General features: G+C 69.2%; 43 protein-coding genes and 8 pseudogenes (2 of these 51 only partly in view). 21 read left to right on the top strand and 30 right to left on the bottom strand.

Features of this window, described 5'->3' with window-relative positions; all coding sequences use genetic code 11:
- The 3 genes from F1615_RS26085 to F1615_RS26075 form a co-directional block, all read left to right on the top strand.
- Positions 1-481 carry the 3' portion of a lytic polysaccharide monooxygenase gene (locus F1615_RS26085; protein WP_149551505.1) on the top strand. The gene continues 242 nt to the left of window position 1, outside the view, so 481 of the gene's 723 nt are visible here — the last part of the coding sequence; its start codon lies off the left edge, out of view; it ends in the stop codon at positions 479-481.
- Between the two features lie 116 nt (positions 482-597).
- Positions 598-2,184 (top strand): carbohydrate binding domain-containing protein, encoded by a 1,587-nt coding sequence (locus F1615_RS26080; RefSeq protein WP_425385659.1) that lies wholly within the window; start codon positions 598-600, stop codon positions 2,182-2,184.
- Positions 2,185-2,244: 60 nt separating this feature from the next.
- Positions 2,245-2,406 carry a hypothetical protein gene (locus F1615_RS26075; RefSeq protein WP_208818409.1) on the top strand — a complete coding sequence of 54 codons (162 nt, stop codon included), beginning with the start codon at positions 2,245-2,247 and terminating at the stop codon, positions 2,404-2,406.
- 574 nt (positions 2,407-2,980) lie between these two features.
- Here F1615_RS26075 and F1615_RS26070 read toward each other — a convergent pair.
- Positions 2,981-3,742, bottom strand: coding sequence for an isocitrate lyase/PEP mutase family protein (locus tag F1615_RS26070; RefSeq protein ID WP_149551503.1), 762 nt, complete (start codon positions 3,740-3,742; stop codon positions 2,981-2,983).
- A 52-nt stretch (positions 3,743-3,794) separates the two neighbouring features.
- On the opposite strand from F1615_RS26070, the pseudogene F1615_RS26065 reads away from it, so the two are divergent.
- Positions 3,795-4,532, top strand: a pseudogene (locus F1615_RS26065) (amidohydrolase family protein); the annotation flags it as partial.
- Between the two features lie 336 nt (positions 4,533-4,868).
- On the opposite strand, the gene F1615_RS26060 reads toward F1615_RS26065, so the two are convergent.
- Genes F1615_RS26060 through F1615_RS26050 form a run of 3 tightly spaced genes read right to left on the bottom strand, consistent with a single transcriptional unit; the run spans position 4,869 to position 7,827 of the window.
- On the bottom strand, positions 4,869-5,504 hold the full coding sequence (locus tag F1615_RS26060; protein ID WP_149551502.1) for a LutC/YkgG family protein: 636 nt from the start codon (positions 5,502-5,504) through the stop codon (positions 4,869-4,871).
- Positions 5,501-7,054 (bottom strand): lactate utilization protein B, encoded by a 1,554-nt coding sequence (locus F1615_RS26055; RefSeq protein ID WP_149551501.1) that lies wholly within the window; start codon positions 7,052-7,054, stop codon positions 5,501-5,503. The genes F1615_RS26060 and F1615_RS26055 overlap by 4 nt, the downstream gene beginning before the upstream one ends.
- Complete coding sequence (locus F1615_RS26050) at positions 7,051-7,827, bottom strand: (Fe-S)-binding protein (RefSeq protein WP_149551500.1); 777 nt, start codon at positions 7,825-7,827, stop codon at positions 7,051-7,053. The genes F1615_RS26055 and F1615_RS26050 overlap by 4 nt, the downstream gene beginning before the upstream one ends.
- Before the next feature lie 238 nt (positions 7,828-8,065).
- Between F1615_RS26050 and F1615_RS26045 the strand changes: the two genes are divergently transcribed.
- Complete coding sequence (locus F1615_RS26045; RefSeq protein ID WP_149551499.1) at positions 8,066-9,739, top strand: L-lactate permease; 1,674 nt, start codon at positions 8,066-8,068, stop codon at positions 9,737-9,739.
- Positions 9,740-9,826: 87 nt separating this feature from the next.
- Here F1615_RS26045 and F1615_RS26040 read toward each other — a convergent pair whose 3' ends face one another.
- From F1615_RS26040 to F1615_RS26020, 3 genes and pseudogenes are all read right to left on the bottom strand, one after another.
- Complete coding sequence (locus F1615_RS26040; protein ID WP_149551498.1) at positions 9,827-10,570, bottom strand: FadR/GntR family transcriptional regulator; 744 nt, start codon at positions 10,568-10,570, stop codon at positions 9,827-9,829.
- Positions 10,571-11,124: 554 nt separating this feature from the next.
- Positions 11,125-11,552: pseudogene (locus tag F1615_RS36470) on the bottom strand (response regulator); the annotation flags it as partial.
- A 487-nt stretch (positions 11,553-12,039) separates the two neighbouring features.
- Entirely contained in the window at positions 12,040-13,032 is a 993-nt protein-coding gene (locus F1615_RS26020) for a LysR family transcriptional regulator (RefSeq protein ID WP_149551497.1), read from the bottom strand.
- A gap of 356 nt (positions 13,033-13,388) precedes the next feature.
- Here F1615_RS26020 and F1615_RS26015 point away from each other — a divergent pair, with 356 nt between their 5' ends.
- The 3 genes from F1615_RS26015 to F1615_RS26005 all read left to right on the top strand — a co-directional run bounded on the left by F1615_RS26015 (position 13,389) and on the right by F1615_RS26005 (position 16,944).
- Positions 13,389-13,913 (top strand): ATP-binding protein, encoded by a 525-nt coding sequence (locus tag F1615_RS26015; protein WP_244328852.1) that lies wholly within the window; start codon positions 13,389-13,391, stop codon positions 13,911-13,913.
- A 52-nt stretch (positions 13,914-13,965) separates the two neighbouring features.
- Positions 13,966-15,429 (top strand): aminopeptidase P family protein, encoded by a 1,464-nt coding sequence (locus tag F1615_RS26010; protein WP_149551496.1) that lies wholly within the window; start codon positions 13,966-13,968, stop codon positions 15,427-15,429.
- Between the two features lie 69 nt (positions 15,430-15,498).
- Positions 15,499-16,944 (top strand): aminopeptidase P family protein, encoded by a 1,446-nt coding sequence (locus tag F1615_RS26005; protein ID WP_149551495.1) that lies wholly within the window; start codon positions 15,499-15,501, stop codon positions 16,942-16,944.
- Between the two features lie 98 nt (positions 16,945-17,042).
- Here the strand turns inward: F1615_RS26005 and F1615_RS35715 are convergent, their stop codons facing one another.
- Positions 17,043-17,219 carry a hypothetical protein gene (locus F1615_RS35715; protein WP_167533856.1) on the bottom strand — a complete coding sequence of 59 codons (177 nt, stop codon included), beginning with the start codon at positions 17,217-17,219 and terminating at the stop codon, positions 17,043-17,045.
- 471 nt (positions 17,220-17,690) lie between these two features.
- Between F1615_RS35715 and F1615_RS26000 the strand changes: the two genes are divergently transcribed.
- Positions 17,691-20,288, top strand: a complete 2,598-nt coding sequence (locus F1615_RS26000) for a collagenase (RefSeq protein WP_149551494.1) — start codon at positions 17,691-17,693, stop codon at positions 20,286-20,288.
- Positions 20,289-20,427: 139 nt separating this feature from the next.
- Positions 20,428-21,043: pseudogene (locus F1615_RS25995) on the top strand (phosphotransferase); the annotation flags it as partial.
- 250 nt (positions 21,044-21,293) lie between these two features.
- Here F1615_RS25995 and F1615_RS25990 read toward each other — a convergent pair.
- The 8 genes and pseudogenes from F1615_RS25990 to F1615_RS37165 form a co-directional block, all read right to left on the bottom strand.
- The gene (locus F1615_RS25990) at positions 21,294-22,367 is read right to left on the bottom strand and encodes an ornithine cyclodeaminase family protein (RefSeq protein ID WP_149551493.1); all 1,074 of its coding nucleotides are present in this window, start codon (positions 22,365-22,367) and stop codon (positions 21,294-21,296) included.
- Positions 22,364-23,407, bottom strand: coding sequence for a proline racemase family protein (locus F1615_RS25985; RefSeq protein WP_149551492.1), 1,044 nt, complete (start codon positions 23,405-23,407; stop codon positions 22,364-22,366). Before F1615_RS25985 ends, F1615_RS25990 begins: the two co-directional genes overlap by 4 nt.
- Positions 23,408-23,410: 3 nt before the next feature.
- The gene (locus tag F1615_RS25980) at positions 23,411-24,127 is read right to left on the bottom strand and encodes an ABC transporter ATP-binding protein (protein ID WP_388240007.1); all 717 of its coding nucleotides are present in this window, start codon (positions 24,125-24,127) and stop codon (positions 23,411-23,413) included.
- Positions 24,121-24,960 (bottom strand): ABC transporter ATP-binding protein, encoded by an 840-nt coding sequence (locus F1615_RS25975; RefSeq protein WP_149551491.1) that lies wholly within the window; start codon positions 24,958-24,960, stop codon positions 24,121-24,123. The genes F1615_RS25980 and F1615_RS25975 overlap by 7 nt, the downstream gene beginning before the upstream one ends.
- Positions 24,957-26,003, bottom strand: coding sequence for a branched-chain amino acid ABC transporter permease (locus F1615_RS25970; RefSeq protein WP_244328848.1), 1,047 nt, complete (start codon positions 26,001-26,003; stop codon positions 24,957-24,959). The genes F1615_RS25975 and F1615_RS25970 overlap by 4 nt, the downstream gene beginning before the upstream one ends.
- 47 nt (positions 26,004-26,050) lie before the next feature.
- Entirely contained in the window at positions 26,051-26,947 is an 897-nt protein-coding gene (locus tag F1615_RS25965; protein WP_149551489.1) for a branched-chain amino acid ABC transporter permease, read from the bottom strand.
- Between the two features lie 82 nt (positions 26,948-27,029).
- Positions 27,030-28,181, bottom strand: coding sequence for a branched-chain amino acid ABC transporter substrate-binding protein (locus tag F1615_RS25960; protein WP_149551488.1), 1,152 nt, complete (start codon positions 28,179-28,181; stop codon positions 27,030-27,032).
- A gap of 366 nt (positions 28,182-28,547) precedes the next feature.
- Positions 28,548-28,961: pseudogene (locus tag F1615_RS37165) on the bottom strand (hypothetical protein); the annotation flags it as partial.
- 303 nt (positions 28,962-29,264) lie between these two features.
- On the opposite strand from F1615_RS37165, the gene F1615_RS25955 reads away from it, so the two are divergent.
- From F1615_RS25955 to F1615_RS37160, 3 genes and pseudogenes are all read left to right on the top strand, one after another.
- Positions 29,265-30,683 (top strand): aldehyde dehydrogenase family protein, encoded by a 1,419-nt coding sequence (locus F1615_RS25955; RefSeq protein ID WP_244328847.1) that lies wholly within the window; start codon positions 29,265-29,267, stop codon positions 30,681-30,683.
- Between the two features lie 118 nt (positions 30,684-30,801).
- A complete protein-coding gene (locus tag F1615_RS25950; RefSeq protein ID WP_149551487.1) occupies positions 30,802-31,518 on the top strand; it encodes a GntR family transcriptional regulator in 717 nt (238 codons plus the stop codon).
- A 538-nt stretch (positions 31,519-32,056) separates the two neighbouring features.
- Positions 32,057-32,462 (top strand): annotated as a pseudogene (locus F1615_RS37160) (IS982 family transposase); the annotation flags it as partial.
- On the opposite strand, the gene F1615_RS25945 reads toward F1615_RS37160, so the two are convergent.
- From F1615_RS25945 to F1615_RS25925, 5 genes are read right to left on the bottom strand one after another with little or no spacing between them, the layout of a single operon-like run.
- Positions 32,452-33,453 (bottom strand): proline racemase family protein, encoded by a 1,002-nt coding sequence (locus tag F1615_RS25945; RefSeq protein WP_149551486.1) that lies wholly within the window; start codon positions 33,451-33,453, stop codon positions 32,452-32,454. The pseudogene F1615_RS37160 and the gene F1615_RS25945 sit on opposite strands and share 11 nt — an antisense overlap.
- A 2-nt stretch (positions 33,454-33,455) precedes the next feature.
- Positions 33,456-34,352 carry a dihydrodipicolinate synthase family protein gene (locus F1615_RS25940; protein WP_149551485.1) on the bottom strand — a complete coding sequence of 299 codons (897 nt, stop codon included), beginning with the start codon at positions 34,350-34,352 and terminating at the stop codon, positions 33,456-33,458.
- Between the two features lie 45 nt (positions 34,353-34,397).
- Complete coding sequence (locus F1615_RS25935; RefSeq protein ID WP_149551484.1) at positions 34,398-35,813, bottom strand: NAD(P)/FAD-dependent oxidoreductase; 1,416 nt, start codon at positions 35,811-35,813, stop codon at positions 34,398-34,400.
- Positions 35,806-36,060 (bottom strand): (2Fe-2S)-binding protein, encoded by a 255-nt coding sequence (locus tag F1615_RS25930; protein WP_149551483.1) that lies wholly within the window; start codon positions 36,058-36,060, stop codon positions 35,806-35,808. The genes F1615_RS25935 and F1615_RS25930 overlap by 8 nt, the downstream gene beginning before the upstream one ends.
- Positions 36,057-37,223, bottom strand: a complete 1,167-nt coding sequence (locus F1615_RS25925) for an NAD(P)/FAD-dependent oxidoreductase (protein ID WP_149551482.1) — start codon at positions 37,221-37,223, stop codon at positions 36,057-36,059. Before F1615_RS25925 ends, F1615_RS25930 begins: the two co-directional genes overlap by 4 nt.
- A gap of 117 nt (positions 37,224-37,340) precedes the next feature.
- On the opposite strand from F1615_RS25925, the gene F1615_RS25920 reads away from it, so the two are divergent.
- Positions 37,341-38,924, top strand: a complete 1,584-nt coding sequence (locus F1615_RS25920; RefSeq protein ID WP_149551481.1) for an aldehyde dehydrogenase (NADP(+)) — start codon at positions 37,341-37,343, stop codon at positions 38,922-38,924.
- Positions 38,925-39,037: 113 nt separating this feature from the next.
- On the opposite strand, the pseudogene F1615_RS37155 reads toward F1615_RS25920, so the two are convergent.
- The 4 genes and pseudogenes from F1615_RS37155 to F1615_RS35985 all read right to left on the bottom strand — a co-directional run.
- Positions 39,038-39,233 (bottom strand): annotated as a pseudogene (locus F1615_RS37155) (transposase); the annotation flags it as partial.
- Between the two features lie 22 nt (positions 39,234-39,255).
- Positions 39,256-39,477, bottom strand: a pseudogene (locus F1615_RS37150) (flavin reductase family protein); the annotation flags it as partial.
- Positions 39,478-39,533: 56 nt separating this feature from the next.
- Positions 39,534-39,839, bottom strand: a complete 306-nt coding sequence (locus tag F1615_RS36460; RefSeq protein WP_244328860.1) for a hypothetical protein — start codon at positions 39,837-39,839, stop codon at positions 39,534-39,536.
- Positions 39,840-40,145: 306 nt separating this feature from the next.
- Positions 40,146-41,019, bottom strand: a pseudogene (locus F1615_RS35985) (AMP-binding protein); the annotation flags it as partial.
- On the opposite strand from F1615_RS35985, the gene F1615_RS25895 reads away from it, so the two are divergent.
- Together F1615_RS25895 and F1615_RS37145 are read left to right on the top strand one after the other, a co-directional pair.
- Positions 41,018-42,604, top strand: a complete 1,587-nt coding sequence (locus F1615_RS25895; RefSeq protein WP_149551478.1) for an FAD-binding protein — start codon at positions 41,018-41,020, stop codon at positions 42,602-42,604. The pseudogene F1615_RS35985 and the gene F1615_RS25895 sit on opposite strands and share 2 nt — an antisense overlap.
- A 248-nt stretch (positions 42,605-42,852) precedes the next feature.
- A complete protein-coding gene (locus F1615_RS37145; protein ID WP_149551477.1) occupies positions 42,853-43,239 on the top strand; it encodes a carboxylesterase family protein in 387 nt (128 codons plus the stop codon).
- Positions 43,240-43,539: 300 nt separating this feature from the next.
- Here F1615_RS37145 and F1615_RS25885 read toward each other — a convergent pair whose 3' ends face one another.
- Positions 43,540-43,830, bottom strand: coding sequence for a hypothetical protein (locus F1615_RS25885; RefSeq protein ID WP_149551476.1), 291 nt, complete (start codon positions 43,828-43,830; stop codon positions 43,540-43,542).
- A gap of 986 nt (positions 43,831-44,816) precedes the next feature.
- Positions 44,817-45,983, bottom strand: coding sequence for an IS701 family transposase (locus F1615_RS25875; RefSeq protein ID WP_244328845.1), 1,167 nt, complete (start codon positions 45,981-45,983; stop codon positions 44,817-44,819).
- Between the two features lie 267 nt (positions 45,984-46,250).
- Between F1615_RS25875 and ispH the strand changes: the two genes are divergently transcribed.
- The 5 genes from ispH to F1615_RS25850 all read left to right on the top strand — a co-directional run bounded on the left by ispH (position 46,251) and on the right by F1615_RS25850 (position 54,305).
- Entirely contained in the window at positions 46,251-47,201 is a 951-nt protein-coding gene (gene ispH, locus F1615_RS25870) for a 4-hydroxy-3-methylbut-2-enyl diphosphate reductase (protein ID WP_149551475.1), read from the top strand.
- Positions 47,202-47,228: 27 nt separating this feature from the next.
- On the top strand, positions 47,229-48,272 hold the full coding sequence (locus tag F1615_RS25865; RefSeq protein WP_149551474.1) for a polyprenyl synthetase family protein: 1,044 nt from the start codon (positions 47,229-47,231) through the stop codon (positions 48,270-48,272).
- A 4-nt stretch (positions 48,273-48,276) separates the two neighbouring features.
- Positions 48,277-50,127: a 1-deoxy-D-xylulose-5-phosphate synthase gene (locus F1615_RS25860; protein ID WP_149551473.1), complete on the top strand. Its 1,851-nt coding sequence runs from the start codon at positions 48,277-48,279 to the stop codon at positions 50,125-50,127.
- A complete protein-coding gene (ispG, locus tag F1615_RS25855) occupies positions 50,124-51,293 on the top strand; it encodes a flavodoxin-dependent (E)-4-hydroxy-3-methylbut-2-enyl-diphosphate synthase (RefSeq protein WP_149551472.1) in 1,170 nt (389 codons plus the stop codon). Before F1615_RS25860 ends, ispG begins: the two co-directional genes overlap by 4 nt.
- A gap of 603 nt (positions 51,294-51,896) precedes the next feature.
- A complete protein-coding gene (locus F1615_RS25850) occupies positions 51,897-54,305 on the top strand; it encodes an ATP-binding protein (RefSeq protein WP_149551471.1) in 2,409 nt (802 codons plus the stop codon).
- Positions 54,306-54,389: 84 nt separating this feature from the next.
- Here F1615_RS25850 and F1615_RS25845 read toward each other — a convergent pair whose 3' ends face one another.
- The 3 genes in view from F1615_RS25845 to rfbB are tightly spaced (at most 36 nt apart) and all read right to left on the bottom strand, a layout consistent with a single transcriptional unit that may run on beyond the window.
- Positions 54,390-55,355 (bottom strand): UbiA family prenyltransferase, encoded by a 966-nt coding sequence (locus tag F1615_RS25845; protein ID WP_149551470.1) that lies wholly within the window; start codon positions 55,353-55,355, stop codon positions 54,390-54,392.
- Between the two features lie 36 nt (positions 55,356-55,391).
- On the bottom strand, positions 55,392-56,780 hold the full coding sequence (locus tag F1615_RS25840) for an NDP-hexose 2,3-dehydratase family protein (RefSeq protein WP_149551469.1): 1,389 nt from the start codon (positions 56,778-56,780) through the stop codon (positions 55,392-55,394).
- Positions 56,777-57,671, bottom strand: the 3' portion of a protein-coding gene (gene rfbB / locus F1615_RS25835; RefSeq protein ID WP_149551468.1) for a dTDP-glucose 4,6-dehydratase. 95 nt of this gene lie beyond the right edge of the window; the window shows 895 of its 990 coding nt (coding positions 96-990); the start codon falls outside the window, past its right edge; it ends in the stop codon at positions 56,777-56,779. The genes F1615_RS25840 and rfbB overlap by 4 nt, the downstream gene beginning before the upstream one ends.

Genomic DNA, 57,671 nt, shown 5'->3' with positions numbered 1-57,671 from the left:
CGACGACAGCAAGGGCTGGCGGGTCACCCCGGTCGGCAACACGTACGCCTTCAACTGGCACCACACGGCACGGCATGCCACCGACACCTGGCAGTACTTCATCGGCAACACGAAGATCGCCGAGTTCGACGGCCGCGGCGCGCAGCCCCCGGCGGACGTCAGCCACCAGGTGAACTTCGGCGGCTTCACCGGCCGTCAGAAGGTGCTCGCTGTCTGGAACGTAGCGGACACCGGCAATGCCTTCTACTCCTGTATCGACGTCAACATCGGCGGCGGTGACGACGGCGGCGGCGACGACGGCGGCGGTGACGGCGAGCCGGGCGACTGCACCGCACCGGTCTGGAACGCCGGAAGCGTCTACACCGGTGGCGACACCGTCTCCCACGACGGCCGCACCTGGCGCGCCAAGTGGTGGGTGACGGGCGAGGAGCCCGGCACCACCGGCGAATGGGGCGTCTGGGAAGACCTCGGCGCCTGCTGATCGCAGCCGGGCCGGCGCGCCCGCCCCACTCGGGCGCGCCGGCCTCCGCATACTCCGCCGCTCTCTGACCGCATTGGGAGATCATCGTGAGAACCCGACGTCGCATACTCGCCTGCGTGACCGCCGCGTTACTCGGCGGCCTCGGCGCATTGATCACCCCTTCCGCAGCGCAAGCCGCCAACCTGCTGTCCAATCCGGGGTTCGAGTCCGGAACACTCTCGGACTGGTCCTGCACGGGCAACACGGGATCAGTCGTCAGCGACCCCGTGCACGGCGGCACCAAGGCGCTGGCAGGCGCCGCCAGTGCCACCGACAACGCGCGATGCTCGCAGACGGTCTCCGTTCAGCCGAACACCGCCTACACCTTGTCCGCCTGGGTGCGCGGAAACTACGTGCATCTCGGCGTGGACGGCGGTGCGGCCACCTGGACGCCCTCCGCCTCCGGCTACACACAGCTGACAGTCTCCTTCACCACCGGCGCATCCCAGCGCACGGCCGAGGTCTATCTGCATGGCTGGTACGGCCAGGGCACCTACCACGCCGACGACCTCAGCCTGGACGGTCCCGGCGGCGGCGACGATGGCGAGGCCCCCACCACCCCGAGCTCCCCGCGCGTCACCGGCACGTCCACGACCAGCGTCTCGCTCGCTTGGAACGCCTCCACCGACAACGTCGGCGTCACCGGCTACGACGTCTATCGCGACGGAGCGCTCGCGACATCGGTGACGGGCACTGCCGCGACGGTCACCGGCCTGACAGCCGGCACCGAGTACCGCTTCACCATCCGTGCCAAGGACCGGGCGGGCAACGTCTCCCCGCACTCGCCGGCCGTCACCGCGACCACCGACGAGACCGGAGGGGAAGACCCTCGCTTTGTGCAGGCCGCCCCTTACCTCTACCTCGGCTGGGGCAACCCGCCGAGCCCGGCCGAGGTCGTGAACACGACCGGTGTCAAGTGGTTCACGATGGCCTTCATCCTCGCCCAGAACGGCTGCAACCCGGCCTGGGACAGCCAGCGCCCCCTCACTGGAGGTGTGGACGAGTCGACCATCCAGGCGATCCGCGCGGCCGGCGGCGACATCGTCCCCTCCATCGGCGGCTGGAGTGGGAACAAGCTCGGCCCCAACTGCTCCAGTGCCGAGGCCCTCGCCGGCGCCTACCAGAAGGTGATCGACGCCTACGACCTCAAGGCGATCGACGTCGACATCGAGAACACCGACGAATTCGAGAACGCGGTGGTCCAGGACCGCATCCTGGGCGCCCTGAAGATCGTCAAGCAGAACAACCCGGGCCTGCGCACAATTCTCACCTTCCCGACGCTCAACACCGGCCCCAACTCGTGGGGCAACAGGCTCATCGAGCGTGCCCACGCCCTCGACGCCGACATCGACAACTTCACCATCATGCCGTTCAACTTCGGCGGCGGCGCCGACATGTACGGCAGTACGGTCAAGGCCACCCACGGCCTGAAGAACAAGCTCATGTCAGCCTTCGGCTGGAACGAGGCGCAGGCATACGCCCACATCGGCATCTCCGGAATGAACGACAGCAGCGACACCGGAGAGGTCACCACTCCCCAGATCTGGACCCAGATCCGCGACTGGGCCAACTCCCACGACATCGGGCGGCTCGCCTTCTGGTCGGTCAACCGCGACCGCCCCAACTGGGAATTCACCTCCATCACCGCCGGATTCACCGGCTGATCCTCAGCAGGGGCGCTTGGCCGGCTCGCCGGGCTCGACCCCCCTTCGTCCTGCCAGGCGGTGGCCGACTCGACCGACCCGGAGGTGGCGCACCGCCCCTTGGACGGGATCGAGGCGGTCACGGACACACAGTTCAAGTGCGAGGAGAAGCAACTGGGACCTGTGCTGCACGGCATGGACACCGACTTCGACCGCACCGAGATCTCCGGCCCGATTGGCTGAGCCGCGTCCCGGTCGCGCCGCCCGCAGACGGCGCGACCGGGAATCCACCTGGGTTCGAGCTGAACCGCCACCGCCTCGTCCGGGTCCTGAACCGAGACCGCCGGGGTTTCGATCAGCGATCCGACCACCTTGGAGATCATTTCGTTCGGAGTTCTTCGAGCCGGCCGCAGTTCGTGAAACGAGTCCGGTTCACCGCTCTGGTGGTGCGGGGATCGTGGAGCGGCTGGTCAGAGAGGCGGGCGCAGTGATCGGCAGCAGTCTCATACCGGCATCTTCTTCTCTGCCACCGGCCTATGCTGCCGCCCCTGCCGCAGAGCGTTCACTCGGCCTGCTCGTCGTCACGATGGCATTGCGGGCTGGCGTGGGCAGTGACGCAGAGAACGCCGCCCCAGCTCCCGTGGAGGGAACTGCCGCACATGCGGGCCGGCGTGCCCGGCTGGATGCCCGTTCACCACTGGTGGGACACGACCCTGCCGCGGCCCCGGCATGGACCCTGACCCTCGGGCTGACGGCACAACGGGACCGCACCGCACCGCACCGCCCCGCAAGCCGGCCCCGCCGTCCCGTCAACTCCTCAGGGTGCCCACGGTTTGAGCATGTCCTTCATCGTGTCCGCCATGGCGAATTGCAGCAGCGGGCCGTAGGTGATCCGGCCTACGCCGAGACGGCGGAAGCGCTCGAGGTCGTGCCTGACGGGGTGGGCCGTGGAGTTCACGGGAACGGCGACGGCGCCGGTTACCGCCGCGAGCAGGTCGTCGTCGTCCTGAATACCCACCGGGTAAAGACTGTCGGCGCCGGCCTCTTCCAAAGCCCGGAGTCGCTCGATCGTCTCGTCGAGGACGTCGGAAGCATCTTGCGCGTGCATGAAGAGGTCGGTGCGTCCGTTCACCCAGACCGGGACTCCCGCGTCGTCAGCCGCCGTGCGCAGGCCGGCGACGTAGCTCGCGTGCTCCGGCGTGCTGCGCACGCGGCCACTGTCCGAGTGGACGGTGTCCTCGATATTGACACCGACGCCGCCGACCTCGATGAGCCCGGCGACGAGATCCGCGGGCTTCTGCCCGTACCCGGCCTCCAGGTCGACGGACACAGGCACGTCGACCGCCCCGATGATCGGCCTGACGGCGGCGAGTACCTCCTCGAAGGTCTGCCCCTCGTGGTCCTCGGCCCCCCTGGAGTCGGCGAGGGGATGGCTGCCGACCGTCAGCGCGGGGAATCCGGCGGCCACTGCCGTGCGCGCGGACCAGACGTCCCAGACGGTCGGCAACACGAGCGGCTTGTACTGGGCGTGCAACTGCTTGAGGCGTTGAGCGCGCTCAACGGTGGTGTGAAAGACCATGCCAGGGACGTTACCCCGGACTTGCCGCGGACAACGCGCCGACAGGCGTTACGCGCTCGCTTACGGGCCCGAACGCGTGCGGGCAGCGGCGGAGTTGGGAATCGGGGTGAGCGTGGACGCGGCCTTCGGCACCTCTTCCTCCGAGGCGGTCCTGCGGTGGGCCAAGGACGGCATTCTCAGTCCCGACGTCACCCTCATCCATGCCACGGGGCTGACCTCCGAGGCGTGGAAGGCGATGGGGGAGACCGGCACCACCGTGGCGCTCGCCCCCACGTCCGACGCGCAGATCGGCCTGGAGACCGCGGTCCCCGCCGTCGACGAGGCCCTGTCCGTCGGTATCCGCCCGGGGCTGAGCATCGACGTCGAAGTCGCCCTGGCCAGCGACATGTTCACGCAGATGCGGGCGCTGCACGCCATCCAGCGGATGCGCGCGGTCAACGCCGTCCACGGCACCGACCAGCAGCCCTCCCGCATCACCACCCACGACGTCCTGGACTTCGCCACCCTCCAGGGCGCCCGCACCAACGGCCTGGCCGGCGTCACCGGTTCACTCACCCCGGGCAAGAAGGCCGACCTGCTGGTCATCCAGGCCGAGGACCTCAACAACATGCCGCTCAACGACCCGATCGGCACCATCGTGCTGGGCTCGGACGCCCGCAACGTCAGCGCCGTCCTCATCAACGGCGAGCCCCGCAAGTGGAACGGCCAGGTCCTCGACGTCGATCTGGCCGCCCTGCGCAGCGAGGTGCACGCCTCGCGCGAGTACGTCCTGAACACCACCACCGGCTGAGAGTCCCCGTCAGCTTCCGAGCCCAGCCGCCTCCATGCAGCGCGCACCTGGGAAAACGGCGCCACCCCGCGACGAACCTGGTGGTTACAGTAGGTACGCGGCCAGCCGGTCACACCCTCCGTCACGTCGCGGGTCCGGCTGACGGCCGGCCGGCAGGCGCCAGCCGGTCCGGTGCCCGCCGACGGGAAGCGGCCGCTCGCACCGGAGTGACGTGACGGTCCTGGCTTGCGCGCGGACCCGTTCCCCGGCATCCGCTGCGGCGCGGGTGACCGCCCTGCAGCGGCACGCGCTTCGTGTCCGGCGGTCCCGGGCCTGACACCAGGAAACGGGCGTCGCTCAGGAGTCCGTGCGGATCACCACGACCAGGTTGCGCGGACCGTGCACCCCCTCGACGCGCTCCAGTTCTATGTCGGAGGTGGCCGACGGGCCACTGATCAGCGTGGTCGGGCGTTCCGGGATCAGCCGGGCGACCGCCTCCGGCACTCCGGGCACCACCGACGACAGGTCAACGATGCAGACGTGCAGGTCGGGGACGAGGGACAGGGCACGCCGGCCCTGTCCGGGACCTCCGTTGAGGAAGATCGTGCCGGTCTCCGCGCAGCCGGCCGCGGACGCGGTCACCACGCCGTCCAGTTCGCCGAGCCGACGGGCCGGGATGTCCGGGGAGTCCCACTGGACCTCGCCGTCGTAGGCGGCGAGCCAGGCCGGATCGAGGTCGGTGGGCGCTCCGGCCCGGCGCGCCCCGTGCTCGTGGAGCGCGTCGGCGATCACGGCCGGGGCGCGGTCGGCGGTGCAGGTGCGCACCTGGGCCTTGTAGTCGACCAGGCGGTCCACGAAGAGCGCGAGCCGTTCGTCGTCGGGCAGCGTACGGCCGGTTCGGTACGCGCGGGGGGCCGTCACCTCCGCCGGGCGGGCGAGGGTGAGGGCGTCCCGGATGCGTCCGAGCACCGTCTCGCGTGCGGTCACGGTCACCGGATTTCCTCCTCGTGGGGGTGGTCCGCGGTCCGGGCGCCCTCCTCGGCGGCGGCCCGCAGGGTGGCCTCGCCCTCCCCGGACGCCAGCCAGTCGCGGAAGGTCCGCCTGGGCGGGGCCGGGACGTCCCGGCTGTCGGTCCAGCCGTCGAACGGGGCCGGGAGGCGGGAGATCTTCCGGTCCCGCCCGGCCACCAGCCGGCCGCCGGGTCCGGCGGCCTTCTGCGCGGCCGTGAACAGCCGAGGCCGCTTCATCACCGCGGCGGCCGCCTTCATCGCCAGCTTCTCCGCGGTGGTGCCGGCCTGCTCGGTGTGCTGGTGGCGCAGTTCCACCAGGAGCGACGGAATGTCGATCTTCACCGGGCAAGCGTCGAAGCAGGCGCCGCACAGGCTGGAGGCGAACGGCAGCGAGCTGTTCGGGTCGTTCTTCGCGGCGTGCATCCCGGCGAGCTGCGGGGTGAGCACGGCGCCGATAGGTCCGGGATACGTCGACCCGTAGGCGTGGCCGCCGGCCCGCTCGTACACCGGACAGACGTTGAGGCAGGCGGAGCAGCGTATGCAGTTGAGCGCCTCGCGCCCGATCCGGTCGGCGAGCGCCGCCGTGCGCCCGTTGTCGAGGAGCACCAGGTGGAACGCCTGCGGGCCGTCCCCCGGGGTCACGCCGGTCCACAACGAGGTGTACGGGTTCATCCGCTCGCCGGTGGAGGAGCGCGGCAGCAGTTGCAGGAAGACTTCCAGGTCCCGGTAGCGCGGGAGCACCTTCTCGATGCCCATGACGGTGATCAGGGTGTCCGGCATGGTCAGGCACATGCGCCCGTTGCCCTCGGACTCGACCACCGAGAGCGTGCCGGTCTCGGCGATGCCGAAGTTGGCGCCGGAGACGGCCACCGGAACCGTCATGAACTTCTCCCGGAGATAGGCCCGGGCCGCGGCCGCCAGATGGGCCGGCACGGAGTCGAGACCAGGGTCCACGCCCGGGATGGCGGCGCGGAAGATGTCCCTGACCTCGCGCCGGTTGCGGTGGATCGCCGGGACCAGGATGTGCGACGGCTTGTCGTCCGCGAGCTGCACGATCAGCTCTGCGAGGTCGGTCTCGTACGCGGTGATGCCCCGGGTCGCGAGGTGTTCGTTGAGGCCGATCTCCTGGGTGGCCATCGACTTGACCTTGATGACCTCGTCGCTTCCTGTCTCCTCGACGAGCCGGGCGACGATCTCGTTGGCCTCGGCGCCGTCGCGCGCCCAGTGGACGGTGCCGCCGTGCTCGGTGACCTTGCCTTCCAGCTGTTCGAGCAACTCGGGCAGCCGGTTCATGGTGTCCGTCTTGATCGCCGAGCCGGCGTCGCGCAGCCGTTCCCAGTCGGGCAGTTCACCCGTGACGGCGAGCCGCTTGCCGCGGATGGTGTGGGTGGCCTTGCGGAGGTTGCCGCGCAGTTGCTCGTTGCGCAGCTCGTCGTGGGCGGCCGCGGGGAACGTGCGCTCGCCGCGCAGGTTGCCGGTCCCGTACGGGGAGCGGGGCGGGACCGCGGGCATACCGAGGAAGGTGCTGCTCATCGGAGTGCGGCCTCCGTCTCCGGAAGGGCGCAGGGTGAGGTGCGGGTGGAGGCGAGGATCTGCGCGAGGTGCAGCGTGCGGGTCCCGGCCTTGATGCGGGACAGGCCGCCGCCGATGTGCATCAGGCAGGACGAGTCGCCGGCCGTGCACACGTCCGCCCCCGTGGACAGCACGTCGCGCACCTTGTCGTGCAGCATGGCGGTGGACGTGTCCGCGTTCTTGACCGCGAACGTGCCGCCGAAACCGCAGCAGGCGTCGGCCTCCGGGAGCTCCGCCAGGTCGATGCCGTCGACCGCGCGCAGCAGGCGCAGCGGCTTGTCCTCCACCCGTAGCATGCGCAGCGAGTGGCAGGTCGGGTGGTAGGTCACCCGGTGGGGGAACCACGCGCCGACGTCGGTCACGCCAAGTACGTCGACGAGGAGCTCCGACAGCTCGTAGGTCTTGGCCGCGACGGTGGTGACGGCGTCGGCCAGGGGCGCGTCACCGTACCGTTCGGCGACGATCCGGTGCTGGTGGCGCACCGAGCCCGCGCAGGACGCGGACGGCATGACCACGGCCTCGATCGACGGGTCGCCGAACTGCTCGGCGAAGCCGCGCACCAACGGGACCGGTTCGCGCTGGTAGCCGGTATTGACGTGCATCTGACCGCAGCACGTCTGCTCCGGCGGAAACACCACGTCGTGGCCCAGCCGGGTGAGCAGCACGGCGGTCGCCTTCACCGCGTCGGGGAACAACGTGTCCCCCAGACAGGTGGCGAAGAGTCCGATGCGCATGGAGCCTCCCTTGTTCGGTCGGACCATAGTAGGCACCGACCGAAGCGAGGGCCACAGTTCGGTCCGACCTTATTGACATGTGAGGTCATCAGTGTCCTACTGATGCCCGCTCAGCAGCGGCAGGGGCACGCACGGGCCTGACGGAACGGGACACCGGCAGGCACGCGCACGGCCGCCCGGAACACGGACACCGGTGGTAACGGCCCCGCGACCGCAGTACTCAAGGAGGAGCACGTACGTGATCACAGCGCAACCGGCCGTCCTCGCGGCCTACACCCCTGACGTGACCGCCGTCGGGAACAGCCTCACCGCCACCGCCCTGCTCGGTCTTGTGCCCCTCGCGGTCTTCTTCCTGCTGCTGATGGCGGCCAGGCGCCCGGCGCTCCATTCGGCGCTCGGAGCCCTGATCACCGCCCTGTCGATCGCGGTGCTCGGCTACGGGATGCCGGTCGGGCTTGGTGTCCTGTCCGCCACCCAGGGCCTGGTCTTCGGCCTGTTCCCGGTGATGCTGATCGTCGTCGCCGCCATCTGGTTCTACGAACTCACCGTCGTCAGCAACCGGTTCGAAGACCTGCGCCGCTCCTTCAGCGCCGTCGGCCGCGGCGACCTGCGCATCCAGGCGATGCTCATCGCCTTCTGCTTCGGCGGCCTCCTGGAGGCACTGGCCGGATTCGGCGCACCCGTCGCCATCACCGCCGCGATGCTCATGGCGATCGGCCTGCCGAAGCTCAAGGCGGCCGTCACCGTCCTGGTCGCCAACACGGCACCCGTCGCCTTCGGTGCCATGGCCATCCCGATCACCACGGCCGGCAACCTCACCGGCATCGCACCCGAGGAGATCGCCGCCGTCGTCGGCCGGCAGACGCCGCTGCTCGCGCTCTTCGTCCCGATGCTGCTGCTCTTCCTCGTCGACGGCACCCGTGGCTTCCGGCAGCTGTGGCCCATCGCCCTGGTCACCGGACTCGTCTTCGCCGTGGCCCAGTTCTGGTGCGCCTCCCACTTCGCGTACGAACTCACCGACGTGGTCTCCGCACTGGCCGGCTTCGCGGCCGCGGTAATCATGCTGCGGTTCTGGGCGCCGAAGACCCCCGACGACCAGCGCTCCCAGGTCGAGGCAGAACCGCTGACCCCACGCCGGGTCAGCCTGGCCGTCCTGCCCTACGTGCTGGTGATCGCGGTCTTCGCGCTGGCCAAGCTAAAGGTCGGCGGACTCGACGTCCCCGCGCTGCTCGGGCGGTTCAAGATCGAAGTCCAGTGGCCCGGCCTGTACGGCAACCTGGTCACCGGTGACGGCTCCCCGTCCCCCAGTGCGGTCTACAAGCTGGAGATCCTTGGCAATCCCGGCACCCTGCTGATCGTCTCCGGCCTGCTGGTGACGCTCATCTACAGCCTCACGAGCGACGGCGACCGGTTCCCGATGTCCGCCCGCACCGGCCTGCTCGCCGCGGGCCGCACCGTGAGGAACATGCGGACGGCCATAGCCACGGTCGCCACCGTGCTGGCGCTGAGCTACGTCATGAACCAGTCCGGCCAGACCGTCGCCATCGGCACCTGGCTCGCCGCGGTCGGCGGGATCTTCGCCCTGCTCTCTCCCGCCCTCGGCTGGCTCGGCACCGCCGTCACCGGCTCCGACACCTCCGCCAACGCCCTGTTCGCCACGCTCCAGCAGACGGCGGGCACGAGCGCGGGCATCGACCCGACCCTGCTGGTGGCCGCGAACACTTCCGGCGGCGTGGTCGGCAAGCTGGTCAGCCCGCAGAACCTGACCATCGCGGCGACCGCGGTGGGAGAGCCGGGCTCCGAGCGGATCCTGCTGCGCAAGGTCGTGGGGTACAGCGTCGCGATGCTGGCGGCGCTGGGACTGCTGGTCTACCTGCAGTCGCTGCCCGTCCTGTCCTGGATGCTGCCGTAGGAGGGGACACCCGGATCAACCGCGCGGGGGTGGGACCGGGCCGCTCACCCGATCCACCCCCGCGCGCCGGCACCCGGGCCGCCGCGGCTACTGCCCGGCGGGCCCCGGCTGCTTGTCGTCGACCAGAGTGCCGTGGAAGCCGCGGATGTGCTTCTCGGCCAGATCGGCCGCCGCCGTGGCCTCGCCCTCCCGGACCAGACGCAGCAGTTCGGCGTGTTCGTCGTTCAGGGAGCCCGTCGTGGCTGGCCAGTCCTCGACCGCCTCCAGGGCGCGCAGGATCAGCGGCCGCACGGACTCGCGCACCGCCGAGGTCAGGGTGGACGTCAGCCGGTTGCCGGAGCTGCGGGCGATCAGGACGTGGAACCGGGTGTCGAGGTCGTTGAACTCCGCGACCTCCACGCCGGGGGCGCGCATCCGCCACAGGAGGGTCTCCGCCTCCTCGATCTCCTCCGGCGAGGCGTGCCCGGCGGCGGCCTGGAAGCTGGAACGTTCCAATGTGACCCGAGCCTCCAGCACGTCCTCGAGGCTGTAGCTGCCCAGCGCGAAGTGCAGCCGCAGCAGTCTGCCGAGCGCGTCGTCGGGGTGCCGCACGATCCGTGCCCCGGCGTCCGGTCCGCGGCCGGACTGGGCGACCAGCACGCCGATCGTCTCGAGCACGCGCAGCGCCTCACGCAGAGCGGACCTGCTGACCCCGAGCACGGGCGCCAGCTCCCGCTCGGGCGGCAGCCGGTCACCGGCCTTGAGCTCGCCGGCCAGCACCCGCGCCTCGATGGTCTCCAGCACGAGTTCATGGGTGCGGGACTGCCGGACGGGCTCCCACTCGACGGACATGACGCACTTCCCTCCCAGATCAAAGGCCCCTGGAACGACTATGTCACACATGTCATGTGGTCGGACCAGAACCGTCACGGAGGGTACTCATGTCATGTCGTCGTGCGGCTCCCGGGCACGGACCGCGGCGGGCGCGGCGCCGGTCCGGGCGACGCCCGCCCTGACCCGCCGATGATCCCGACGGGGACGCCACCGACTGTCAGCCCATATGACGTCAGGCACGAGATCACGGCCGGGTGTCCTCGCCGGGCGTTCTGGTGTCCATAGAGGGGCAAACGGCATCCGGACGGCCGCCGCGACACGCCCCCTGCCACGTCCATGACCGTCGCACAGAGCCGGATCCAGGGCTCCTCATGGTGGACGAGAAGGCATACGTCGTGGACGGATGTCACTCTCAGTCAGCCCTGCAGAGAGGGAATAGCCGCTGTCTCCAGCCAGACGGTCCCCAAGACGGGCCGAGTCCACGGCCGGCGCGCTTGCGGGAAGCCCGGCCCCGTGCCTTCTTCGTGCACGGGGCCGGGAAGTGCTGCGCCTGCCGGAATCCACTGACTGTGCCGCTCGAGGTAGATGGAGGTGAACACGGCGACTTTCGCACGTAGGGCCCACGGGTCGCAGGGCTTGCTGATGTAGTCGACGGCGCCGGCTGCGGACCCACGGGCGGAGTGTTCGGATCCGGCGCCGATCGCCGTCAGGAAGATGATCGGGACGTCCCGGGTCCCTCGGGCGGCGCTTGATGTGGGCGCAGGTCTCATAACCGCCCATCTCCGGCATCTGTACGTCCATGATGATGACGGCCGTGACGAGCTCCTGCTCGAGCGTCGCCGGAACTGCGGTCATCGCCAGCAGGTTTGTCCGGCTGGTCATCGACGATGTGGATCTTGGGCATGTCCTGTGGCCCTGCCGGCAGCACAGCCGCCGTTGCCTGCTCGACGGCGTCCAGCTGGCGTTCGAGCAGATCGCATCGGCCCTCCGCCGCATTTCGTCAGGAACTCACCGATCTTGAGTGGGAGATACTTGCTCCGCTGATACCCGGGCCGCGACGGTGGCCTCGGGTGGAGTACCGTCAGCTCGTCAACGGGATGGTCTGCAAGATCCGCACTGGGATCTCCTGGCTTTACCAGCCGTACACTCGTGCCGAGGAAGGCCGTTCGAGCCCGCTTCCGCCGCTATGCCCTCGACGGGGTGTTCACCCAGGTCCTGCAGCAGATCCAGGCCCACGCCGGAGTTGACTGTCGCCGTGCTCCAGGCCGTTGTCGATGCATGCATCCGCAGAATCGACCAAGGTGACGAACTGGCGACTGTCTCCGGTTTCGCGACGGGAGCCACACGAAGGCTGCTCGCACACGACCACCACTGACCATCGGTCGTGTCTCAAGCCAAGCGGCGTCGCTGAGCATGCCATGACCGGTTCGGGCGTGCAGGCCACCTGCTCGCTCCGGTGGGGCGTCCAAGCAGCCCTTGCCTCCTTGTCAGCGCGGCCCGGGGAGCGATGCTCTGAGCCCATCCGGTAAACGTGCAGGCGTGTAAGCGCGGTTCACCCACTTCTGAAGGTGTGGCGCTTGAGCCAGCAGATTGCGGTAGGTGCGGACGGCATGGTGGTGGAGAGCCTCGACCACCGGCGGTTCGACGAGCTCGCGACGCCAGATGAGCAGGTGTCGCTGCCATAGGGGATCTCCCGCCAGCGGTTTGACCAACACCCCGTCGATGGGACACAAAGTGGGCTGGACAGCGGTCACCCCCAGGCCCTTGGCGATCATCGACTGCAGCTGATCGAGTACGTGGAACTCGTGTGTGCCGACGGGCATGAAACCGGCGGCCCGGCAGGCATCGTAGAAGGCACCGGGCCACCCCACCCCGTCGTCGGAGGCGACGAACCAGGTCTCCTCGGACAATGCCTCCAGCGGCACCTCGATACGGTGCGCCAGCGGGTGGTCGGCATGTATGGCCACGAAGATCGGGACGGTGTTGATGGCACGATGTGCCAGAGCGGTGGAGTGCCGCACTGGCAGGCCTGGGTAGTCGACACCCAGCGCCGCATCGAGTTCGCCGCCTTCCAGAAGCTCGAGGAGTTCACCGGTGGCGTATACGCTGCTGACGCAGACCGTGAGGTGCGGGCACGCGTCGCGGAGGGCGTCCAGAAGCGTGGGCACCACCGGTGTGTTGGTCACGCCGAGGCGGAGTGCACTGGCCGCTGCGGGCGGGAAGCCCATGTGTCGTCGCCCGAGAGCATCGGCGCGGGTCAGAATGTCGCGGGCCTGGCTCACGACCTCCGCCCCGTAGGCGGTCAGCTCCACGCCCGTGCTGCTGCGCACAAACAGCCCTTCGCCGAGCAGTCGCTCGATGCGACGCAGCTGTGTACTCAGCGCCGGCTGGGTGAACCCCAGCGCGACCGCTGCCCGGCCGACGCTCCCGGAATCCGCGATCGCGCACAGCACACGCAGGTGGCGCAGCTCGAGTTCCATCAGTACACCTCGCTATGGGCGGCAACGGGGGTCCATTATGCGCGTGGGCACCGCATGGGTGGCCTCCGGTGATGTGACTTACCGGAAGTAGAGGCATACGGCCTGGCCGGCGCCCTGGCCGGACCGCCGGACGTTATGCATGGTCCGCGCGTTCTCTTATGCCCCAGCCCGTTGTCCCGGCGGAATCGGTCGTGCAAATCTCGACTCCGCATCCTGGCCCGCCGAGGTGCAGCGGATCCGCTTCGCGCACCTCCTGTATCCCTGCGGTTCGCCGTACGCCGCAAGAGGTGTTCGTGCGTGCAGCAGCCTTGGCATCCGGTAAACGCCGAAGCGCCTCACCTTCGAGGAGAAGGACCATGCCTCATACCCAGGTCAGCTTCGCCGTTGAAGCAACCGCGGTCGCAGTCCACAGCGCCCGCCACCGTGTCTCCGCAGCGGTGAAGTCGTTAGGCGGGCCATCCGACGGCGAACTGTACTTCCGGCTGGAGCTGGTGGCTTCGGAACTGCTCACCAATGGACTTCTGCATGCGGGCGGCCCCATGACCGTCGAGGTGACCGTGGGACACGGCCTCATCGTCATCGCGGTCCTCGACAGCAGCTCGGCGGTACCGCGCCGCCGTCTGACCGAGATCGACAATGAGGGCGGGCGGGGGCTCGCCCTCATTCAGGCCCTGTGCCTGTTCCAGGGCACTGAGCGCACAGCCTTCGGCAAGCGCTGCTGGGCGGTCGTTCCCACGGCAACCACACCCGGGCCGGCCGTTGCACCGGTACGGGGCCATGCTCCGGAAGAAGAGCGCCGCGGTGCACACCGTGCACGAGTCGCTCTCCCCAACCGGGAGCGAGCTGGTGTCAGACCTGTTCCCGGCCATGTGATGCGGTGACTGCGTGCCGGCCCCGCTCGAGACGGAGGTCGTTGCGCAAGGAGATATGTCCATGACCCATTTGAACCAGGAGACGACGGTGCCTGCGGAGACGGACGAGAGCAAGCAGAGGAAGAACGGCTTGTACAGGCAGGTGAGCATCGAACTCGCCGAGAACATGAAGCAGGGCTGGGCCGACACCGAGCGCCACGATCTCCAACCGCTCACGCTGTCGGCGTACACGGCGCGGCGCAGGGCGGAGCTGTCTGCCCGCTTTCCTGGCGAGGTGCTGGTCATCCCAGCCGGCAATCCGAAGGTTCGTGCCAACGACACGGCGTATTCCTTCAGGCCCTCCTCTGATTACGTCTATCTGACCGGCGACCAGTCCCAGAATGCCGTGCTGGTCCTGGAACCCGTCCAGTCCGGTGGGCACCGGGCGACTGCGTTCATGCTCCCGCGCTCCGACCGTGAGAGCGGCGAGTTCTGGCTCGACTACCACGGCGAGCTCTGGGACGGCCGCCGCAACAGCCTCACCGAGAACGGGAGGCTGCTCGGCCTGCCTTGCGCCGATGTCCGCACACTCGCCGACCGGCTCGGCTCGGTCACCGGTCCGATCCGCCTGCTGCGGGGTTACGACGCGGGCATCGACGCCTCTCTCGCCGACAAGGCGAGGGTTGGGCAAGACGACGAGTTCCGCGTGGTTCTTTCCGAGATGCGCCTGGTGAAGGACGAGTTCGAGATAGCCGATCTCCGCTTCGCCTGTGAAGCCACCGCCCTCGGCTTCGAGGATGTCGTCCGTGTCCTGGGGGCCTCCGCCCCGACTTCCGAGCGTCTCATCGAAGGCACCTTCTGGACGCGCGCGCGGATCGAGGGTAACGACGTCGGTTACGCGTCGATCTGCGCGGCGGGATCCCACGCCACGACCCTGCACTGGGTCCGCAACGACGGCGAGGCCCGCCCCGGTGACCTCCTACTCCTCGACGCCGGGGTCGAGACGCGTAACCTCTACACCGCCGACGTCACTCGCACTCTGCCCGTCGACGGTCGCTTCACGCCCATCCAGCGCAAGGTGTACGAAGCGGTCTACGCTGCGCAGGAGGCCGGCATCGCCGCGGTCAAGCCAGGTGCCGCCTACCGGGACTTCCACGACGCCGCGCAACGGGTACTGACCGAGCACCTGGCCGCATGGGGTCTGTTCAGGGACCGGTCAGCGGAAGAAGCGTACGAACTCGGGCTGCAACGACGCTGGACCCTGGCCGGCACCGGTCACATGCTCGGCCTGGACGTTCACGACTGCGCCAAGGCCCGGACCGAGATGTACGTGGACGGCACGCTGGAACCGGGGATGGTGCTTACCGTCGAGCCGGGCATCTACTTCCAGACCGACGACCTGACCGTACCCGAGGAGTACCGCGGTATCGGTGTACGGATCGAGGACGACATCCTGGTGACGGAGGAAGGCAACGAGAATCTCTCGGCCGGCCTGCCGCGTGAGGCGAACGAGGTCGAAGCCTGGATGGCCCGACTGCGCCCCTGATGTCGTTTGCCTCGTCCACCCGCACGGCGCACGTCACTGTGCAGTGAACCACGACAGGGGGGATCCCGAATGAAGGAACACAACAGCTTGCGTAGCAGAGGCAGGGGCGATCACGAGGTGTCAGCTGTGGAGAGTGGCCCCTTCCAGGGCGGATGGGCGGACACGAGCCGCAAGCTGCCACTTCTGACAGGCGCTGCCTATGCGTCCAAGCGGCGCTCGACCGTGTCCGAGCGTTTCCCCGGTGAACGCATCGTCATCCCGTCAGGCGGCTTGAAGGTCAGAAGCAACGACTTCGACTACGCGTTCCGACCGCACTCCGCGTTCGTCCATCTCACCGCCGAACTCGGGACGCAGGCGGTCCCCGACAGCGTCCTCGTCTTCGAACCCACGGGAACCGGTCACACGATCACCCTGTTCACCCGGCCGCGATCACCGCGTGACGGTGGACCGCGCGGCTCGGAGTTCTACAGCGACCGACGGTACGGCGAGTTCTGGACCGGTCGGCGTCGGACACTGTCGGAGACTTCCGCAGCACTCGGTATCGAGGCTGCCGTGCGCGAGGACCTCCAGCAGGCCCTGAGCCGAAACGTTCCGACCCGCGTCCTGCGCGGTGTGGACGCGCACGTCGACGCGATGGTGCCGTCGGCCTCCTGCTCCGACGCCGAACTGCACTCCTTCCTGTCAGAGTTGCGGCTGGTCAAGGACGAGTGGGAGGTCGCTCAGCTGCGCTCTGCCGTGGACTGGACGGTCGCCGGCTTCTGTGACGTCGTCGGAGAACTGCGTCAGGCAACGCGCCTTGCACGAGGGGAACGCTGGATCGAGGGCACCTTCAACCGGCGTGCCAGGCTAGGGGGTTACGGGCTCGGCTTCGAGACCATCGCGGCAGCCGGGACACATGCCTGCGTCCTGCACTGGACACGCAACAACGGTCCGGTGCGGGAGGGAGATTTGCTCCTGCTGGACGCGGGTGTCGAGGCCGATTCCTTCTACACCGCGGACGTCACCCGGACGTTGCCGGTCAGCGGGCGCTTCACCGACGTCCAGCGCCGCGTCTACGACCTGGTGTCGGCTGCTCAGTCGGCGGGAGTCGCTGCGCTGAGGCCCGGTGCCCGGTACGGCGACTTCCACGATGCCGCGATGGGCGTCATCGCGGAAGGGCTCGACGCGTGGGGTCTGCGGCCGCACGGCAGTACGGCTTCGACGCCCGAGTCCGACATGTACCGCCGGTACACCCTCTGCGGCTCGGGCCACATGCTCGGTCTTGACTGCCATGACTGTGCCAGTGCCCGCCGGGAGACCTACCTGGATGGTGAACTCGAGATCGGTCACGTGCTCACCGTCGAGCCCGGACTCTACTTTCAGCCCGACGATCTGACGGTGCCGGCGGAACTGCGCGGTATCGGCATAAGGATCGAGGACGATTTCGTCATCACGCCGGACGGGTCCCAGTGTCTGTCGTCGGAGCTGCCTCGCACCGCCGAAGATGTGGAGAACTGGATCGCGTCCTTGCGTTGAACGGGCGAGGCGCGCTGCCTCGCAGGACCGCGGGAGGGCCAAGAAGGACACCCGAGCAACCCAGCCATGTTATGGCGAGTGGAAAGAGCGCTGAGGATTCATGTCACATTGGCCAGTGATGTAGCTTCAGGCGGCTCTGCGATACGGTCCACTGGAATCTGGACTTTGATCAGGAATTCCACCGCAGGACGCGTTGTCGCGGCCACAGCCGTCGAGTAACTGGATACCTTTCCCTCCTGGCGTGACAGGTTGCCACGGCGCTTGAGCAGCGTCATGTCCTCGCGTTTCGCGACGTCAAGGCTGGTTCTGTCTTCGACTGCCGGCCCTGGCCGAGCGCAGCGTCGTCAGCCAGGGCCGGCGCCCCGTGCCCGCGCCGTCGTCTCCGATGAAGCAATCCGCGCGCTCGATACTCCAGCGCGCGGATTCAGCTGCCGACCCGCTTGAACGCTCACAACGGAACGCGACCCTTCCTCGCGGCGGCATGAGGCGGCGGGCTCACCCGCTAGCCGGGTATTACCTCGCTTCGCGCCCAACTGCGGGCATTGGGAAACCCATTGGCAACCGCGGATTCACACACAGGTCTTCCGTTGGACATGTCACCTGTGCAATGGTACATGTCACGGATCGTGGTCATGTCAATCATGACATCGGTCGCTCCTCCTCTGATCGAGAGCGCGGCCCTCCCACCCGCGATCCATTCATCCCCATAGGCCGCTCGCGTGGCCCCAAGCCTCACAGGAGGCGCAGTGAGAAAGTCACTTGTCCGACGAAGTCTGGGCTCGGCCATTCCGCTGGCTGTGACCGTCGCTATGGGCGTCAGTCTGCTGGCGCCGTCGGCCAACGCCCAAACCGGATCCTCGGCGGCCGTCACGCAGGTTGCCACAGTGGACGACGGACACAGCACACCACCCGTGGCTCAGTCCCCCACCGCTGAGACGGAGCACGTCGCCAAGGGACGTCTGAAAGTGTCCGCGCTGCCGCCGCTGGCAGCGAGCAAGGACGCCCTCAAGGAGTCCTACGGAGATCACGGGACACCGCCGGTTCCTTCCAAGTCGATCGACACGCCGGCCAAGGGCAGCGACGGGAAGAAGACCGCTACCGCAGCCGCCGCGTGCAACACCTCCGACTTCACCTCCCGCACCGGCAGCGCGCTGGTGCAGCAGATCAAGGGGTCCACGACCGACTGCGTCAACACCCTGTTCAACCTGACTGGAAGCGACGCCTACTACGCCTTCCGCGAGGCGCAGATGGCCACTGTCGCCTACGCCCTGCGCGACGGTTCGGCCTCCTACCCCGGCGACTCCAGCACCGGCATGCCACAGCTCGTGCTGTACCTGCGCGCCGGCTACTACGTCCACTACTACAACGCCAGTACGGTGGGCACCTACGGCAGCAGCCTGCAGACCGCCATCCGCGCGGGGCTCGACGCCTTCTTCGCCAGTCCGCGCTCCCGCGACGTCAACAACGCCAACGGTGAGACTCTTGCCGAGGCCGTCACCCTCATCGACAGCGCGGAGGAGAACGCCCGCTACATCCATGTCCTCAAGCGGCTGCTGGCGGACTACGACTCCTCCTGGAACTCTTCCTGGTGGATGCTCAACGCGGCCAACAACGTCTACATGGTGACCTTCCGCGGTCACCAGGTACCCGCGTTCGTGACAGCCGTCCAGTCGGATCCCAGCCTGATCGACTCCTTGTACAACTTCGCGGCCGGTCACGTCTCGCTGCTGGGCACGGACCAGTCGTACCTCACGTCCAACGCCGGACGTGAACTGGGCAGATTCCTCCAGCACTCCACCCTGCGGAGCAAGGTCCGTCCGCTGGCAGCCGGCCTGCTGAACTCGAGCTCGATCACCGGCACCACCGCCCCGCTCTGGGTCGGCGTGGCGGAGATGACCGACTACTACGACAAGTCGAACTGCTCCTACTACGGCACCTGCGACCTCCAGTCGCAGCTGGCGAACTCCGTACTGCCGGTGACCTACACCTGCAGTTCCAGCATCACCATCAAGGCCCAGCAGATGACCTCGGGCGAACTGTCCTCCAGCTGCAACAGCCTGCGCAGCCAGGATGCCTACTTCCACAACATCGCCCGTGACAGCGGACCCGTGGCGGGCGACAACAACGACCGCATCGAGGTCGTGGTCTTCGATTCCAGCACCGACTACCAGACCTACGCCGGTGCCATGTACGGGATCGACACCAACAACGGCGGCATGTACCTCGAGGGAGACCCCTCGGCCGCCGGCAACCAGCCGCGCTTCATCGCCTACGAGGCCGAGTGGCTGCGACCGTCCTTCCAGATATGGAACCTCAACCACGAGTACACCCACTACCTCGACGGCCGCTTCGACATGTACGGCGACTTCAACGCCAACATCACCACGCCGACGATCTGGTGGATCGAGGGTTTCGCCGAGTACGTCTCCTACTCCTACCGCGGCGTCCCCTACACGGAGGCGATGACCGAGGCCGGCCGCCGTACCTATGCCCTGAGCACGCTGTTCGACACCACGTACAGCAATGACACCACCCGCATCTACCGCTGGGGCTACCTCGCCACGCGGTACATGCTCGAAAACCACCGCGCCGACATGGACACGGTGCTCGGCTACTACCGGGCAGGCAACTGGAGCGCCGCCCGCACGTACCTGACCAGCACCATCGGCACCCGCTACGACAACGACTGGTACACCTGGCTGGCGGGCTGCGCGGCCGGCGACTGCGGAGGGGGCACCAACCCGCCCGGCAACCAGGCTCCCACCGCCGCGTTCACCACCGCCGTGCAGGATCTCAAGGTCAGCTTCACCGACCAGTCCTCGGACTCCGACGGCACCATCGCCTCACGGTCCTGGACCTTCGGTGACGGCACCACCTCCACCGCCGCCAACCCCACCAAGACGTACAGCACCGCCGGAACCTACACGGTGAAGCTGACCGTCACCGACGACAAGGGCGCCACCGCCACGGCGACGAGGACGGTCACCGTCAGCAGCAGCGGCGGAGGCACCGGCACCGAATGCACCGGCACCGACAGCCGGGAGCTGGGCCAGAACTGCCAGCGGAGCAACCGGTCCGCCACCACCGGAAACTACGCCTACCTCTACCTCTACGTCCCGGCGGGCACCACCCAGCTGAAGATCACCACCTCCGGCGGTACGGGTAACGCGGACCTGTACTACAGCGACAGTGGCTGGCCCAGCACCACCAGCTACACGCAGCGTGCCACGGGCACCGGCAACAACCACACCTTGACCGTCAACAACCCGCGGGCGGGTGCCAACTACATCAGCCTGTACGCGGTGAACGGCTTCAGCGGCGTCACGGTCGGCACCAGCTACTGACAGACACCCACCCCGAGACCGACCAGTCCACCATGGCCCGAGGCGGCTCCCCTTCGCCTCGGGCCAGAGAGGCTTCATCCGGCGACATCAGGTCCCCTCACGTGCCCGCCGAAGAAATGCCGCGAGTACGGCGGCGCATGCCGCCGGAACGAACGAAGGGTTCCTGGTACTCACCCGTACCCCGGGGAACAGCTTGAGACCGACGCTCTCCATGATGCCCAAGTAGTCGGCACCGTGGCGGCGCAGTGCGCCATGGTGCTGTCCGGTCCGGCCCTTGCCGGCACCGACGAGAGGGTACGAGCAGTTCTGCCTCAGGCGGTAGAAGACCGGTGACGGCGGTTCGCGGGGGACCTGCGCGCGGAACTGTTCCCGCTCACGTCCGACAGTGGACGCCTGCGGGCAGAGCGGCAACTCACAGCACTCGACAGCCTTCCCCGCCCCACCAGGCCGTGGTGCATGGCGACCTCGGTGCCGAGAACGTCCTGTGGGAGTGGACGCACGGCCTGCCGCACCTCTCCGGCGTACTCGACTGGGACGATGTCACACTCGGCGACCCGGCCGAGGACCTCGCAGCTATCGGCGCCGGCTGCGGTCCTGAGCTCCTGGAGCGGGTGCTTGCCCTGGGCAACTGGTCAAACCGCGGACTCCTCACCCGCATCGCCGCGAGACGCGGCACGTCGGCCCTGCAGCAAGCCCTCTACGCGATCCGCGACGGCGACGAAGAACTCGTGGACGGCCTGGCCGACTACCGCTGAGGCACACCGGCACATCCACCTCACCGAGCACTTCACAACAACAGCAACCGGGCGAACCCATGCGGTCACAGCACCAGCGCTCCCGAGCGCAGACTGCTTCCCCCGCTCAGCGACAGGCCGACACCGTCCGGTTCGGTTCGTGCTCTTCGAGGCCCGCCCGGCACGCCTGCCTCTTCAGGACTTCGGGGTCGAGCCAGTGAGCTGTCGCCCCGCCAGGCCCGCGCCGAGCCGGCCGGTTTGCGGGGCACCATCACGAGACGGGCTCCGTTGATCTGGGCCAGGCCGGACGGCTGCAAGCCTGAGGCCCGGGATCGGCACTGCGAGCAGAACCCGGGCCACACGACGTGTCCCCACTACGGTCCGGGGCGGCGGATATCACCGGTAACGGGACTCGCACCCTTCTGCCCCCCTGCCGATACACCGCGATCGCCACCACCAGGTCCTGCCATGCCATCCCGCTCGTCTTCACGACCATTGGACGGTCGGCACGGACCGCCACTCCCGAGCCGAGCAGGTCGGCCATGGTGACCAGCGCTCCCGGTTCGAGGAGGCCTTCCCGCACCGCGAGGACGACGTCACCGGCCTCGGCGAACGCGACGCCGAGGCCTTCGACGACGACCGTGGCCCGTCGCATGAGCACTCCGTCGAGCTCACGCGCCGTTGGCTCGTGCGAACCGACGGCCAGCACGACCGCCGAGTCGCGGACGAGGCGGCCGTCGACGACCGGTTCACGGGCCGATGTCGCCGCGACGACGACGTCTGCGCTACGGACCCGCCCGGCGACCGCCGCGTCGTCCGCGGTCAGGTGGCGGTCCGCCCATGACGGGCTTGTACCCCCGTGACGTGTGACGACCGTGACGTCGGCTACCGGCACATGCGCCCGGATGGTGCGGACATGCCCTTCGCCCTGCGGTCCCGCACCGAAGACCACGAGCCTCAACCCGTCAGAGGAGGAGGCCGCGAGAGCCCGAAGCCGGTTGAGACAGGCGGCAACTACGACCGCGGGCGTGCGCAGAGTCGTCAGTGCGACCCCGTCGATGATCGCGACGGGGGTGAGCGTCTCGCTGTCGTGCAGGAGATAGGTCGCGTTGATCCGCCTCAGGCCACGCGCGGTGTTGCCGGGAGCGACGGTCGCGACTTTCACACCGAACCAGCCGTCCGTCTCCGACGGCATGAGAAGCCCTTGGCCGCCTGCCATGGGAAGGATGACGCGCGGCACATCACCTTCCGGATCAAGCCCTGCCGTCAGAGCATCGCGGATCGCGGCGACGGCGGCGACGGGACCGAGTGCGAAGACGTCCTCGGCGTCGAGCATCACGCTCATCGCAGCACGAACCCGGGAACGAGTGCATCACGCCGATCGACGGTGAACCGGCAGGTCCCGGTCGCGTGGGCGGTACCCGTCACAGCGGGGACGACTGCCTGGATCCCGTGGACCAGGGTCCGCTCCGCGATTCGGGCACTGAACATCGAGCCCACCACGGACTCGTGCCGCAGCTCGTCGCCCAGACACAGCTCCCCCGCATCGGCGAGCAGTGCGACCCTGGCCGACGTGCCCGAGCCGCACGGGGACCTGTCGACCTCACCGTCGGAGAACACCGTGAGGTTGCGATGATGCAGCCGCCGGCCACCTTCGGCCAGGAGCAGGGGAGGGCACACCTCCTCGGTGAAGATCGTCCCGTAGAGGCCGGAAAGTCGGGCATCGCCGGGGTGCTCGACCGCGTCGGCGGCGTTGAGCGCGTGACGGATCTCCCGCCCCACCGCGGTGAGCGATGCGACGTCCTCGGGCCGTACACGCAGACCCACCGCTGCCACCGGGAGCACGGCATACATCGCACCGCCGAAGGCGATGTCGACGGTGACCGTACCGCGCGAGGTCGCTACTGGGACGTTCCGACCGTGTACGTAACTGGGCACGTTCGTGAACGTGACCTCCTCGACCAGGCCCGCTCTGGTGCGGACGCTCGCCGTGACGCGCCCCGAGGGTACGTCGATCACGACGTCGGTCACCCCGTCGGCTGGGGCCGGAACACGACCGGATGCCACCATCCAGGCCCCGAGAGCGATCGTGCCGTGTCCACAGGCCGTGGAGAACCCGTCCTTGTGCCAGAACAGGACTCCCAGATGTGCGCCTGCGTCGTCCGGCGGGACGAGGAAGCAGCCGTACATGTCCGCGTGACCGCGGGGCTCACTGCACAGCAGTGCCCGGACCCACTGCGCTTCGTCGCTCTCCATCGCAACGATCCGGCGCTCGGCCACGGTGAGCCCCGCACCGGTCACCGCAGCCGGACTGTCCGGCACGATCCGGAACGGCTCGCCCCCTGTGTGCCAGTCGATCGTCTCGACCGTTTCCGTTTTCGTCATCCCTCACGCTCCCAGGTATGCCTCGACGACCTGTGGGTCGGTGCGCAGTTCGGTGGCCGGTCCGGTCAGCGTCACGCGGCCGGAGTCGATGACGTAGCCTCGGTGGGCGACCTTCAGTGCGGCTCGCGCGTTCTGCTCGATGAGGAGTACCGCCGTGCCTGACTGGTTGATCGAAACGATGGCGTCCATGACCTGGGCCACGACCAGCGGGGCCAAACCCATGGACGGTTCGTCCAGCATGATCAAGCGAGGCCCGGCGACCATCGCACGGCCGATGGCGAGCATCTGCTGCTCGCCGCCGGACAGGGTGCCACCCTGCTGGTGACGGCGCTCCGCCAGGCGCGGGAAGTGCTCGTAGACACGTGTGATCCGTTTGTCGACCGACGTACCCTCGCGCACGGTGTAGCCACCGATCTGGAGGTTCTCGTGCACGGTCAGCCTCGAGAAGATACGCCGGCCCTCGGGTACGTGCACGATCCCGCGTTCGACGATCGACCAGGGTGTCGCCACCGTGATGTCCTCTCCGTACGCCGTGACCGTCCCGGCCCGGGACCGCACGAGACCGGAGATCGTCGAAACCGTCGTGGACTTGCCCGCGCCGTTGTTGCCCAGCAGTGCGACGATCTCCTTGTCACCGACGGTGAGTTCGAGGCCCCTGAGGGCCTCGACCTTGCCGTAGGTGACTTCCAGGCCCTTGATGTCGAGGACGGTTTTCACCACTCCACCTCCGCCGTGCCGCGCGACCCCTTCTCGGCCGCGATGCGTTCGGCCTCCGCGTGCGTCTCTTCGTCCTCTCCTCCGAGGTATGCCTCTATGACCGCAGGGTTCGATCGAATGGCCGCCGGTGTGCCTTCCGCGATCTCCTTGCCGTAGCTCATTACGACAATCCTTTCGGAGACCTCCATGACGAGCCCCATATCGTGTTCGATCAGAACGACCGCGATTCCGAGTGCGGCGATGCGCCGCATGAGGCCGAGCAGCCGTTCCTTTTCTCCGTGGTTCAGCCCGGCCGCCGGCTCGTCGAGCAGCAGCATCCTCGGCCGGCGGGCCAGTGCCCGCGCGATCTCCACGCGCCGCTGCTCGCCATACGGGAGGTTGCGGATCTGGGCCGTCCGGTCATACTCCATGCCCACGAAGTCGAGCCATTCGTGGGCTTCGACTGCCGCAGTGTCCTCGCCACGCCAGTAGCGCGGCGTGTGCAGCATCGCGTCGAGGAAGTTCTGCCTGATGCGGACGTGCATGCCCGCCCTCACGTTGTCCAGCACCGTCAGGTCACCGAAGAGCCGGAGATTCTGGAACGTACGCGCGATTCCGCTCGCGGCGATCACGGCCGGACGTTTCCCGGTGATGTCGGTGCCGTCGAACGACACCGAGCCCGCGGACGGCTTGTAGAAGCCGGTGATGCAGTTGAACGCGCTCGTCTTGCCGGCGCCGTTCGGGCCGATGACAGAGAGCACCTCGCCCTCGTGGACGGAGAACGTCAGACCGTCGACGGCACGCACTCCGCCGAACGAGACCGCCATGCCCCTCACGTCAAGGAGCAGCTTGCTCACGACGCACCCTCCTGTGCTCGGTGCCCGCGCCGCCCTGGTTCGCCCGTACGGGCCGGCAGCAATCCCTGCGGACGGAAGACCATGACGACAATCAGCAGCAGACCGAAGATCAGATACCGCCAGTTCTCCGCGCCGCGTAGCAACTCGGGCAACAGAGAGATCACCAGAGCTCCCACGACGACACCCGGTGTCGACGCCATGCCGCCGAGGACGACGGCCATCAAAATGAGCGCGGACCACAGGAAGTTGAAGCTCGGCGGGGAGATCGCCGTCTGATGTGCGGCGAACAGCACGCCCGCAATGCCGCCGAAGACCGCTCCGGCGATGTAGGCCGCGAACTTGACTCTGTATGTGTGGATACCCATCGCCTCGGCGGCGTCCTCGTCCTCACGTACGAACCGCCACGCACGGCCGATCCGGCCGCGCCCGAGCCGGCTTGAGAACAGCACGGCGGCGATGACGACGACCGCAGTGATCCAGTACAGCGCGATGTCGGCGCGCAGCCCGAAGTCACCGAAGTCGGGGATGCCGTACAGGCCGTTCGGCCCGCCGGTGAAGTCGAGGTTGTTCGCCGTGATGCGGATGATTTCACCGAAGCCGAGAGTGACGATGGCCAGGTAGTCGCTGCGCAGTCGCAGAGTCGGTCCGCCGATGAGGAGTCCACCGACGATCGCGGCGATCACCACCACGGGGAGGGTCGCGATCAATGGCCACTCGAACCTGGTCGACAGCAGTCCCGAGGTGTACGCCCCGATCGCGAAGAACGCGGCGTACCCGAGGTCGAGCAGACCGCAGTAACCGACCACGATGTTCAGTCCGACCGCGAGCATCACGAAGATGAGCGCGTCCACGGCGATCTGGATGACGTAGGTGCTGGAACTGACCAGAGGCAGTGCCAGCGCGGCAACCGCCGCGCCGGTGCCGAGCCATCTGCTGGCCAGGCCCTTCGACACCAACTCCGCTACAGCTGTGCGGCTCGACGCGGAGGTGCCAGCCTCCTTGACTGCGGGCGCCATGCGGGTGTGTTCCTCCACGGCGCTCACGTAGGCGGAGGGCTTCTCGCCGGCGCGCAGAGTGGGTTCGTCGTTCATCACACACGCTCCGTGACTCGCTCGCCGAGCAGTCCGGTGGGCCGCACGGTCAGGAAGAGGATGAGGAAGCCGAACGCGAAGACGTCGCGCCACTCGCTGCCGAGGTAGGCACCCCCGAAGGACTCCAGCAGACCGAGTACGATCGCGCCGAGAACGGCTCCGCGCAGGTTGCCGATGCCGCCTATGACTGCCGCGGTGAACGCCTTCAGCCCGATGATGAAGCCCATCAGGAAGTCGATCTTCCCGTAGTACGCGCCGGCCATGACACCTGCCGCACCGGCCAGGGCGGACCCGATGAAGAACGTCCGCGAGATGACCCGGTCGACGTTGACTCCCATGAGCAGGCACGCTTTCGGGTCCTGGGAGATGGCCCGCATCGCCCGGCCCGATCGAGTCTTGCGGACGATGGTGTCGAGGGCCACCATGAGCACGACCGCGATCGCCATCATCGCCAGCTGAGCGTAGGTGATCTGTGCGTTGGCGATATGCAGCGTGCCGTCCTGAACGCCGATCGGGTACACCTCTGGGGTCGGGCCGAAGGCGACTGCGATGCCGTACTCGAGCGCGAAGCTCGCTCCGACAGCGGTGATGAGGACGGACAGCCGGGGTGCGCTGCGCAACGGGCGGTATGCCACCCGCTCCAGTAGCATTCCGAAGCCACCGGTCGCGATCATCGCGACGATCATGATGAAGATGAGCGCGATGAACCCGCCGCCGAGTGCACCGGCACCGACGCTGAGCACGGTGAAACCGGCGAAGGCCCCGAGCATGTAGAGATCGCCGTGGGCGAAGTTGAGCAGTTTGATGATGCCGTAGACCATCGAGTAGCCGAGTGCGACCAGGGCGTAGAACGAGCCGACGAACAGGCCGCTTAGCACGAGTTGCAAGTGGTTCATGGGTAGTTCCCGTTGCGTGAGGGGAAGCAGTGACGCACGGAGGGCCGGCCTGCGTGGGCCGGCCGCCCGGGCCCGGCCGGTGTCACTTCTCGAGGACGAAGTCGTCGTCCTTGACGACGAGGATGTCGAAACCGCCCACGCTCAGCGTGTGCTGGATGGTGAAGTTCAGCGGGCCGGAGAAGATCTCGAAGCCGTCGATCTGCTCCAGTGCCTCGATGACGTCCTGCCCGTCGGTGGAGCCGGCTGCTCTGACCGCCTCCGCGGCGACGCGTACCGCGTCGTATGCCTGAGTGGAGTACGGGCCGGGTTCGGAACCGAACTTCTTCTTGTACTTGGCGACCCACGCCTCACCACCGGGGATGGTCTGCGGCGTCTGGGTCATCGTCGCGAACACGCCCTGGGCGTTGCTCTTGCCCGCGATCTCGATCAGTTTGCCGTCCACTGAACCGTCCGCGACCATGATCCTGCCCTTGTAGCCGGCAGCCCTGAGCTGCTTGATGAGCAGCCCGCCTTCCTGGTAGTACCCGGTCCAGTAGACGAAGTCGGCTTTGGAGCCCAGCACGGCGTTGACGGCGCCGGAGTAGTCCGACTCACCGGCCGTGACCGACTGACGGTCGGCTACCTTGACACCGAGGAGTCCTAGTTCGTCGCCGGTACGCTTGGTGATGTCCGTCGAGTACGAGGTGTTGTCGTCTATCAGGGCGACACCCTTGCTGCTGCCCGCTTTGATGAACGTTGCCGCGGCCTGAGCCTGCTGAATGCCCGTGCCGTTGATCAGGAACACGTTCCGCCGCTGCTCCGCCAGAAGGTCGGCGGAGTTGGCCGCCGGGATGATCATGGGGATGTGGGCTTTCTCGAAGATGCTCAGTGTGGGGAGAGTCGCCGAGGAGCAGTAGCCGCCCACTGAGATCCTGACACCGGCACTGACGAGTTTGGCCGCACCGGCGGCGGCCGTCTTCGGATCGCACGCCTCGTCCTCGACAGTGAGTGAGAGCTTGCGGCCGTCGATCCCGCCCTTCGCATTGATCTCGTCGACGGCAAGCCGGGCACCGTCCTTCATGTGGGGACCGATGGCGGCCGAACTGCCGGTCAGCGGCGTGAGCATGCCGAGCTTGATGGTGTCGGAGTCGTCCTTCCCGGAACTGTCCTGCGTGAGACTGCCGCCGCACGCGGCGAGAGTGAGCCCGAGTGCCATGACGGCCGCCGCCATGGTTCCACGACGAATGATGGTCATACCTTGCTCCGTCTCGTGTGGTCCGCCGACCGGCGGGCCATCGGGTGGCCGAGGGTGCTCACCGACAGCGCCCTGACGTTCTGAAGTGTGTGACATTGCACAGATGGTCGTGAGTTCTGTACGGGCGGGGAGCTGTGTCGAGGCTCGTGGTGGTGGCGCAACCTCGCGTTGCGGACGTGCGCGCCTACCGGCATGTGAACCGCGCGCCTGGGAGGGCGTCACCGGATCTGTGGCTCAGCGCCGAGTCGGCAGCCGGCGCGCGGCTCGGCCCGCCCAATGTCACTGTGGTGTGTGACATTGCACAGACCTTACCGGGTGATGTCACGGGATGGGAGTCCTGTCGTTGCTCGTAATGGAGGCGTGACTTTTCGAGCCGTCCGTGCTCGTGTGGAGTTTGCTGGTGAGTCCGCCCCGCGAGCGGCCCAGGCCCTCGCATCCCGCACCACCTCCACCAGCCGGGCGGGCAGGCTCTGCCACGGTGTTTCGCCCTGGTGTTCTGCCGTTCCGGCCCCCTGACGCGGGCGCCGGCGGCGGTTCGGTCCGGGCACAGGCCGTGTGCTGATGAGCCCGCACGACGGTGGAGTCCACCGAGATGTCCCAGTGGATCTCGCCCGCGGCGTCGGCAGGGGCCTTGACCTGTTGCAGCAGACGCTCCCACGTGCCGTCGGCCGACCGCAGACGGTGGCGTTCATGGACGGTCTTCTCGCCGCTGCACGCCGGGCGCACCAGGTGCAGGATCCCGTAGATCACCTGGCGGTGATCCCGCCATCGGCCACAACGACTGCCGCAGTCGTTCCCGGCCGACCCAGACATGAGTCATGTGACATATTACTATCGTGCCCGGAAACCCATCGGCGATGCCGCCACCTTTACGAGGCGTGTCGACGCCGCTGATCTTGACGACGTGGCTTCGTCCCCACCGGGCGTGTGCGGAGCGAAAGCCTACGTGCGGGCTCTCGCGAGAACCGACTCAGGCGGACGGCCTTACCCCGGTCGCGACGCGAACACAGGGCACCGACCAGACGACCTCCACGCTCGTCAGAAGGTCCCTGCCTACCACGACTTCATTCCGGAAGGCTCTCTGTGAACATCTTCCCCGGCCTGGTGGCCGACAGCGTGGTGATCTCCCACAATCCCTCCGACCCCAATGACGTGCTCATCGAGCTGTACGGCTGCAGCCCCGAGACCGTCACGCGGGCCGTGCAGCGGGCCGCCCGTGCCCAGCCTGCATGGCTCGCCGTCGGCGCAGCCGCACGATCTGCCGCCCTTCACCGCGTAGGGGACGCCCTGGAGGCCGCGCACGAAGAGCTGGCTGGGCTCCTTGTTCGAGAAGTCGGCAAACCGCTCACCGAGGCCCGCGAGGAAGTCACACGCGCGGTGGCGATCTGGCGCTATTACGCCCGGCTTCCCCAGGACGCCCCGAGAGCCGTTCACGAGCCGACCTCTGGACCAGGACTCCTGCTCACTCGCCGTCGTCCGCATGGCGTCGCCGGACTGATCACCTCGTGGCACTTTCCGCTGGCCGCGCCGTCCTGGAACGCGGCTCCTGCCCTGGCGGCCGGCAACACCGTGGTCGTCAAACCCGCGCCGGAGGCCACCGCGTGCGCCCTGCGCCTGGTGGAGATCCTGAAGGGAGTCCTCCCCCCGGACGTCCTGCAGATCGCCCCTGGAGGCCCCGAAGTCGGGGCCACTCTTGCCGGCCTGGCTGATGTGGTTTCCTTCACCGGATCGTCCGAAGTGGGGACCGCGGTGGTATGTGCCGCAGCGTCCCGCGGTGTGCCCGCACAAACGGAAGTGAGCGGACACAACGCGGCCGTAGTTCTACCGGACGCCAACGTGGCACGCGCCGCTGCTGACATCGCGGCTGCGATCGCCGGCCACGCAGGCCAGAAGCGCACCTCCACCAAAAGGGTGATCGCCGTGGACAGCGTTCTGCCGAAGCTGCGCGAGGCGTTGAGGCAGGCTTTCCAGAGCCTGTCTGCCCGCGATCCGAACACGACCGAAGCGGTGTGCGGCCCTCTCATTTCCAAGGCGGCTCGCGACCGTGTCATCCACGCCCGGGACAGCGCTCTCGCTTCTGGAGCCCACGTGCTGGCGGGGGACACCCGGGGCCGCTGCGAGCAGGTAGCGGGCTGGTACGTCGATCCCGTACTGCTGGAGAACGTGCCCGACGATCACGATCTGAACCGACGGCGGATTTCCGGCCCTGTCGCGGTGCTGTCAAAGGTGGTGGACTTCGACGGGGCGATCCGGGCCGCGAACAGCGGCCGCTGCGCGGTGGTGTCTTCCCTGCATACGAGCGATCTGGAAAAGGCGCTTTCGGCGGTCGACCGCCTGAACACCGCAATGGTGCGGGTGAACGCGCCGACCACCGGCGCCGAGTTCCTTCTGCCCCTCGAACGGGAGAAAGACCCCCGCAAAGTGTGGGAGAAGGAGCGCGCCACGATGGACTTCTACACCTCAACCCGAACGGTGTCCCTTCTGCCGACCGTGTCGGCCTGAGCCCGCCACAAGGAGGCGGCCTGCCCGGTGAGGCCTTGCCGACGGCACCGGGCAGGCCGCGAGGAGGTAGCGCAACGTGACATTGTATAGTGGGGTAACAAATACATGGAGGGATCCCATGAGCGAGTTGAAGCCCCGCACACTCATCTCGGTACAGAAGCATCTACGTGACCAGGTGGCCAACGCCCTCCGCGCGGCACTCATCGCAGGCGACCTCAAGCCCGGGGTGATCTACTCCGCCCCCACCCTTGCTGCCGAGTACGGAGTCTCCGCAACTCCGGTGCGCGAGGCCATGCTGGACCTGGCGCGAGAAGGCCTGGTTGAGGCCGTACGCAACAAAGGGTTCCGCGTCACCGAACTGTCCGAGCGCGACCTGGACGAGTTCACGGAGATTCGCTCCCTCATCGAGATCCCGACCGTCGGCCGGGTCACGCTGTCAGCCTCACGGGAACAGTTGGAGGCCCTACGTCCCGTGGCCGATGAGATCGTGGCCGCCGCACGTGCCGGCGACCTCATCGGCTACCTGGAATCGGACCGCCGCTTCCATCTCGATCTACTCGCCCTGGCAGGCAACTCGCGCCTCGTCGAGACTGTGGCCGACCTGCGCAAACGCTCCCGCCTCTACGGTCTGACGGAGCTCGCGGAAGCCGGGGCGCTGGTTGCCTCCGCACAGGAGCACACTGCATTGCTCGACCTCATGCTGTCCGGGGACGCCGCAGCAGCCGAGGAACATATGCGCCATCATCTTGCCCACGTTCGGACCTTGTGGGCAGCACGGAAACAGGAGGAGGCCGCAGAACGCAACGTCTCCAAGCGGACACTGGGCGCCCGTTGATCCTCAGGTCGCCCGCCCCCAGGCTTCCCGCGGGTGCGCTCCTAATCGGGCAGGTGAACGCACGGGAGCTCATGAAAAATCAGTGTCCCCCGCGCGTGCACGCGCGTTCAGGAGACAGCTCAGCCTTCGCCGCTCGCACGGAGCATGGCCACGGTGTGATTGGCACGGGACAGTTGTGCCCGAGGTGAGTAGATCTATGTCGCGTCTCACCGGCGATGCGTTCCGTCCAGCGGGCATGGACGCGGTTCGCGAACACCACGTCCTGGGCAGGAGCCGTTGGCGAGGGCCCTCGCAGTGACACAAGGGAGTGTCGATCACGACGTCGTCACGGCGCGGTGGGGCCGGCCACTAGATGATCAATTCCCTAGGGATGCCTGCGGAGGTTGCGGGGTGGGTGGCGGCCAGAGCCACCGCGAGACGGTCAGGCGGCGGGCTGCCAGCCCCGGTGGTCGATGTGGCAGCGAGCTGGCGCCGTGGCGCCCGCCGGTCTGATGCGAAGCGGCAATCGGATCCTGGCCGCCCACCTCGGTCTTCTGAGGGCTTGCGCCTGCACATGGTCTGCACACTTCAGGGCCTGCCCATCGCCTTCGCCCAGACCGGGGCCAGGGCCGACGAACGCGAGACCCTCCTTGACCTCCTGGGAGCCGATTGCGAGCTTCTGCGAGAGGCGCCCCCCGACAGACTTGCATCGGCCACGAGAACTACTAATGGGAACGGCCTGGTGCAGCCCTGTTCAAGCCGCTGCGGCAGGTCAGCGCTTCGATCAACGAGACCTTCAAGGGACAGCTTGACCTCGAACGGCACCGAGGGGCACACCCGGAGGGGTCATGGCCCGAGTCATGCAGCCCATCCTCGCGCTGACCGCCGCGATCCGGCACCACGAGGCCACCGGACAGCCCGTCCTACGATCACCGACCCCTTGGAACAGATCATCTAGAGGGTGAAGCCGGCCGGGTAGGGATCGGATGGATCGAGCAGGTACTGCGCGGTGCCGGTGATCCAGGCGCGGCCGGTGACGGACGGCAGGACGGCTGGCAGGCCTCCGACCACAGTCTCCGCCAGCACCCGCCCGACGAACCGGGAGCCGATGAACGACTCGTTGACGAAGTCCTGGCCGACCGGCAACTGGCCACGGGCGTGCAGCTGTGCCATGCGGGCACTGGTGCCCGTGCCGCAGGGCGACCTGTCGAACCAACCCGGGTGGATCGCCATGGCGTGCCGGGAGTGCTCCGCGGTCGATCCGGGAGCCTCGAGATAGACGTGATGACACACGTTGATCTCTGGGTTCTCCGGGTGGGACACCGGGTTCTGCTCGTTGATCGCTTCCATGACGGCCAGCCCGGCGTCGAGCAGCCGTTCTTTCTGCGCCCGGTCGAAGGGAATGCCGAGATCCTCGGTCCGGACAAAGGCGTAGAAGTTGCCGCCGTAGGCTATGTCGTAACGCACCGCTCCATATCCCGGCACGTCGACGACCTGGTCGAGGGCGTGGCAGTACGATGCGACATTCTCGAGGGTCACCGATTCGGCGTGGCCGTCGCGCACTCGCACCCGCGCCGTGACCAGTCCCGCCGGTGTGTCGAGCCGCACCAGGGTCTCCGGCTCGGCCACCTCGACCATGCCCGTCTCGACGAGGACCGTCGCGACGCCGATGGTCCCGTGCCCGCACATCGGCAGGCAGCCGGAGACTTCGATGAAGAGCACGCCGTAGTCGGCGTCCGGCCGGGTCGAAGGCTGCAGGATGGCCCCCGACATCGACGCGTGCCCGCGCGGCTCACACATGAGCAGGGTGCGCAGGTGGTCGCGTTCCGCGACGAACCGCTGCCGTCTCTCGAACATCGTGGCACCGGGAAGGACGCCCACACCTCCCGTGATCACGCGTGTGGGCATCCCCTCGGTGTGCGAGTCGACGGCGTGATAACACACGGTCGAGCGCATCGTCAGCTCACTCCGGCGTCGATGAGGGCCTGGGTGGCGGCGCGCACGACAGTCTCCGTCTCCGGGCCGAGCGGCTGTCGCGGCGGGCGGCAGCCACCCCCGCGGCGGCCGATCATCTCTTGGCCGAGCTTGATGGCCTGGACGAACTCGGTCTTGCTGTCCCACCGCAGAACCGGGTGCAGCTGACGGTAGAGCGGCAGTGCCGTCTCCAGATCACCCGTGACGGACGCCTCGTACAGTGCGAGGCAGGCCCGGGGGAAGACCTGGGGGTAACCGGCGACCCAGCCCTTGGCGCCGGCGATGCCGACCTCCAGCACGGTGTCGTCGGTACCGATCATGAGGTCGAGGCCGGGGGCCATCTCGGAGATCTCGTAGCAGCGCCGCACATCGCCTGAGAACTCCTTGACACCGACGATGAAGCCTTCGGCGTGCAGCTTGGCCAGCAGCTCCGGGCGCAAGTCCACCTTGGTGTCGATGGGGTTGTTGTACGCCGTGACGGGCAGGCCGACCGAAGCCACCAGTTCGAAATGCTCGAGGACCGCGCGGTCGTCGGCGCGGTAGGCGTTGGGCGGCAGGCACATGACCGCCTGACAGCCGGCGTCCTTGGCGAACTGGGCGTGCCGCTTGGCCTCCACACCGCTGTAGGCACCGACGCCCGGCATGACGGTGAACCCTTCGGGGGCGTTGGCCACTGCCGTTTCGACGACACGATCGCGCTCCTCGTACGTCAGCGTCTGGTACTCGCCCAGTGACCCGTTCGGCGCGACACCGTGCAGCCCCTGCTCTGCGAGCCAGGCGACACTCTCGCCGTAGGCGCCGAAACTGACCGTGAGATCGTCGTCGAACGGCAGGCTGGTTGCGACGATGACGCCGTGCCAGGGCATGCGGTTCTCTCTCATGAACACTCCTTGTCGGTTGTCATTGCTGTCCGTCGATGTCGACGGTCATCTGTCAAGGTCGGCGAGCGCCCCAAGGGTGACGGGCGTCGCGACAAGCCGTTCCGTGGGGTGGTAGGCCTGCTTCGGAGCCGCGAGGCAGTGAACGGCCGGTCCGCACATACGCCCCTGGCACCAGCCCATACCGGCGCGGGTCAGTTGTTTGACCTGGCGGTGATCACATGCACCCTCGGCGCGAACGGTCCTTATCACCCCCGCAGTCACCTCCTCACACCGGCACACGGTGGTTTCGTCGGTCAGCCACGAGGACCACGCCGGAGGAATCGGATGGGCAAGAGCCAGCGCTCGGGCGAAGGCACGCTGGGCGGCGACTGCGGAGCGCACTGCGGCCAGGCGCTTCGTCCCCAGCACGGGAGCGGCACCCGAGTCGGCGAGGACCGACTCCGCGGCCAGTCGGCCCTCACCCACCGCGAGTACCGCCCCGCCGACACCACACGTCTCTCCTGCGGCGTAGAGGCCGGGGACGGTGGTGCGCTGACCTTTGTCGACTGCTACCACCGCGTTGCCGTCCGCGGAGTTCGTGAGTGCGCAGCCAAGGGTGATGAGCAGGTCGAGCTGGGGTACGAAACCCCAGCCGACGCCGACGGCGTCGACCTCGATGCGTCGTTCCCTTCCCGGGCGCGGGCTGCCGTCCGACGCCAACGAAGCGATCCGGACCGACGTCACGCGTGCGCCTCCTTCGGCGCGGATGATGGCTGTGCGGGGACGGAGAGGGATGCGGTGGCGCACCAGCGTAAGGGCGTACCCGGCTCCCTCGGCCCATTTACCGGGGTTGCGCAGCAGCGGACCGGGGTGCCGCAGCCATGCCCGTGGGTGGGCCGCCTCACACACCGCGACCACCTCGACGCCACGCGCCGCGAGGCTCGTGGCGACCGGGAGCAGGAACGGACCGGTCCCGCCCAGTGCCACGCGGCTCCCGGCCGCGACCCCACCGCCCTTGAGCAGGGCCTGGAGACCGCCGATGGTGAGGACGCCCGGCAGGTCCCACCCAGGGAAGGGCAGTTGACGGTCGTAGGCGCCGGTTGCCACGAGGAGCCTCGGTGCGCGCAGGACCACGGCGATCTCCTGCGGCGCCTCCCGCCGGTCGACGGTATGGACCGCGAATCCGTCCTCCTCGCGGACCGCGGACCACACATGGTGATTCAGGCGCAGGTCGAGCTGCCCTTTCCGCGCGTGCACCGACAAGGTTTCGCAGAGGTCGTGGTATTCGCGCTGTCCGTGATGCAGGTCCTCGGTCGGAATGACCGATCGCGCGTGTTCCGGCGGGTGCCGCCAGAACTGACCGCCGACGGCGGTGCCCGAGTCGATGAGCACCACGCGCAGCCCACCGGTCAGAGCCGTGACCGCCGCGGCCATGCCGGCAGGGCCAGCACCCACAACGATGAGATCTGCCGGGTCACTCATCGGTACTCTCCTCAGTCGTGACGGTCATACCCTCACGTGCCGGGATCAGGCAGGCGCGCTGCCCGCCGACCCCGTCGATCGCCACGAGGCAGTCGAAGCAGACGCCGATCCCGCAGAAGACGCCACGCGGACGGTGCCCGACTCGGGTGGTGCGCCAGGAGACCCGTCCCGCCGCCACGAGGGCTGCGGCGACGGTCTGCCCCTCGACGAACGCCAGTGGTTTGCCGTCGATGATGAGCTCGCTCACTTCGACGTACCTCCGGAGGTGAAGAAGCGGTCGGGCAGAAGCCCGGTGTGCGCCGCCGGATCGGCGCCGCGCCAGGAGCGGCCGAGCAGGTGGGCCGTCACGAGTGCTCCGGTCGCGGGGGCGAGACCGATACCCGCGCCCTCGTGACCGCACGCATGGATGACCCCGGGGGCCCTCGGATCCGGTCCGATGACCGGGAGGTGGTCCGGGCAGTACGGCCGGAAACCGCGGTAGGTGCGGATCAGATGGATCCCCCGCAGGAAGGGAAACAGCCGGCAGGCCTGCGCCGCCAGTCGGGCGACCACGGCGGGATTCATCGTCGTATCGAAGCCGACGCGTTCCCGGCTGGCGCCGATAAGGATCGTGCCACCGCGGGTGCCCTCCACAACGCAGGAGGTCTCCAGCCCTGCGTCGGACGAGGCGACGTTGGCAACGTAGTCGGCCGAGTAGACTTTGTGCCGGACCATCCGCGGCAGCGGTTCGGTCACCAGAACGAACCCCCGGCGCGGTAGGACCTCGATGGACGCACCGAGCCGACGGCCGACTTCACCGCCCCACGTGCCGGCAGCGTTCACGACGGCATCGGCGGGCAGGACATCTCCGGCGACCGTCCGCACGCCGGTGAGCCGGTCTCCCCGCCCCATCACCGCAGCGGCGATCTCACCCGTGTGGAAGCGTGCGCCCCGTGCCACGGCGGCATGCAGCATCGCCGCCGCCGCCAGGACGGGCTGCACCTGTGCGTCCTGCGGATAGTGGATGCCACCGGGCAGCCCGGGCGCAAGGTGGGGTTCGATGTCGCGAACGTGCTCGACCGGCTCAGTGCGGACCCCGGCCGTCGCCTGCCGCAGGGCGAACCCGCGGAGGGCTGTGAGGCCTTCGGCGGTGCTTGCGACGACGAGGCCCCCTTTCGCCTCGAGCTCGATGGAGTCGGACCCGAGCTCCTCACCGGCCTCCTCCCACAGAGCGCGGCTCAGGCGAGCCAGATCGAGTTCGGGCCCCGGCTCCTTGTCAGAGAGGAGAACATTGCCTTCCCCACGACTGGTCGTCCCGGCGCCGACCGCCCCGCGGTCGACGACCGTGACGTCCAAGCCCGCCGAGGCGGCGTGGAAGGCGCACGCGGCGCCGACCACGCCCGCGCCCACGACGACAACCTTCGAAGTCATCGACCCTCCCCTCTGTGCAATGTCACATGCCATTGCTTAGGCTATACATCCGATCGACGCGAAGGCAACGCCAGCGGCGATACGACTTTCAACAGCAGGGTAGGAAGAGGAAGCACTGTGCATCTGACCGGAACCTCGATCGTGGCCGGCCGTGACATTCCCGGCGCGGGTGAGCCCTGGCGCGGCGTCCGAGCAGCGACGTCCGAGCCCCTGGGCCCCCCGCTGCGGGATGCCTCACCGGACCACGTTGCGCGGGCAGCCCGACAGGCTGCCTCTGCCGCACGCGAGTACCGCGCCTTGCCCAACCACCGCCGGGCTGCCTTTCTCGACGCCTGCGCGGAGGAGATCGAGGCACTCGGTGACGGCCTTCTGCACCTTGCGGCAAGCGAGTCCGGACTGCCACTGGATCGGTTGACCGGCGAACGCGGACGCACCTGCGGACAACTGCGCATGTTCGCGGAGCTGGTGCGGAGTGGGGACGCGCTCGGTGTCCGCGTGGACTCCGCGCTCCCTGACCGCCTGCCACTCGCTCGTGCGGACCTGCGCCTGCGTAAAATCCCCGTCGGCCCTGTCGCCGTGTTCGGTGCGAGCAACTTCCCGCTGGCCTTCTCCGTCGCCGGCGGTGACACCGCATCCGCACTGGCCGCGGGCTGCCCCGTCATAGCCAAGGCGCATCCGGCCCACCCGGGCACCAGCGAGCTCGTCGCCCGCGCCGTGGTCTCTGCCGCCGAGCGCACTGGCATGCCGGCCGGCGTCTTTTCGTTGCTCGTCGGCCGCGGCACAGAAGTAGGTCAGAACCTCGTGCGCGACCCACGGATCATGGCGGTTGGATTCACCGGTTCACGGGCCGGTGGAATGGCGTTGGTCCGAGCTGCGAACTCTCGGCCTGTGCCCATCCCGGTCCACGCCGAGATGTCGGCGGTCAATCCCGTGATCGTCCTCGACGAAGCCTTGGCCGACCCTGCCGCTCTTGCCGCCGCGTACGTGACGTCACTGACCAGCGGCTCAGGTCAGTTCTGCACGAATCCCGGGCTCCTGCTGCTGCCGACAGGTGCGGCAGGCGACGCCTTCTGCGCCGCCGTGGCTCGGACAGTGGCCGACACGACGGGGCGGGTCATGCTGACCCCGGGCATCACGGAGGCCTACGTCGAGGGGTCGAAACGGTGGGCGGCCGTTCATGGAGTCTCCACGCTGGCACAGGGAACGCCCGGGGAAAGCCCGTATGCACCGAGCCCCGTGGTCCTCGAATGCGACGTGGCGACCTATACGGCTCATGAGGACCTCACCGGTGAGGTCTTCGGCGCCGCCGGCCTCGTCGTACGGTGGTCCGGGCTCGAAGAACTCCTTGGCCTGCTGGAGGGCATGGATGGACAGTTGACAGCCACCATCCACGGTACGAACGCAGACCTGAAGACAGCCATGCGTCTGCTGCCCGTTCTGGAGGACCTTGCCGGACGCATCTTGTGGGGTGGCTGGCCGACGGGGGTTGAGGTCTGCAACGCCATGGTGCACGGCGGACCCTGGCCCGCGACGAGTGCACCCGGTACCACCAGTGTCGGAACGCTGGCCATCGAACGCTGGCTCCGTCCGGTCTGCTACCAGTCGTTCCCCGACGCTCTCCTTCCTGAGGAACTCCGAGCCATCAACCCGCTGGGAGTCACCCGACTCGTCGATGGCACACTCGAACTGAGGCCCAGGTAGGTGCTCTTGTACCTTCCCCACGACATTCAGACCAGGGTGTCGGCCATCTGAGAGGGCGTAAACCTCGCCGGTTCGGTTGGGGACGATGAGGCGTCGTTGAGGGGTAACTGTCGGGTGGCCGAAGCGATTTCGGTGTCGCGACGGAAGGCCGTGGCCAGTTCGTTTCTCCAGGGCCAGGTCGCCGATATCCGCAAGCGCAGGCGTCGGCCGCCGCGGGTGAGGCGGGCAGCGACGTGCAGCAGCCGGTAGCGGAGCTTCTTCGGCTGCAGTGGCCAGTTCCCCGTCCAGCAGCAGGACGCGCGTCCAAGCCGCGCTCCGCCGCCGGCCGCCGGGTGAAGCGGTCGATCAGGTCCCGCTGCTGCCAGCTCAGGATGTTGACGGCGAAGAGGCCGTGGTCGAGTGCCTGCCGTACGGTGCGGCCGCCGTTGGCGAGGGAGACGAGCAGCGAGGGCGGCTCGGTGGACAGCGAGAGCACCGCGCTCGCGGTGCAGCCGACGGGCCCGTCCGAGCCGTTGGTCGTGATCACAGCGACGCCGGTGGCGAGCTGCGCCATGGCGGTGCAGAACTCCTCACGGCCGGGCAGCGGGGTGCGGGTGGCGGTGGTCACGGTCACGTCACCGGGCTCCTTCCGGGGAGGGGGAGGGGGTGCGGAGGACGCCGGCGGCGGTCCGGTCCGCGGGGGTGCGCAGGAGTGCGGGGCGCGGCCCGCCGTGCCGTGTCCAGGGCGGCGGCGACGGCCCCGCGGTCGGTCTTGCGGTTGAGGTTGAGCGGCAGCTCCGGCAGACGCAGCAGGGTGCGCGGCACCATGTAGGCGGGCAGCCGTTCCTGCAACGCCTCCAACAGGGGCGCCGGATCGGGGGCGTTCCCGGTGCAGACCGCCTGCAGGACGGGCGCGGACAGGTCGGTACGTGCCACCACGACCGCGTTGGTGACACCGGGACGCGCGCGCAGGGCCTCCTCGACCTCGGCCAGCTCGACACGGTAGCCACTGATCTTGACCTGGCTGTCTAGGCGGCCCAGGTGCACCAGGCCTTCGCCGTCCCGGGCCACCCGGTCTCCGGTCCGGTACCAGTGGGCGTCGGTCAGCGGTCCGCTCTCGTAGGGGATCAGGCCCGTGCCGGGCTCGCCCGCGGCGAACCGGCCCGGGTCGTCCGCCGGGTCCAGGTAGCCGGGGAAGCGCTGCGTCCCGCGCACCAGGAGTTCGCCCTCCTCGGCGGGGCGCAGCCGCTCATCCACCACCAGCTGTTCGGCGCCCGGGTGCGCGGTCCCGATGGGAACGGTGCCGTTCGCGGTGCGCGGCCAGTGGGCCGGGTCGGCGGGAAGGCGGTAGCCGGTGCAGGTGACGGTCAGCTCGGTGGGGCCGTAGAGGTTCTCCAGGCGGGCGCCCGGAGCGGCCGCGGCGAAGCCCCCCCGGCCTGCCGCTCGAGTCCGGCGTCAACCGCCGTAACCGGGCGGCGAGCGAGACCACCGACGGCACGGAGAACCAGTGGGTCAGCCCGTGCCGCGCCACGAAGCCGGCCGGGTCCATCAGCTCGTCCCGGGTGGGTACGACGAGGGCCGCCCCGGTGCTCCAGGCCACGAACATGTCGAAGACCGATGGGTCGAAGGTCAGGTCGAAGGTCTGCGACAGCCGGCTCTCCGGCCCGGCCCCGGTCCGCTCGACGGCGTGGTCCAGGTAGGCGTCGGTGTTGGCGTGCCGGAGCACCACGCCCTTGGGGCGGCCGGTGTCGGCCTCGGTGAGGGTTCCGAGTTTGACCCGGCGTTTCGGCTTGGCCCGGGTGCCTTCGATGTTCTTCGGCGGCAGTTCGTGGCTGAGGGCCTCGCGGACGTCCTTGGCCCGTAGTGGTCCGGTCGCGTGGTTGAAGGCGTCGAGGATGCGGGGGCAGTGAGCCGGGTCGGGACGACCGACCGGAAGAGCCCGGACTGCCGGAAATCGTCGCTCGTTGGCTGGTCCACACCACGTCACGGCGACCGGTATCGGTGTACCTGACAAATAGTCCGTGGAGTTCCGGACCGTCCCCGACGGGAGCACGGACGCTGGTGGCGCGGCGAGCGAACGAGCCCGCCGGACGAGCAGCTCACGAAACGGGAGCATGAACCGAGTGAACAGCATCGTAGCCAACGCCCACCCGGCTCTGGCCACCCCCCAGAGCACGACGCAGCGTCGCCACACCGACGCCATACCCACCGTGACGCCCGAGGACGCGCGCTACCCCGACATGATCAGAGGCCACGGCAACAACCGGCACGTGGCCTCTCCCGAGGCGATCCGCCTGCCCTCCACCACCGAGCAGGTCCTCGAGATCGTCCGGGAGGCGGTCCGCGACAACAAGCGCATCGCGGTCCGCAGCGGCGGCCACTGCTTCGAGAACCTCGTCTTCAACGACGAGACGGAGATCATCGTCGACCTGCGGCTGATGGACCACGTCGGCTTCGACGACGACCGCGGCGCCTTCGTGGTCGAGCCCGGCGCCACGCTCCTGAAGATCTACGAGACGCTGCACATCGGCTGGGGCGTCACCCTCCCGGGCGGCGGCTGCTACGCCACGGGCGCCGGCGGCCACTTCTCCGGCGGCGGATACGGCATCCTCTCGCGCAAGCACGGCATCCTCAGCGACCACCTCTACGCCGTCGAGGTCGTCACCGTCGACGAGCGGGGCGAGGCGCACGCCGTCGTCGCCACTCGCGACCCGGCAGACCCGAACCACGACCTGGCCTGGGCCGTCGCCGGCGGGGGAGGCGGCAACTTCGGTGTGGTCACGCGCTTCTGGATGCGCAGCCGCGGCGCCGAGGGCAGCCCGGGCGACCTGCTGCCGAAGGCGCCGTCCACCGTCTTCTCCATCTTCGCGGCCTGGTCGTGGCAGGACATCACGGAAGAGGCCTTCGCGACCTTCATGGCCCGGTACGCCGACTGGTCCAGGACCCACGGCGGCCTCGACTCGCCCTACATCGACATGGGGCACTGGATCTTCCTGCAGCACGCCGACTCGGGCACCTTCAACGTGGTCGCCCAGATCGACTCGACCGTGCCGGACGCCCGCAAGCTGGTGGACGACTTCATCGCGTTCGTGTCCGACGCGCTGGGCGTGCAGCCGAGCCGCGCCAACATCACGGAGCAGCCGTTCCTCAAGGCCACCGCGCAGACCATGACCGCCGGCGAGACGATCACCAGCCCCAGTCTGCGGACCTCCCACAAGTCGACCTACATGAAGGACGCCTTCCCCGAGCACCAGGTGCAGACGATCTACCGGTACCTGACGAAGACGGTCAATCCCAACCCGTACAGCTTCCTGGTCATCAACTCCGTCCGCGGACAGATCAGCGCCTTGGACGACCACGCCACCGCCGCGACCCACCGGGACGCCCTCTGGCTGGTCTACTTCGAGTCGTACTGGCACAGGGCCGAGGACGACGAGCGGAACGTCACCTGGCTGCGGTCCTTCTACCAGGACCTGTACGCCGACACGGGCGGCGTCCCGGTGCCGAACGACGTCACCGATGGCTGCTACATCAACTACCCGGACAACGACCTGAGCGACCCCACGTTCAACCGGTCCGGGGTGTCCTGCTACGAGTTGTACTACAAGGACAACTACCCGCGGCTGCAGCGCATCAAGGCGAAGTGGGATCCGCGGAACTTCTTCCGCCACCCCCAGTCGATCGAGCTGCCGGACAGCTGAGCGGCACAGCACGGGCCGGGCGGGGTGCCGCGCGCCCGCCCGGCCCATGGCTGTGCCGCCCGGCCGCCGCTCCGCCCGTACCGCCCCCGCGAGGCCGGGAGTCCGCGGTCGGCAGGCCTACGCCACGTGCTCCAGGCCGAGGCTGTCGGTGGACAGGACGGCCGCCGCGTGCGCCGCCGAGGCGGCGGACACGGCCCGCAGGGCCCGAGAAGTGAGAAGTTCCGACGTGACCACACCATCCAGAACGGGTGACAGGCGCCGTATCGAGTCGTACACGGCCGTCGGCGACGCTGGGGACGCGGACCGCGGGGTCCGCGCGACCGACGGTGCGTCGCTCGACTGGGCCGACCGGCTCGCCGTGCTGCTCGCCGAGGAACGGCCGGACGGGGTGCTGCGTTACCGCAGAGCGGCGGGCGGACGGTTCCTGTACGGCGGCCGAACAACCGGCCGCCGTACAGGAGCACCTGCAGGACCAGATCACGCTGCTGCACTGGGTGCGGGAGAACGCCGCGGCCTTCGGCGGCGACCCGGGGAACATCACCGTGTGCGGGACCTCCGCGGGCGGGGCGTCCGCCCTGCTGCCCGAACTGCGGGGCGCCATCCGGCGGATCATGCGATCAGCGCGTGCCATGTGACGGTCCCGACCATGTCCCAGACGCCCGAGGACGCGCACCGCGTGTACGGCATCCTGGCCCGTCGGCAGGGCACCACCGTCCCGGGCTGCGCCCGGTGCTGGCCGGCGTGCTGCGGGACGCCGCGGCCACGTTCTTCGCGGGCCGGCTCGCGGACCGGCCCGTCACGATCGGCCGCTGGTACCGGGGACCGGTCGACGACGGCCGGCGGATGCGTGGCTTCGACCACGAACTGCCCGCCCCCGAGGTGCCCGTGCTGTCCGTGCACACCGCCACGGAGTGCTCCTTGTGCACGGGCCCGGCTCACCGCAGCCCGCCCCCGTCCCGGTCGACGACGCCTCCCTGCACCACGCGGTCCGCGAGGTCCTGCGGTACGCCGCGGACGAGAAGCAGGCCGGCGGACCGGACGGCCTGGCCCGCGCCTGCGTCGAGGCGTCCCGGGACGCCGCCGTGGCCGAACGGCGCCCGACCGACCCGCTGTCCGTGTGGAGGGAGGTCTGGGACGACCTGCTGTTCCGGCACGCCATCGTCCGGCTCGCCGAGCGGCACGCCCGCGTCGGCCGCACCCCGCTGTACGCGATGGAGTTCAGCCACACGGTCCGGCCGCCCTACTTCGGCACCCCGCACACCTCGGACTCCAAGTTCCTTCGGCACCCACGGTCTGCCCCGGCACGTTGGGAAGTGCGGCGACGGCCCCGCCGAACGGCGCCTGTCGGCCGCCTTCAGGGACATCGTGGCCTCCTTCGCCAGGAGCTCGCGGCCCGAGGCCCCCGGGCTGCCGTCGTGGCCGGAGTTCACCCCGGACCGGCCGAGCACCCTCATCCTGGGCGGCGCGCGCCTCGCCGAGACGGCCCCGACGAGCAAGTCCCGGCAGCCGCCTCCTGGGACGACGTCTCCTGGGTGCCGCAGCCGTGACCAGCGCGAGGCCCTTCGCCGGTCACGGGCCGCTCATCGAAGACGTCACACCCGGCACCCCGCGCATGCGGGACGACGTACGCCCGCCTATCCGCACCCTGCGGCCGGACCTGGCGGCGGACGCCTTCGACCGATTCGCCGCCGAGGCGCACGGGCAGGGGCCGGTGTTCACCGCCGCATACCTCACGGACGGCCCCTGCGTGGCCGTGGCCACCCACCGCACCCCGGCCACCAGCCGGGGCCGCATCCTCCTGGTCGAGGACCTGGTCACCGCCGCCGGACGCCGGTCGACCGGGATCGGGGCCCGGCTGTTCGACCGTCTCGTCGGCCGCGCTCACGCCCCGGCTGTGTCGCCGTGGAACTCGACTCGGGCGTCACCAAGCACGCCCCCACCGCTTCTACCACGTGCGCCGGATGCGCATCGCGGATCTCCACTCCCGGCTGGACGTCCCGCTCTGACCCACGGCCGTGTCGCACACCCCCGCACCGCACCGCCGCCCGCCCGGCCCCCGGCCCGGGCGGGCGGCGCCGTTCGTGGCGTGCCGTACGACGGCACGCCACGCCGTCCGCCGGTCGGTTCCCGGCGTCACCCCTTCCGTCGTCGCCACGGCTGCCCCGGCCCGGCCCCGGCCGCCGTCGTCGCCGTGGTCCGGCCCGGCACCGGGTCAGGAGGCCTGCCGCGCCTGCGGGGCCGCCGCGGAGAGCACGGCGACGGCGTGCGCGGCCGAGGCGAGGGTGGTGTGGCGGTGCCAGCCGCTGTAGGAGCGGCCGACGTAGTCACGGATGCCCACCTGACACGTCACCTCGTCGAAGTCGCGGTCGACGCGGCGCGCGGCGTCGCCGAAGCGCAGCACCGAGGCTGCCGGATGGGGCAGGTCGGTCAGCCACATCTCGGCCGGCCCGCGCCGTCCCCGAGCGTTCACACCGACCAGCGACAGCGGTGCTCCGTCCGGGCCTGCCCCCGGCACGCGCACCCCGACCGCCGCCACGAGCGCGGTCCTGCGGACCGCGGGCAGCGAACGTGAGACGGTCTCCAGGCGGGCCATGGGCCGGAACAGGGCCCGCGCCGCCTGCATGATCTCCGGAGCGGTCAGCAGGTGCGCGCCGTGCCCGGTCAGCGCGGGATCGTGCACCGTCAACGGCAGGTCGCCGTGGACCCGCACCATGGCCGGGAAGCCCATGGCGCGCAGGCCGCGCACCGTGGTGACGGGGTCGGCCTCCTCGATGTCGACGACGACCGGCTGCGCCGGCAGCTCCCAGGCGGCCAGGCTCTCCCGGCAGGCCGTCAGCACACAGTCGCCCAGCGTCTCGGGCCCCACCTCGCACGGGATGGAGGCCTGATTGCGGCGCAGCCCGTCCTTGAGCCAGGCCTGCGGCAGATACAGCCGCCAGCTGAACGGCGCCGTGATGGTGTCGGCGACACCCCACACCCCCACGGCGCGCTGGGCGTTGAGTGCCTGTCCCTCGTCGACCGAGAAGTACCGGCTGACCCCCACCGAGTGACGCCCCACCTTCGGGATCGTCATCAGGCGCGCGACGTAGGCCTGCGGCGGCGCGAGGCGGCTCAGGTACCCGGCCAGGGACCGGCGCACCGGAATCCAGTCCCAGGTGGAGCTGCAGATGAAGTGATGGAGGCTCTGACCGGTGCTGCTGCCCTTCAGCGCCGCCATGTTCCGTATCGATTTACGGCCGCGGGTGGAGAGCAGTCCGTGGACGTACTCCATGCCGCGGCGCCGCTGGTCGCTGCGGCGCAGTGTCGCAAACAGCTCCGTGCCCAGGTCGTCGAGCGCGTCCCCGAGCACGGCTTCGGGCCGAATGAGAGCAGTACTCATATGACTCCTCGGTCGATTCCTTTCACGCCGTGCGGACCGCTCAATTCACGCCGTGCGGTCGGTTCCATTCACGCCGTGCGGTCGGCTCCACATTAGGAATCGGAGGTAGCCGTAATGAATGACAAGGGCCTAGCAAGGTTCAGCGGTTGGGGCGCCCTCGGTACATGACTGATTCGAGCCCGAGCACCCTGAGACGGTTGACCGGGGACACACCTGAACAGCACAGTCTGCTGCGGGAGTTGAACCACGCAGCGGAGACGGGTGAAAATGGGACGCACGAAGAAGGTCATCCTCGCGGAACCGCGTAGTTTCTGCGCCGGTGTGCGCCGGGCCATATCGATTATCGAGCTGGCGTTGGAACGCCATGGAACTCCGCTTTATGTGCGCAAGGAAATCGTGCACAACCACTATGTGGTGCGGCAGCTGGAACAGCGCGGCGTGCGGTTCGTGGACTCCGAGGAGGAGGTGCCCGAGGGGGCGGTGTGCGTGTTCTCCGCGCACGGCGTCTCGCCCCAGGTGCGGCGCAACGCGCAGGCCCGCCGGCTGGACGTGATCGACGCCACCTGCCCGTTGGTGTCCAAGGTGCACCAGGAGGCCAAGCGGTTCGCCCGGGAGGGACGCACGCTGCTGCTGGTGGGCCACGCCGGGCACGAGGAGGTCGAGGGGACCTTCGGGCACGCGCCCGACCGCACGGTGATCGTGGAGACCGTGGAGGATGCCGAGCGGCTGGACCTGCCGGCCGACACCCCGGTGGCCTTCCTCACCCAGACGACGCTCTCGGTGGACGAGACGCGCGACATCGTCGAGGTGCTGCGCCGCCGCTTCACCGATCTGCGGGGCCCCGGAACTGACGACATCTGCTTCGCGAGCCAGAACAGGCAGGACGCCGTCAAACAGGTCGTGCCGCGCTCGGACCTGATGCTCGTGGTCGGTTCCCGGAATTCCAGCAATTCGCTTCGGATGGTCGAGGTGGCGCGGCGTTTCGGTGTTCCCGCCTATCTTGTCCCGGACGTCACGGAATTCGACGAGAGCTGGCTTGAAGGAGTGTCGGTGGTGGGGCTGAGCGCAGGTGCCAGCGCCCCGGAGATCCTCGTCGACCAGGTTCTGGAAAGGCTCGCGGAATTCGGTTACCGCGATATCGAGATCGAGCAGGTGGCGCAGGAGGACGTGGTCTTTCATCCGCCGACGCACCTCATCGACACGGCGAAGGCCGGCTGACCGGCCGGACAGGAGAGGGAGCAATTGATGACGACCGCGGTGACAGACCGGCTCACAGTGCGCGACGCCCGTGCCGAGGTGCTGCGCAGGGCCGAGCGACGTCTCGGCGAGCTCCTCGCCGACGAACGCGCCCGCTGGAGCGGTGTCGACGAACGGGGCGCGGTGCCCGTGGACACGGTGACCTCCCTGGTCGACGCGGGCGGCAAGCGGCTGCGCCCCGCCTTCTGCGTGACCGGGTACCTGGCCGCGGGAGGCGACCCCGACGACCCGGCGGTGGCGGACGCCGCCTCCGCCATCGAGCTGGTCCACACCGGCGCGCTGCTGCACGACGACGTGCTCGACGCGTCCGACACCCGCCGCGGGGCCCCCGCGGCGCACGTCCGGCACGCCACGGTCCACGCGGAGCGCGGCTGGCGGGGCGAGTCACGCCGCTACGGCGAGGGCGTGGCCCTGATCTCCGGTGTGCTGGCCATGCTCTACGCCGACCGCCTCACCCGCGACCTGCCGCCGAGCGCCCGTGACGTGTGGGGCGAGATGGTCACCGAGATCCAGATCGGCCAGCACCTGGACGTGGCCGTGGCCGCGGAGGGGGTGATCGCGCCGGAGCTGTCGCGGTGGATCGCGATCTGCAAGTCCGGCCGCTACAGCATCACGCGTCCCCTGCTGCTGGGCGCCGCGCTCGCCGGACGGCCCGACCTGACGGCCGCGTTCGAGGAGTACGGCGAGCGCCTCGGACTCGCCTTCCAGCTGCGCGACGACCTCATCGGCGCGTTCGGCGACAGCACGGTGGCCGGCAAGCCGGTCGGACTGGACCTGGGGCAGCACAAGATGACGCTGCTCCTCGCCGAGGCCGCGGAGCGCGACCAGCAGGTGCGCCTGCTCGTCAACCGCCCCGAATGGGACACCGCGGCGCTGCTCGACCTGCTCGGCGAGAGCAGGACCCGGATCGAGGAGCGCATCGACGCGCTCGTGGAACGCGCCGGCGCTGCCCTCGACCAGGCCGCGATCGAACCGGTGTGGCGGGAGGAACTGAGTGAGATGGCCCTCGAAGTCGCCTACCGGGACCGGTGATCGCATGTCGTTGCTGGAAACCGTGCACGGCCCGGAGCGCCTCCGGGAACTGAGCGCGGAGGAACTGGTCACACTCGCCGCGGAGATCCGCGCCTTCCTCGTCGACCGGGTCTGTGCGACCGGCGGACACCTCGGCCCCAACCTTGGGGTGGTGGAGCTGACCCTCGCCCTGCACCGGGTCTTCGACTCGCCCCGCGACCGGCTGCTGTGGGACACCGGTCACCAGGCGTACGTGCACAAGATCGTCACCGGGCGGGCGGCCGGGTTCGACCGCCTGCGCCAGCAGGGCGGCCTGTCCGGCTACCCGAACCCGGCGGAGTCCGAGCACGACCTGGTGGAGAACTCCCACGCGTCCACGGCGCTGTCGTACGCCGACGGCCTGGCGCGCGCCGACGCCCACCAAGGGCGCACCGACCGGGCCGTGGTCGCCGTCATCGGCGACGGGGCGATGACCGGCGGCATGGCGTGGGAGGCCCTGAACAACATCACGGGCGGACCGGACCGGCCGCTGGTCATCGTGCTCAACGACAACCAGCGCTCCTACGCCCTCACCCAGGGCGGCTTCGCCGACCACCTGGGGGAGCTGCGTGCCGGACAGCAGGGCGTCCCCGGCCTGTTCGAACAGCTGGGCCTGGCCTACCTCGGCCCGGTCGACGGGCACGACGTGCCGGTGCTGGAGGAGACGCTGCGCCGCGCACGGGACCTGCGCAGGCCCGTCGTCGTGCACGTGGTCACCGAGAAGGGCCGCGGGTACACGGTGACGGAGCAGAACGAGCTGGACCGGGGCCACGCCATCAAGCCGATGGACCCTGAGACGGGCCGGCCGCTGAAAGGTTCCGCCTGGCCTTCGTTCACCTCCGTCTTCGGACGCGAGCTCGTCCGCATCGCCGAGCGCCGGCCGGACGTCGTGGCGATCACGGCGGCCATGCTGGAGCCGACGGGGCTGCTGCCGATGCAGGAGCGCTTCCCGAAGCGGGTCATCGACGTCGGCATCGCGGAGCAGCACGCGGTCACCATGGCCGCGGGCATGTCCCTGGGCGGTGTCCACCCGGTCGTCGCCATCTACTCCACCTTCGTCAACCGCGCCTTCGACCAGCTGCTGATGGACGTGGCACTGCACCGCAGGGCCGTGACGTTCGTCCTCGACCGGTCCGGTGTCACCGGCGACGACGGTCCCAGCCACAACGGTATGTGGGACCTGTCGGTGCTCCAGGTGGTGCCGGGGCTGCGGATCGCCGCTCCGCGGGACGGCGCCCGCCTCGCCGAGCTGCTCGCGGAGGCCGTCGAGTGGGAGGAGGGCCCGACCCTGGTGCGCTTCCCCAAGGGCCCGACGGGCGACGACATCCCCGCCAGGACGACGTTCGCCGGCACCGACGTACTGCACCGCGCGGGACCGCTCGACGTGCTGATCGTCTCGGTCGGAGCGCTGGCCCCGGTGGCGCTGCAGGTGGCCGAGGTGCTGTGGGCGCAGGGCGTCGGCGCGACGGTCGTCGACCCGCGCTGGGTGACGCCGGTCAACCCGACGCTCGCCGACATGGCGCGCCGGCACCGCCTCGCCATCACCGTCGAGGACAACAGCCGCATGGGCGGCGTGGGTTCGACCGTCGCCCAGTTCCTGCGCGACGCAGGGGTGCGCACGCCGATGCGGGAGTTCGGCATCCCCCGGCGCTTTCTCCAGCACGGCAGCCGCGCCGAGGTGCTCTCCGGCTGCGGACTGACCGCGCAGGACATCGCCAGGGCCGTGGTGGAGGAGATCAGCGGTCCGGTGGAGGACCGCATCAACACCGGAAGTGTCGAATTCCAGCGGGAGATGGCCCGCCTCATCAAGCAGGAAAGCGGAGGAGAGACACGATGACGACGGTCGGTCTCGGAATGCCGTCGGTCAGGCCGGAGGCGGTTCTGCCGCCGCTGGCCCGGCGACGCAAGTCCCGCCAGATCACGGTGGGTTCAGTGCCGGTCGGCGGGGACGCGCCGGTGTCGGTGCAGTCCATGACGACGACCGTGACCGCGGACGTCAACGCCACGCTGCAGCAGATCGCCGAACTGACGGCGGCGGGCTGCCAGATCGTCCGGGTCGCGGTCCCCTCAGCCGACGACGTGGCCGCGCTGCCCGCCATCGCCAGGAAGTCGCCGATCCCGGTGATCGCCGATATCCACTTCCAGCCCAAGTACGTGTTCGCGGCCATCGACGCCGGATGTGCCGCCGTGCGCGTCAACCCAGGAAACATCAAGAAGTTCGACGACAGGGTCGGTGAGATCGCCAAGGAGGCGGCGAACGCCGGCATCCCGATCCGCATCGGCGTCAACGCCGGCTCGCTGGACCGCCGGCTGCTCGAGAAGTACGGCAGGGCCACCCCGGAGGCGCTGGTCGAGTCGGCGCTGTGGGAGTGCTCTCTCTTCGAGGAGCACAACTTCCGCGACATCAAGATCTCGGTCAAGCACAACGACCCCGTGGTCATGATCGCCGCGTACCGGCTGCTCGCCCAGCGCTGCGACTACCCCCTGCACCTCGGGGTGACTGAGGCCGGCCCGGCCTTCCAGGGCACGATCAAGTCCGCGGTGGCGTTCGGAGCGCTGCTGTCCGAGGGGATCGGCGACACCATCCGGGTCTCCCTGTCGGCGCCGCCGGTGGAGGAGGTCAAGGTCGGCACGCAGATCCTGGAGGCGCTGGCCCTGCGCGAGCGGGGTCTGGACATCGTCTCCTGCCCCTCCTGCGGGCGGGCCCAGGTGGACGTGCACACCCTGGCGGAGAAGGTCTCGGCGGCGCTGGAGGGGTTCCCCGCGGCGCTCCGGGTGGCCGTCATGGGCTGTGTCGTGAACGGGCCGGGCGAGGCCAGGGAGGCCGACCTGGGCGTGGCGTCCGGCAACGGCAAGGGACAGATCTTCGTGAAGGGGAAGGTGATCAAGACCGTTCCGGAGTCGCAGATCGTCGAGACGCTGGTGGAGGAGGCCGTGCGGATCGCCGAGGGACGTGGCGAGTCGGCCGACGGGGCGGGGCCGGTGATCGTCACCCCGTCCTGACCCCACGCCCCCTTCGTGCCGACGACGGTCCGCGGGTCGCCCGCGGGCCGTCGTCGCGTGCCGGGGAGTTGACATTCTCCGTGGCCCTTCAGGAGGGTTTTGCGCCAACCAGCCGTGCCCCGCTCGCGTCTGCGACGGCGCGCCACCGGCTCGGGCAACGGTCCGGCGGCAGGGAACGCACAAGTGACCCGGGGGTGTCGAGTGGCACCGAAAACGGGTCGCGCCGTACTGCGGGAAGCGATGGCCAGAGATGGTCGGCCGGAAACAATTCGCTCAAGCGCGCGACTAACTTACCGTGGCACTGTCCGGAACAGGATGGAACGGGGGTGGTTGCACGTGGCGTGCGGCAGATGTCGCACGCGGCCACGGACAGGAGTTCCCGCGCCCGACAGGCTGGGACGGAGCGTCCGGCTCCCCGGCTACGGCGCGGTTCCCGTCCCGCCGTCCCGCGACACCGACGCTCCTCCGGCTCCGCCGAGGTGCTCCCGCGCCGGGTCACCGTGGGCACGGCGAGGAACACCTCGGCTCGTCCTGCGCACGGGCTTACCGGAAACCAGCGGGATCGATTCATCACGTGTGTCCGTTGATCGATAGGGGCTGCCCATGTACCCGATCAGTCCGAGCACCACCATTGACGACCTCAGCGCCGGCGGACCGGTTCTGCTCACTGTCGCCAACCGCTGCCTCGTGGGCCGGCAGGAGGAGTGGGCCGAACTGCGCGGACTCCTCGGCAACCCGGCCGTCCGCGTCGTCACCGTCACCGGCCCCGCCGGAGTCGGCAAGAGCCGGCTCGCCGCGGCCGCGTACGCCGACGTCGCCCAGTCCTTCGAGAACGGCGGCTGGGCCGTCGACCTGAACGACGTCCACCCCGGCCAGGACCCCGAGATGCTGCTCGCGGAGATCCTCGGCCTGGATACCGGCACCGGCCGGCCCGTGCACCCCCTGCTGCGCGCCTACTTCCAGCCCCGCCGCTCCCTGCTCTTACTGGACGGCTGCGACCGGATGCGCGCCGCGCTCGTACCGGCCGTCACCCGCCTGGTCAACGACTGCCCCGGGCTCACCGTCCTGATGACCGGGAACGAACGACTCGGCATCTACGGCGAGGTGCTGCTGCGCCTGAGCCCGCTGAAGCTGCCCCCGGCCGACCGGGAGCCGGACCTGGACGAGCTGCGGGAGATCCCCTCGGTCAAGCTGTTCGTGGAACGCACCGTCGTGAGCCGCCCCAATTTCGCGCTCACCGAGCACAACCGCGACGCGGTGGTCCGGCTCTGCCGCCGTACCGACGGCCTGCCGATGGCCATCGAGTTCGCCGCGTCCCGCATGAAGATGCTCTCCCCGCAGCGCCTCCTGGACGAACTCGACACCAGCCTCGACGCCCTGTCCGGGACCGAGTTCGACACCCTGTCCCGGCACCGCGGAATGGGCGCCGCCATCGCCCGTCAGCTCGATACGCTGGACAAGGACGAGCGGGCCCTGCTCAGACGGCTCGCCGTGTTCCACCGGGCCTTCGACCTGCCCACCGCCCAGGCGCTGTGGTCGGGCGGCGTCAGCGAACTCCAGCGCCTGCTTGAGACGTTCGTCGACAAGAGCCTGCTGCACACCGAGGAGTGCTCCGACGGCGAGCTCATCATCTCCATGCTCGGCCTCACCCGGCAGTTCCTGCTGGAGGAGGCGCACACGCTGGGGGAGGACCGGGAGCTCTCCGCGGCGCACGCCGCGTTCTGCGTCGACCTCACCGAGAGCGCCGAGAGCGGGCTGCGCGGCCCCGACCAGAGCCGGTGGCTGCTCGTGATCGACTACTGGTGGCAGGACCTCACCAGCGCGCTGGACTTCCTCGCGCGCACGGGTGACACCGCGGGCCTCGTCGCGATTGCCGTGAACCTGCGCGAGTACTGGCAGGCCCGCGGGGAGATCAGGGAGGGCATCACCCGGTTGCGGGCCGGACTCGACGACGCCGGCGGTCTCACCCTGGCCCAGCAGGCCAGGGGGCGGTTGGCGCTCGCCGAACTCCTGCTGGACGCCGGTGAGATGACGGCGGCCGAGGACTGCCTCGGCAAGGCCCGTGCCGCGTACGAGGAACTCGGCGACGCCGCCGGGGTCGCCGCCTGCATGCGCGGCGCCGGGCTCGTCGCACTGCGGCGCGGGGACCTGGTCGAGGCCGACCGCCGTCTCGAGGACTGCGTGGCCGCCGCCACGGACGACAACCGGGCGGAACACGCCGAGGTGCTGCGCGTCCTCGCGGAGGTCCGCCGCGCCGAGGGCGACGCGGCCTGCGCGCGCAGACTCGCCGCGGGGGCGCTGGAGTTCTTCGAGCGGCAGCGGGACGTCCGCAACATCGCGCTCACCCGTCTCGTCCTGGGCGACGTGGCCTTCGCTCTGGGCGACCAGGACGACGCCGTCGACCTGTACCGATCCGCCCTGCGGGACATCGCCGAGCTGAGGCACCTGGCGCTGTGCGCGCTCGGCCTGGAGAAATTCACGCTCCTGCTCACCCGCAGCCGGGGCCAGTCGATGGAGACCTGGCGCCGGGCGGCACGGGCCCTGGGAGCGGCGGCGGGCATCCGGGCCGCCACCGGCTGCGTCGCGCCCGCCCCCGTGCGCATGGAGGTGGACGCGGTCACCGCCCTCACCCGGGTACGCCTGGGCGAGGGGGAGGCCGCAGAGCTCGCCGCCGAGGGCCGGCAGTCGCCGCCGGAGGTCGCGGTCGCCGCCGTACTGACCCCTTCCGGGAGCGTCGAGCCGGAATGCGCACCGGACGGCGCCGGTAACCCGCTCACCCCGCGGGAGCGGGAGGTGGCCGAACTAGTGGCCAACGGTCTCACCAACCGGGAAATAGCCCGCCGCCTCGGCATCGCCGAGTGGACGGCCGTAAACCACGTACGCAAGATCATGCGCAAGCTGGCGTGCACCTCACGGGTCCAGGTCGCCAGCTGGATGTCCAAGCAGGACTCCGCCCGCCGGAGCCGGCCAACGGCCTTGCGGCTCACCGGCGCGCGCGCCTCCCGGGTCTAGAGAGCCCGCGGACAGGCGTCAAAGGCGGGGCCCGGTAGGCGGAGCGTCGGTGGTGCCACTGCTCCGCCTACCGGCCCCGTACGCTCAGAACCAGTGGTGCGCCACGTTGAACAGCAGCACACAGGCGACGGTCGTCCGGAAGACCACCACGCCACGGGAGCGCGCCAGCAGCGCGTGGCCGTCGCGCAGGAAGGAGACGTACTGGCGCAGCCGCAGCGCCATCAGTGGCACGGTCGCCACCACGAACCAGCCGGGAATCCACCCCTTGGCGTACGGCCCGAGGATCACCAGGAGGTTCACCGCCGTCAGCGCCCCCAGGAACACCTGGTTGCCGCGCTTCGACGTCATCACCGCGACGGTGCGCCGGCCCACCGCCGCGTCCCCGCCGATGTCCTGGGTGTTGGAGTAGCCGGATATCAGCAGCTGCCCGAACCCGAACAACAGCGCCTCCACCAGCACCAGCGCGGGAAGGTCACCGCCGGTGAGGGAGTAGGGAGACAGCACGAACGCCGTGGCCGAGAAGAGCAGCAGCAGCTCACCGAGCCCGACGTAGCTGAGCTTCAGACCCCACGAGTACTGCGGGCTGAAGACGAGCAGCAGCGTGGTGACCACGACACCCCACACGGGCGCGTGCGGTGCCGCGAGCACCGCCACCAGCCACCACAGCGCCCCCCACCCCAGGGCCACGTACCCGAACCGCTGCGCCTGGTGCACGGTGAGCTCGCCGGTGAGCAGCGGCTTGCGCTTGAGCGGCCGCAGCTCGGTGTTGTCGTCGGAGAGGTAGTTCGCCGTGTCGCTGCCGTCCTTGACGCCGGTCACGTCGTCCAGCGTCATGACCGCGGACAGCACGCCCACCTTCCCCAGAGCGTACGCCAGCAGCGTCAGGAGCACCTGCCCGTCCAGGCGGGCGCCCGGCTCCATCGCCGTCCACACGATGAGCAGTGCGAGGAGGAAGTCGAGGACGAACTGGAACTTGACCAGCCTGGCGTACCTGCCGAGTCGGTGCAGAACGCCTGCTTCGGGGGCCACTTGCGTACCCGCAGCTGCCATGGAGTGAGTCCTTACTGTCGGGCCGGGGACGCCACCTCAGAGCGTCACCGCGGCGGTGTTGAGACAGGCGAGCAGTGAACGTGCCTGCACGTTGACGTACCGGCTGTGCCGCACCAGCGCGTTGAGCTGCCCGGGCGTGATCCAGCGGAACCCCGCAGGCGGCTCGGTGGGTGCCTGCGACTCGTCCGCCTCGATGAACAGGTACCGGCTCTGCGCGTGATAGAAGCGACCGCCCTCCTCGGAGTGCACCGCCTCGTAGCGGATCTGCTTCTCGTCGGCGCCGAGCACCAGGTTGAGGAAGCGCGGGCGCTGTGCGGGGCCGAGATGGCGGTAATTGTCCGGCACACACTGCACCGTCGGCGCCAGTTCCAGGGTCTCCAGGAGGCCACCCTCCGGGTGGGCCCGCACGAGCAGGTGCGGGACACCGCCGAAGCGACGGGTCACGAACGCCGTGACCCCGAGACCGAGCGGTTCGATCAATGGCTGGGTCCACTGCGCGACCTCCCGGCCGGCGGCCTCCACCGCGACCGCCATCACTCGGAAATAACGTTCCGGCACATGGTCGACGGACCAATCGCCGCGCACCCAGTTCGTCACCTCGGCGAGCGGCACCGACCGCACCCGGCGGTCGTGGCGGGAGCGCTCGGCGGTGATCCAGGACAGCAGCCCCAGGTCGGAGTGGAGCGCTCCGGTCTCGGCCGACTGCACCGGGGCGCAGGCGAGGACGGTACGCGCGTCCATGTTCACCACGTTGTCGAGGCGCAGCAGCGCCCCGATCTGCCCGAGGGTCAGCCAGCAGAAACCGTCCTCCAGCGGGACCTCGCCCTCCACCTCCACCAGCATGTTCCGGTTGGCCTTGCGCAGGAACCACGAGCCGTGCTCCGACTGGAGCACATCGGCGATCACCCGCTCCGGCGGTACGTCCAGGAAGTACTCGAGGTACTTCACGTCCGCGCCCCGGTGCACCTTCGTGTAGTTGCTGCGGGTCGCCTGCACGGTCGGCGACAACTGCACCAGGTTGGGGTTGCCCGGCTCCATCTTCGCCTGCATCAGGAAGTGCAGGACGCCGTCGAACTCCTTGGCCAGGATGCCGAGGATGCCGACCTCCGGCTGGTTGATGATCGGCTGGCGCCACTCCGGGATCGGGTTCTCGGGATGGGTGACGTGGATGCCCTCCACCGTGAAGAACCGGCCGCTGCGGTGCACGAGGTTGCCGGTCCCCGGCGCGAAGGACCAGCCGTCGAGGCCGGCGAACGGGATGCGCTCCACCCGGTACCGGTGGGTCCGCGCGCGCTCCGCCAGCCACGGCACGAACTCCTCCGTACGCGGACCGCGGCCGTGCGCGGCGAGCGCCGAGCGGATGAGGCGGTCCGGTCCGGCCGCCTGCTCGTCGCGGCTGCGCAGGGCCGGCGCCGGCGTGCTCATCGGGCCGCCTCCGAGGTGGCGGCGCGCTTGACGTCCTTCCACCAGCCGGGGTGGTCCCGGTACCAGTCGACGGTCTCGCGCAGACCGCGCTCGAACGGCACAGCCGGCTCGAAGCCCAGCTCCTCGCGGATCTTCGTACCGTCGAGGGAGTAGCGGTCGTCGTGCCCCAGCCGGTCGGCCACCCGGCGGACGGCGGACGCCTCGGCGCCGCACAGCTCCAGCAGTTGGTGGGTGAGCTCCAGGTTGGTCCGCTCGACACCCCCTCCCACGTTGTAGATCTCCCCGGCCCGGCCCTTGGCGCGCACCATCTCCACGGCGCGGCAGTGGTCCTCGACGTGGATCCACTCGCGGACGTTGTGCCCGTCCCCGTACAGCGGCACCGGCTTGCCCTCCAGGAGGTTGGTGACGAAGAGCGGGATGAGCTTCTCGGTGTGCTGGTAGGGGCCGTAGTTGTTGGAACAGCGAGTGATCGACACGTCCAGCCCGTGGGTGCGCCAGTAGGAGCGGACCACAAGGTCGGAGGCGGCCTTGGACGCCGCGTACGGAGAGTTGGGCGCCAGCGGCCAGGTCTCGGTCCACGACCCGGACGCGATCGACCCGTAGACCTCGTCGGTGGAGACGTGCACGATCCGCTCCACGCCGGCGAGGCGCGCGCAGTCGAGCAGCACCTGGGTGCCCATGACGTTGGTGTGGATGAAGTCGGCGGCGGCCGCCACGGAGCGGTCGACGTGCGACTCGGCCGCGAAGTGCACGATCGAGTCGTGGCCGGGCAGCAGCTCCCGCAGCAGTCCGGCGTCGCAGATGTCGCCGTGGACGAAGTCCAGACGCTCCGCGCCGACCGGCAGGTTGGCGAGGTTGCCGCTGTAGGTCAGCTTGTCGACGACCGTCACC

It is taken from the genome of Streptomyces marokkonensis (assembly GCF_008312835.1).
Taxonomy (GTDB): domain Bacteria; phylum Actinomycetota; class Actinomycetes; order Streptomycetales; family Streptomycetaceae; genus Streptomyces; species Streptomyces marokkonensis_A.
This window is presented reverse-complemented; position numbering and strand designations above follow the sequence as displayed.

What these genes read in the sequence shown, in the direction of transcription:
- F1615_RS26070 (WP_149551503.1), bottom strand. Translation starts at nt 3,742, where the DNA reads ATGGTCTTTCACACCACCGTTGAGCGCGCTCAACGCCTCAAGCAGTTG.
- F1615_RS26055 (WP_149551501.1), bottom strand. Translation starts at nt 7,054, where the DNA reads ATGAGCAGCACCTTCCTCGGTATGCCCGCGGTCCCGCCCCGCTCCCCG.
- F1615_RS26050 (WP_149551500.1), bottom strand. Translation starts at nt 7,827, where the DNA reads ATGCGCATCGGACTCTTCGCCACCTGTCTGGGGGACACGTTGTTCCCC.
- F1615_RS26040 (WP_149551498.1), bottom strand. Translation starts at nt 10,570, where the DNA reads ATGTCCGTCGAGTGGGAGCCCGTCCGGCAGTCCCGCACCCATGAACTC.
- F1615_RS26020 (WP_149551497.1), bottom strand. Translation starts at nt 13,032, where the DNA reads ATGGAACTCGAGCTGCGCCACCTGCGTGTGCTGTGCGCGATCGCGGAT.
- F1615_RS26015 (WP_244328852.1), top strand. Translation starts at nt 13,389, where the DNA reads ATGCCTCATACCCAGGTCAGCTTCGCCGTTGAAGCAACCGCGGTCGCA.
- F1615_RS26010 (WP_149551496.1), top strand. Translation starts at nt 13,966, where the DNA reads ATGACCCATTTGAACCAGGAGACGACGGTGCCTGCGGAGACGGACGAG.
- F1615_RS26005 (WP_149551495.1), top strand. Translation starts at nt 15,499, where the DNA reads ATGAAGGAACACAACAGCTTGCGTAGCAGAGGCAGGGGCGATCACGAG.
- F1615_RS35715 (WP_167533856.1), bottom strand. Translation starts at nt 17,219, where the DNA reads ATGACGCTGCTCAAGCGCCGTGGCAACCTGTCACGCCAGGAGGGAAAG.
- F1615_RS25990 (WP_149551493.1), bottom strand. Translation starts at nt 22,367, where the DNA reads ATGAGCGTGATGCTCGACGCCGAGGACGTCTTCGCACTCGGTCCCGTC.
- F1615_RS25985 (WP_149551492.1), bottom strand. Translation starts at nt 23,407, where the DNA reads ATGACGAAAACGGAAACGGTCGAGACGATCGACTGGCACACAGGGGGC.
- F1615_RS25965 (WP_149551489.1), bottom strand. Translation starts at nt 26,947, where the DNA reads ATGAACCACTTGCAACTCGTGCTAAGCGGCCTGTTCGTCGGCTCGTTC.
- F1615_RS25960 (WP_149551488.1), bottom strand. Translation starts at nt 28,181, where the DNA reads ATGACCATCATTCGTCGTGGAACCATGGCGGCGGCCGTCATGGCACTC.
- F1615_RS25950 (WP_149551487.1), top strand. Translation starts at nt 30,802, where the DNA reads ATGAGCGAGTTGAAGCCCCGCACACTCATCTCGGTACAGAAGCATCTA.
- F1615_RS25945 (WP_149551486.1), bottom strand. Translation starts at nt 33,453, where the DNA reads ATGCGCTCGACCGTGTGTTATCACGCCGTCGACTCGCACACCGAGGGG.
- F1615_RS25940 (WP_149551485.1), bottom strand. Translation starts at nt 34,352, where the DNA reads ATGAGAGAGAACCGCATGCCCTGGCACGGCGTCATCGTCGCAACCAGC.
- F1615_RS25935 (WP_149551484.1), bottom strand. Translation starts at nt 35,813, where the DNA reads ATGAGTGACCCGGCAGATCTCATCGTTGTGGGTGCTGGCCCTGCCGGC.
- F1615_RS25925 (WP_149551482.1), bottom strand. Translation starts at nt 37,223, where the DNA reads ATGACTTCGAAGGTTGTCGTCGTGGGCGCGGGCGTGGTCGGCGCCGCG.
- F1615_RS25895 (WP_149551478.1), top strand. Translation starts at nt 41,018, where the DNA reads ATGAACCGAGTGAACAGCATCGTAGCCAACGCCCACCCGGCTCTGGCC.
- F1615_RS25875 (WP_244328845.1), bottom strand. Translation starts at nt 45,983, where the DNA reads ATGAGTACTGCTCTCATTCGGCCCGAAGCCGTGCTCGGGGACGCGCTC.
- ispH (WP_149551475.1), top strand. Translation starts at nt 46,251, where the DNA reads ATGGGACGCACGAAGAAGGTCATCCTCGCGGAACCGCGTAGTTTCTGC.
- F1615_RS25865 (WP_149551474.1), top strand. Translation starts at nt 47,229, where the DNA reads ATGACGACCGCGGTGACAGACCGGCTCACAGTGCGCGACGCCCGTGCC.
- F1615_RS25860 (WP_149551473.1), top strand. Translation starts at nt 48,277, where the DNA reads ATGTCGTTGCTGGAAACCGTGCACGGCCCGGAGCGCCTCCGGGAACTG.
- ispG (WP_149551472.1), top strand. Translation starts at nt 50,124, where the DNA reads ATGACGACGGTCGGTCTCGGAATGCCGTCGGTCAGGCCGGAGGCGGTT.
- F1615_RS25850 (WP_149551471.1), top strand. Translation starts at nt 51,897, where the DNA reads ATGTACCCGATCAGTCCGAGCACCACCATTGACGACCTCAGCGCCGGC.
- F1615_RS25845 (WP_149551470.1), bottom strand. Translation starts at nt 55,355, where the DNA reads ATGGCAGCTGCGGGTACGCAAGTGGCCCCCGAAGCAGGCGTTCTGCAC.
- F1615_RS25840 (WP_149551469.1), bottom strand. Translation starts at nt 56,780, where the DNA reads ATGAGCACGCCGGCGCCGGCCCTGCGCAGCCGCGACGAGCAGGCGGCC.